Here is a 43,328-nt window from a genome sequence, read left to right on the forward strand (position 1 = left end):
TTTCCCACCACCACACCGCCACCCCCTGAACAGCACGTCGCCCCGTCGCGCCGCTGCTCGACGGGGCGACGCGAACCCACCGTTCAGACCTCGCGGACGCCCGCGCGCCAGACCGCGGCCGTCAGCGGCACGCCCGGGCGGTAGGCCAGGTGCACATGCGAGGGCGCGTCCAGCAGCAGCAGGTCCGCCCGCGAGCCGACCGCCACCGTCCCGACCTCACTGCGCCGCAGGGCGCGGGCGCCGCCCGCGGTGGCTGCCCAGACCGCCTCGTCCGGGGTCATGCCCATCTCGCGCACCGCCACGGCAATACAGAACGCCATCGAACTGGTGAAGCTGGAACCGGGGTTGCAGTCCGTGGACAGCGCTACCACCGCGCCCGCGTCCAGCAGTCGGCGCCCGCTCGGGTACTCGGCCCGCGTCGAGAACTCCGCCCCCGGCAGCAGCGTCGCGACCGTCGCCGCCCCCGCCAGCGCCGCCACGTCCTCGTCCGTCAGGTGGGTGCAGTGGTCCGCCGAGGCGGCCCCCAGCTCCACCGCCAGCTGCACGCCCGGCCCGTACGTGAGCTGGTTGGCGTGCACGCGCGGCGTGAGGCCCTTCTCGATCCCCGCCGTCAGGACGGCCCGCGCCTGGTCCCCGTCGAAGGCGCCCTTCTCGCAGAACACGTCCACCCAACGGGCGTGCGGGGCACAGGCGTCCAGCATCTCGCCGGTCACCAGCTCCACGTACCCCGCCGGGTCCTCGGCGTACTCCGGCGCCACCACGTGCGCGCCCAGGTACGTCGTCTCCGGGGTGTACCCGGCGGCGATCCGCAGCGCCCGGGCCTCGTCCTCGACCGTCAGCCCGTAGCCGGACTTGCACTCGATGGTGGTGGTGCCCTGCCGCAGCGCCTCCCGGACGAACCCGGCCAGGTTGGCCTCCAGTTCGGCATCCGAAGCGGCCCGCGTGGCCGCCACCGTGGTCCGGATGCCGCCCGCCGAGTACGCCTGCCCGGACATCCGGGCGTTGAACTCGGCGGTGCGGTCGCCCGCGAACACCAGGTGGGCGTGCGAGTCGACGAAGCCGGGCAGCAGGGCCCGGCCCCCGGCGTCGAAGCGCTCGTCCGCCGCCGGGGCCTGCGCGGCCGGGCCGACCCAGGCGACGGTGCCGCCGTCGACCACCACGGCCGCGTCGGTGAGCAGGCCGAGCGGCCCGGCGCCCTGCCCGGGGTCGTTGGTGACCAGGCTGCCGATGCCCGTGATCAGGGTGGTCGTGGTGCTCAAGACAACGCCTTCCGAAGGGGGTTGAACGGGGGTCAGTAGTCCAGCGCGCGGATCGCTGAGCGCAGCGCACCCGGCACGTCGTCCACCAGCAGGTGCACGCCGTCCCGGACGACGTGCCGGCCGCCGACCACCAGGTGCCGCACGTCCGCCGCCGAGGCCGCGAAGACGGCGATCTCGGCGCCCAGCCGGGGCGGCGGGCCCGCCGTACGGACGGTGTCCAGCGCGATCACCGTGAAGTCGGCGAGCGCCCCGGCCTCGATCCGTCCGGCCTCCGGCCAGCCGAGCGAGGCGTGCCCGTCCTCGGTGCCGGCCCGCAGCAGCGCGTTCGCCGTCCAGTGGCCGCGCGTCCGCGTCCGCAGCCGCTCGTCCAGCTCCAGCGCGCGGGCCTCCTCGAACGGGTCGATCACCGCGTGGCTGTCGCTGCCCAGGGTGATCGGGGAGCCCGCCGAGGCGAGCCGGCGGGCCGGGCCGATGCCGTCCGCGAGGTCCCGCTCGGTGGTGGGGCACATGCAGACCGTGGTGGAGGAGTCGGTGAGGAGCCTGACGTCCTCGTCGGTCAGGTGGGTGGCGTGCACGGCCGAGGTGCGCGGGCCGAGCACGCCGTGGTCGGCGAGCAGCCGGGTCGGGGTGACGCCGTGCGCGGCCAGGCAGGCGTCGTTCTCGGCGGTCTGCTCGGACAGGTGGACGTGCAGCGGCGCCCCGCGCAGCGCCGACCAGTGCGCGACGGTGTCCAGCTGCTCGGCCGGGACGGCCCGCACCGAGTGGACGGCGGCGCCGATCCGGGCGTGCTCGCGCGGCTTGAGCGCGTCCGCCCGGGCGGCCCAGGCCTCGGCGTCGCCGTCGCTGAACCGCAGCTGGGGGTGGGTCGGCTCGGCGCCGAAACCGGAGGACAGGTAGCAGGTGTCCAGCAGGGTGATCCGGATGCCGGCCCGGGCGGCGGCCTCGATCAGCGCCTCGCCCATCGCGTTCGGGTCGGTGTACCGGGCGCCGCCGGGCGCGTGGTGCAGGTAGTGGAACTCGCCGACGGCGGTGACGCCGGCCAGCGCCATCTCGGCGTAGACGGCGGTGGCGAGCGCCACGTAGCGGTCCGGGTCCAGCGCGCCGGCGAACCGGTACATGGTGTCGCGCCAGGTCCAGAAGGTGCCGGAGCCGACCTGGACGTGCCCGCGCAGCGCCCGGTGGAAGGCGTGCGAGTGGGCGTTCGCCTGGCCGGGCAGCAGCAGCCCGTCGAGCCGGACGGCGCCGGGTGGACAGGGGCCGCTGTCCGGGACGACGGCGGCGATCGTCCCGCCGGGGCCGGTGGTGATCAGCACGTCCGGCTCGACCACCGGCCCGTTGTCGTGCGGCAGCCAGGCGTACTGGGCCCAGTACGCCACGGGGCTCGACGGGGTCAATGACACGCCAGGTCCTCCAGTACGTCGGCGAGGGCGGCGACCCCGGCCAGGCAGTCGGCCTGCTCGGCGTGCTCGGCCGGGGAGTGGGAGACGCCGGTGGGGTTGCGCACGAACAGCATGGCGGTCGGGATCGCCGAAGCCAGGATGCCGGCGTCGTGTCCCGCGCCGGTGGGCAGCACCGGGGCGTCCAGCAGCTTGGCCAGCCGGTCGCGCAGCGGCCCGTCGAAGTCCACCACCGGGGTGTAGGACTCGCGGGTCAGCTCGACCCGGACGCCGTCGCGCTCGCCGCGCTCGGCGGCGGCCCGCTCGATCGCCTCGACCAGCTCGGTGAGGGTGCGCTCGTCGGCCGCCCGGGAGTCCAGCCAGCCGCGCACCAGCGAGGCGATCGCGTTGGTGCCGTTGGGCTCGACCGCGACCTTGCCGAAGGTGGCCCGCGCGCCCGCCTGCTTCGCCTTCTTGCGGGCCGCCAGCACGGTGTTGGCGTAGGTCAGCATCGGGTCGCGGCGGTCCTCGATCCGGGTGGTGCCGGCGTGGTTGGCCTCGCCGTGGAAGTCGAACCGCCAGCGGCCGTGCGGCCAGATCGCCCCGGCCACACCGACCGGCTGCCCCTCGGCGAGGCAGCGGCCCTGCTCGACGTGCAGCTCGACGAAGGCGCCGATCCGGGCCAGCCGGTCCTCGTCCGCGCCGATCGCGGTGGGGTCGTAGCCGGCCTTCTCCATCGCGTCGGGCAGCCGGACGCCGTCGGCGTCGCGCAGCCCGTACGCCTGCTCCGGGGAGAGCACCCCGGCGGTCAGCCGGGAGCCGATGCAGGCCACGCCGAACCGGGCGCCCTCCTCGTCGCCGAAGTTGACGATCGCCAGGGGCCTGGTGAACTCCGCGCCGCGGGAGCGCAGTTCGTCCAGTGCGGCGAAGGAGGAGACCACGCCGAGCGGGCCGTCGAAGGCGCCGCCGTCCGGGACGGAGTCCAGGTGCGAGCCGGTGACGACCGCGCCGCCGGCGGTCGGATCGCCCAGCCAGGCCCACTGGTTGCCGTTGCGGTCCAGCTCGTACGCCAGGCCGCGGCTGCGGGCCTGCTGCTCGAACCAGGCGCGGCACTCGGCGTCGGCGGAGTTCCAGGCGAAGCGGCGGTAGCCGCCGGAGGCGGCGGAGCGGCCCACGGGGAGCAGCTCCGCCCACATCTCTTCGAACGACGGAACCGTCACAGCTCGCCCATCGGGACGCGGACACCGCGCTCGGCGGCGACCTCGGTGGCCCGGTCGTAGCCGGCGTCCACGTGCCGGATGACGCCCATGCCCGGGTCGTTGGTGAGCACCCGGCGGATCTTCTCCCCGGCCAGCGCGGTGCCGTCGGCGACGGTGACCTGGCCGGCGTGGATCGAGCGGCCGATGCCGACGCCGCCGCCGTGGTGGATGGAGACCCAGGAGGCGCCCGAGGCGACGTTGACCATGGCGTTGAGCAGCGGCCAGTCGGCGATCGCGTCGGAGCCGTCCAGCATCGCCTCGGTCTCCCGGTACGGGGAGGCCACCGAGCCGCAGTCCAGGTGGTCGCGGCCGATCACGATCGGGGCGGACAGCTCACCGGAGGCGACCATGTCGTTGAAGCGCTCGCCGGCCTTGTCGCGCTCGCCGTAGCCGAGCCAGCAGATGCGCGCCGGCAGGCCCTGGAAGTGCACCTTCTCCTGGGCCAGCTTGATCCAGCGGGCCAGCGACTCGTTCTCCGGGAAGAGGTCGAGGACGGCCTTGTCGGTCTTGTGGATGTCCTGCGGGTCGCCGGACAGCGCCGCCCAGCGGAACGGGCCCTTGCCCTCGCAGAACAGCGGGCGGATGTACGCCGGGACGAAGCCGGGGAAGGCGAACGCGCGGTCGTACCCGGCCAGTTGGGCCTCGCCGCGGATCGAGTTGCCGTAGTCGAAGACCTCGGCGCCGCGGTCCAGGAAGCCGACCATCGCCTCGACGTGCGCGGCCATCGACTCGCGGGCCCGCTGGGTGAACTCGGCGGGCTTGGCGGCGGCGTAGTCCGCCATGTCCTCGAAGGCGACGCCGACCGGCAGGTAGGCCAGCGGGTCGTGGGCGCTGGTCTGGTCGGTGACGATGTCGATCGGCGCGTCCATCGCGAGCAGCTGCGGGACCAGCTCGGCGGCGTTGCCCAGCACGCCGATGGAGAGCGGCTGCTTCTTGTCGCGGGCGGCGGTGGCCAGCTCCAGCGCGTGGGAGAGGTCCTTGGCCTCGACGTCCAGGTAGCGGTGCTCGATCCGGCGGGCGATCCGGGACGGGTCGCAGTCGATACAGATCGCCACGCCGCCGTTCATGGTGACGGCCAGCGGCTGGGCGCCGCCCATCCCGCCGAGGCCGGCGGTGAGGGTGATGGTGCCCTCCAGCGAGCCGTTGTAGCGCTTGCCGGCGACGGCCGCGAAGGTCTCGTAGGTGCCCTGGAGGATGCCCTGGGTGCCGATGTAGATCCACGAGCCGGCGGTCATCTGCCCGTACATGGTGAGCCCGAGGCTCTCCAGCCGGCGGAACTCCTCCCAGTTGGCCCAGTCGCCGACCAGGTTGGAGTTGGCGATCAGCACCCGCGGCGCCCACTCGTGGGTCTGCATCACGCCGACCGGCCGCCCGGACTGGACCAGCATGGTCTCGTCCTGCTTCAGCCCCTCCAGCGTCCGCACCATGGCGTCGAAGGACCGCCAGTCCCGCGCCGCCTTGCCCGTCCCGCCGTACACCACCAGCTTCGACGGGTGCTCGGCCACCTCCGGGTCGAGGTTGTTCATCAGCATCCGCAGGGCGGCCTCCTGCTGCCACCCCTGCGCCGTCAGCCCCGTCCCCCGCGCCGCGCGCACCTCTCGCGGCCCGCTCGCCTGCTGCTGCACCATAGTCACGGCCTCCCTGCGGATGGATTCATTCAAGCTGTGTTCGATTGAATATAACTAAACAGCCAGCTTTCGACCAGACCCCGAAGGCATCCGATCAGCCCCGGCACCGGCCCACTTGGCGCGCTAGCCTGAACCCGGCGGACACCAGCCACTCGGCCCAGCACCAGAGAGCGGAGGACACGATGACGGCCATCACCGTGCGGCCCGGCAGACTCCGGGATGCGGCGGAGGAGATCGAGGAGAGCACGGGACTTCGCGTCCAGATCATCGGAGGAACCCTGGTGATGTCCCCGACCCCTCGCGGCAAGCACGCGGGAACCGTCCGACGGCTGCGCATCCAGCTGGACCCCCGACTGCCCGCCGACCTGGGCGCCTACGAGGTGTCGTCCATCTACATGCCGGGCAACGACGAGGACTACGCCACGCCCGACCTGATCGTCCTCCCCGTCGACTGGGAGAACGACGACCGGTGGCTCGCCGACCCCCACGAGGCGGCCCTCGTCGTCGAGGTGATCTCCAACTCGGAGGGTGTGAAGGCCGTCTCCACCAAGACGGACTGGTACGCGAGCGCCGGCGCCCCGGCCCTGCTCGCACTCGACCCTCGCAACGGCACCTGGGCACTCCACACCCACCCCCGCGACGGGGCGTACCAGGGCATCCTGCTCGGCAAGTACGGCGAGCCCGTCCCGCTGCCCGCACCTCTGCCCGCCGAGCTGGACACCTCCGGCCTTCCGCTGTACGCGCCGCGCGCCTGAGTCACGCCGCGGCGTCGCCGCCGTCCCAGTCGATGCCGATCTCGGCGAGCCAGCGGCGGTCGTCGGCGTCGGGGGTGGGCGGGGAGGGCGGGCGGGGGATGTTCTGGACGGGGCCGAGGCCGTACTTCTCGGCGGCGGCGCGGGCGTCGGGTTCGATGACGCCGACGTGGACGGCGGACTCGTCGCCCGGGTCGAGGACGGTCAATTCGGGTTCGGGCAGGCGCCGCAGGGTGACGCGGCGTCCGCAGGTGGGGCAGGACCATTCGTCGGCACCCGAGGAGAGGCGGGCGACGAACTTCATCTCGTGGATCACGCGCATGGGCGGCACCCCCTGCAGGGGGGATGCCCGGGTTCGTGGCGGCTACTCCCCCGCCGCCGCAGGCCGCGGTTATTCCAGGAAGAGTCCGCGCGCCGCCGCCGACTGCTCGATCGCCTCCAACCGGGCCTCCGCGCCCGGGAGTTCGTCGCACATGGACTGCAGCAGCACCCGGCCGAGCATCATCGGCGCGCACGCGGTGTCGAAGACCAGCCCGGTGCCGACGGCGGCCGGCAGCATCAGGTCGGACAGCTTGGCGACCGGCGCGAAGGCGCTGTCGGCGACGGTCAGCACCGTCAGCCCGCACTCGCGGGCCACCGTCAGCGCGTCCATCAGCTCCCGCGGGTAGCGCGGCAGGGCGAAGCAGAGCAGCGCGCTGGCACCGGCCGCCCGGGCCTGCTCCAGCCGGTCGGCGAGCATGCTGCCGCCCTCGTCCAGCAGCCGGATGTCCGGGTGCACCTTGGACGCGAAGTAGGCGAAGCCGCGCGCCTGCGCCGAGGCGGCCCGCAGGCCGAGCACCGGCAGCGGGCGGGAGGCGGCGAGCAGCCGGGCGGCCCGGATGATCGGCTCCGGGTCGGCGAGGAGTTCGGCGAGGTGGCGCAGGTGGGCGATCTCGGCGAGGACGGCCTGCTGGTGCTCGTTGCGCACCGCGTCGTCCGGGGTCTCCGGCGCGGCCGGTTCGCCGCCGCCGAGTTCGCGCAGCTGTTTGCGCAGCGCCGGGTAGCCGTCGTAGCCGAGCGCGACCGCGAAGCGGGTGACGGACGGCTGGCTGACGCCCGCGAGTTCGGCGACCTCCACGCTGGACAGGAACGGCGCCTCGGTGGCGTGCCGCACCAGCGAGTGGGCGATCCGGCGCTGGGTCGGCGTCAGCCGGTGCCCCTCGAAGAGCTGGAGCAGCCGGGCGGAGGGGCCGACGCTGCCGGCCTCGTCGGTGGCGGTCATCAGCGGTACCTCCGGGTGCGTGCGGTTCGGACGACGACTGTGCAGGAGCGGGCGGCGCCTGGCAAAGACGTCTCGTACGGCGGGACGTCCGGTGGGACGCCCCGCGGGTCGGACGGCCCGGCGGTGGTCCGGGCCGGGTGGGCCGGGGTCGGACAGACCTGAGCCGGGATCGGGCAAACCCGGGCCGGGGTCGGACAGACCCGGGCCGGGGCGGGGCAACCCTGATTTCTCCCTGAGCCCGCCCGGATTCCTCCCGCGAACGGATGGACCGGACGCCCCCGCGGCCCCACTCTGGTCCTATGGACACTCGTCAGGACGAACTGCGGCGCGACCTCGACGCCACCCTCCAGGCCCGCAAGGAGCTCGGCAAGGAGTACGAGGACGAACTCGTCGACTCCTTCATGAGGCGGCTCGACGCCCGTCTGGACGCCCGGGTCGAGCGCTCGGTGGCCAAGCGGCTGGACGACGACGAGCCGCGTTTCCGGCACCGGGGCCACTCCCGTCGTCCGGGCTTCGGCAAGCGTTCCAACGCCGGGCTCGCGGTGACCTCGCTGGTCATCGGCGTCCCGCTGACGGCGATCGCGGGCAGTCCGGAGAGCGGCGGCTTCGCCGGCCTGGTGGTCTGCTGGGCGGGCATCGTCGGGGTCAACCTGGCCGCCGCCCTGGGCGAGCTGCGCAACCGCGGGGGCCGCGGGGAGCGCTCGCCGCGGAGCGACGACTGGGACTGAGTCCCCGTCACCCCGCGGCGGCGCCATCGGCCCGGTCGGACGGACGTCAGGCCAGCGGGCCGGTGACCCGCTCGACCGCGCGCACCAGCTCGCCGGAGGCGACCAGTTCGGCGGCGGCCTCCAGGTCCGGCGAGAGGAAGCGGTCGCGGCCGGCGCCGCCGACCCCCGCCTCGCGGGCGGCGGCCAGCGCGGCCGCGGTGGCCGGGGCGAGCCCGCCGGCCCCGTCGGCCTGCCGGCGGATCTCCAGCGCGCGGGCGGAGGCGGTCAGTTCGACGGCCAGGATGCGGCCGAGGTTGGCCACCGCCTGGCGCAGCTTGCGCGCGGCCGACCAGCCCATCGACACGTGGTCCTCCTGCATCGCGGAGGACGGGATCGAGTCGACCGAGGCCGGGACGGCGAGCCGCTTGTTCTCGCTGACCAGCGCCGCCTGGGTGTACTGGGCGATCATCAGGCCGGAGTCCACACCCGGGTCGTCGGCCAGGAAGGCCGGCAGGCCGTGCGAGCGGGCCTTGTCGAGCAGCCGGTCGGTGCGGCGCTCGGAGATCGAGCCGAGGTCGGCGGCGGCGATGGCGAGGAAGTCCAGCACGTACGCGACCGGGGCGCCGTGGAAGTTGCCGTTGGACTCCACCCGGCCGTCCGGCAGCACCACCGGGTTGTCGACCGAGGCGGCCAGCTCGCGCGCGGCGACCAGCTGGGCGTGCGCCAGGGTGTCCCGGCCGGCGCCGGCCACCTGCGGGGCGCAGCGGATCGAGTAGGCGTCCTGGACCCGCGGGGCGTCGTCCTGGTGGTGGCCGGTGAGGCCGGAGTCCTTGAGGACGGCGAGCATGTTGGCGGCGCTCAGCGCCTGGCCCGGGTGCGGGCGGATCGGGGCGTGCAGCTCGGGGGCGAGCACCTTGTCGGTGCCGAGCAGCGCCTCCAGGCTCATCGCGGCGGTGATGTCGGCGGTGGTGAACAGCCGCTGGAGGTCGGCGATGGCCATCACCAGCATGCCGAGCATGCCGTCGGTGCCGTTGATGAGGGCGAGGCCCTCCTTCTCCAGCAGCTCGACGGGCTCGATGCCGGCGGCGGCGAGCAGCTCGGCGGCGGGCTTCTCCACGCCGTCCGGGCCGGTGGCGGTGCCCTCGCCCATCAGGACCAGCGCGCAGTGCGAGAGCGGCGCGAGGTCGCCGGAGCAGCCGAGCGAGCCGAACTCCCGCACCACCGGGGTGATGCCCGCGTTGAGCAGGGCGGCCATGGTCTGCGCGACCAGCGGCCGGACGCCGGTACGGCCGGAGGCCAGCGTCTTCATCCGCAGGAACACCAGCGCGCGGACCACCTCGCGCTCGACCGCCGGCCCCATGCCGGCGGCGTGCGAGCGCACCAGCGACCGCTGCAGCTGGGCGCGCAGCTCGGGGCTGATGTGGCGCACGGCGAGCGCGCCGAAGCCGGTCGACACGCCGTAGACGGGGCGCGGCTCGGCCGCGAGGGCGTCGATCCGCGCACGGGCGGCCGCCATCTCGGCCAGCGCGTCGGGACCGATCTCGACCCGGGCGTTCCCCCGGGCGACGGCCAGGACGTCCTCGGCACCGACGTCGGCCTTGCCGACCAGGACCAGCGGAGCGTCGGGGGCCACAGCACTGTGCATATCCATATACACCATCTCATCAGGTGAATGAAGATATGACAACAGGTGCTCGCCATCCGGATTCTCCGCCCTCCGGATCGGCGCCGCACACCGCGGCCCCCTATCGCCCCCCGCATCACGGCACGGGCGGCGTCACGACACGCGCAGCTCGGCCTCGATCAGGTCCGCGGCCCGGGTGGTGCCGCCCTCGGCCCGGCCGGCGGCGGACAGCTCGGCCAGCCGCCGGGCCACCGCCGGGTCGCCGGTCAGCTCCAGCAGGGCGGCGCGCAGCGCCTCCGCGGTGGCCTGCTCGGTGTCCAGCCGGCGGGCGACGCCGAGGCCGACCAGGGCGTCCGCGTTGGCGAACTGGTCGGCGGCCTGCGGCACCGCGATCATCGGCACGGCGTGGAACAGCCCCTCGCTGGAGCCGCCCATGCCCGCGTGGGTGACGAAGGCGTCCGCCTGGGAGAGCACCGACAGCTGGGGCACCCACCGGTGCACCTCGACGGTGTCCGGCACCTCGCCGAGCTCGGCCAGGTCGGTGTGCTTGCCGACCTGGAGCACGGTGTGCCAGCCCGGCAGGTCGCCGAAGGCCTCCACGCAGGCCCGGTAGAAGGCGGGCTGGTGGGTGAAGGCCGAGCCGAGCGAGACCAGCAGCACCTTCTCGGCGCCTTCCGGCCGCTGCCACTCGCCCTGGTGGGCGCGGTCGCCGAAACAGGGCCCGACGAAGCTGATCCGCTGCTCGTCGACCCGGTCGACGTTGGGCTGGAGGGCGCGTGGGACGAGCGCGACGCACCGCTCGGGGCGGTTCTTGAAGCCCTCCACGTCGCGCTGCACCGCGCCCGCCTCGACCAGCCAGTCGGCGTACCGGCGGTAGTGCTCGGGGCCGCCCGGGCCGTTGCGCATCGGCTCGAACATCGCCGCGAGGTCCTCCTCGAAGCCCTCCCAGCCGACGAAGGCGGGCGACAGCTGCACCACCGGCACGCCCAGCCGCTCGCCGAGCGCCCGCCCGGCGAAGCCGCCGATGTCGTAGAGCACCACGTCGGGGCGGTCGTCCTCGAAGGCCTCCAGCAGGACGGGCCACATCGACAGCGTGTCGTCCAGGAACACCTCCTGGATCGCCACCAGGTCCGACGGCCAGCCGGCCGGGTCGTCGGTGAGCGGCAGCTTGGTCGGGTACGGGACGAAGGTCGCGCCGGTGGACTCGACGACCTCCCGGAAGGAGGGGTCGTTGACGTAGCTGACCCGGTGGCCCCGGGCGACCAGCTCGGTGATCACCGCGAGACTGGGGTTGACATGCCCATGAGCGGGAATGGAGACCATCAGGATGTGTGCAGGGGGGCGGTTCACGGGCACCTCCGGGGAACGGGGGATGAGACGAGACGATCCGTCTCGCGATGGCATGGGAAGACAATACGTCTCGTCTCGTTGTTTCGCATAGAATTTTTTCCATGGCCTCCAGAACAGCTCCCGACCCCGCCCGACGCAGCGAGCGCGCGCACTCCGCCGTCCTCGCCGCCACCACCGAACTCGTCGCCGAGATCGGCTACGGCAGGCTGACCATCGAGGCGATCGCCGCCCGGGCCGGCGTCGGCAAGCAGACCATCTACCGGTGGTGGCCCTCCAAGGGCGCCGTGGTCTTCGACGCCTTCCTCGCCGCCGGCGAGCACGAGGGCGGCATCGCGCTCCCCGACACCGGCGACCTCGCCGCCGACCTCCGCGCCGTCCTGCGCCCCACCAGCGACGAGCTGGCCGACCCGGACACCGACCGCACCTACCGGGCGATCATGGCGGAGATCCTCAACGACCCGGCACTGCAGGCCGAGCACCGCACCCGCCTGCTGGACCCCCTGCTGGCCGTCACCCGCGACCGCCTCCGCAGCGCCCGCGAGGCCGGCCAGATCGCCCCCGACACCGACCTCGACCTGGCCGTCGAAATCGTCTACGGCCCGCTCTACTACCGCTGGCAGTACCGGCTCGGCCCGCTCACCCACGAGCACGCCGACCGCCTGGTCGACGCCGCCCTGCGGGCCCTCAACCCGCCGTCCGCCGGCGGCGGTTCCGGCGCCTGAACCAGCGGACGGCCACCACCGCGGCCGGCCCCTCAGACCACCGGCGGCGAGGCCGGCCCCGCCAGGGCGACCGAGACCAGGGCGCGCATGGCGGAGGCGGCCTGTCCCAGCGGCAGCGTCGCGTCGTCGGCGAAGAGCTCCACCAGCCAGCCACCGGCCGGGTTCTGGCCGCCCGCGGCCACCATGCCCCGGTACCCGGAGACGACGAGCATCGCCTCCTCCGCCGGGTCGTTGCCGGCCGCGCCCGCCCGCAGCGCGAAGGAGCCGCCGCGGACGGCGCGGCGGGTCATCGGGTAGTGCCGGAGGTCGAAGACCGCGTCGGGGGCCTCGATCTGGGCCCGCTGGGTCTCCGCGCGGACGCTGCTGGGGCCGCTGGTCATCCGGTAGACGGCGTGCTGGGCGGTGCGCATGAGGTGGGAGCCGGGCGGGACGTACGAGACCCACCAGCCGACGGCGTCCAGCAGCCGGGCGGAGGCCTCGGCGACGACGACCAGCTTGCCGAGGGTGTCCGCGGGGTGGACGGCCCGGGCCGTGGCGGCCTGGTCGAGGGAGGCGAGCACGGCGGTGAGCAGCTGCCCGGGGTCGGCGCTGTGGGCGGCGCCGCGGAACCGCCGCCGGTCGCCCGCCCCGGCCCGGCCGTTCGGCCCGCGCCGCCCGTCCGCCCGGTGGTGCGGGTCGGCGGCGTCGGCGAGCAGCACGGTGGGGTCGGGCGAGAAGCCGGGGCCGTGGCTGCGCCCGGCGACGACGGGGTGGGCGGCCCGGGCGGCCTTGGCCCGGTACTGGGCGGCGTCGGCGAGCCGGAACAGCCGGTCGGGGGTGGTGACGGGCCCGATCGAGTCCCCGGTGGAGGCGACCCCGCAGGCCACACCCTCGCCCTCGGAGAGCGCGAGCGCCCGGGCGCACAGCTCCTCGGCGACGGAGACCACCTCGTCGGCCTTCTGCCCCTCCACGAGCAGGCAGAACTCGTCGCCGCCGAGCCGGGCGGCGAGGCTGCCGGGGAGCTTGGCGGCGGCCAGCGAGAGCTGGTGGGCGAACCGCTCCAGCAGCCGGTCGCCCATCTCGTGGCCGAGCTGGTCGTTGACCCGCTTCAGCCCGTTGACGTCGCAGACCACCAGGGAGACCACGGTGTTGTCCCGGTTGTGCGCCTCCAGCGCGCTCTCCAGCCGGGCGTCGACGGCGCGCCGGTTGGCCAGGCCGGTGAGCGGGTCGGAGAAGGCGAGCCTGCGCAGGTCGGCGAGGCGCTCGGTCTGCGCCAGCCCGGCGGAGACCTGGGCGGCGAGCAGGGTCGCGTAGTCGGCGTCGGCCTCGGTGAACTCCGGCATCCCGGCCGACCGGGCGAGGTACAGCTCGCCCCAGGCCTGGCCGTGCAGCACGACCGGCGCGACCACGCAGCAGGCCCGCCCGCGCCGGCGCAGCGCCGCGGCGCGCTCCTGGCAGTACGCGCCGGCCGTCGGGTGGGCGTGCCCGGCGTGCTGCACGCTGTTCTCGGCGCTCTGCAGCCAGGCGCGCGGCAGCCGCCCGGTGGTCCAGCGCTCCTCCAGGTACGTGACGATCTCGGGGAAGTCGGCGACCGGGTACGACTCGTCCTCGGGCAGCTCCTCCTCGCCCGGGGCGAGGTCGCCGTGGTTGACCAGCACCCGCAGCCGACCGGACTCGCGGTCCCAGACCGAGACGGCGGCCATGGTGGCGCCGAGCGCCTCGGTGGCCCGGGCGGCGGCGGCCCGGACGGCCTCCAGCGGGGTGAGCGCGGCGGCCATGTCCTGGGCCAGCTCGACCACGGACTGCAGTCTCAGGTCGGGCAGCGGGTCGGAGTGCCGCGAGCCGCCGCAGTCGCAGTCGCGGTCCGTCATGATCGCCTCGCTGCTCACCGGCTCGCCTCGCTCCCTGTGCTCGGTCCTGCCGGACCCCCGTCGGCCGGCCGCACCCGACCGGCCGCTTGCACCAAGACTAGGGCGGTTTCGTTAGCTTATGCCCCGTTTGCCCGGGCGGACCCGCAGCAGAACGTACGGGTTTCAACCGTTCAGCACCCGCAACCGCCCGTCCGCCGCGGGGAAGCGTGCCCACGAACGCCGTCACCGCATGCGTCTGCCCGCGGACGGCCGAAGCGCGCGCCTCCCCGTACGTCCACCGGATGCGTCTTCCCCGCGCGGGCCCGCCGTACGCGCGCCACCCGCGTACGGCCACCACCGCGTACAGCCGCAACCCGCATACGGCCCTGCGCGCAGGCGCTACTCGGCCTTCAGCCGCCGGGTGAGCAGCCACGGCTCGACCAGGCCGAGCCCCCGCACCGGCCGCCGCCACATCGGCTGCAGGTGGAACCGGGCCCCGGCGTCCGGTCCCGGGATCGGCAGCCCGGAGGCGGGCATCCCGGCCGCGGCCGACAGCGCCTCGGCCAGGCCGGGCCCCTCCGCGTCGGCCGGGGCGACGCTGCCGTTCTGCTCCAGCGCGGCGGCGAACTCGCCGTCGATCAGCACCGCGTCCTTGGGCGCGATCGAGGTGAGCCGGCTCGCCAGGTTGACGGTGGTGCCGAAGACGTCGCCCATCCGCGAGGTGACCGTGCCGAAGGCCATGCCGACCCGCAGCGGCGGGATGGTGTCGTCCCCGGCCAGCGCCTCGATCAGGCTCAGCGCGATCTCGGCGGCGGTCGCCGGGTCCTCGGAGACGTAGAGGATCTCGTCGCCGAGCGTCTTGATCACCCGGCCGCCCTGGCCGGCGATCAGGTCCGAGCAGGTGTTCTCGAAGGTCTCGACCAGCTCGCCGAGCTCCTCCTCCTCCAGCCGTCGCGACAGCCGGGTGAAGCCGACCAGGTCGGCGAAGCCGACGGCGAGCCGCCCGCTGGTGATCTCGTGGTCCTCGGCGGCCTGCACCACCCGGCCGGTGACGGCCGCCAGCTGGCGCCGCCAGACGTACACCAGGAACTGCTCCAGCTCCGGCAGCAGCAGCTCGACCAGCGGGTACGCGACGTCGGCGCGGGTCAGCCCGGGCTCGACGGCCTGGGTGAGGTTCTCCAGGAAGGTGTCCATCTGCCAGCCGGCCAGCCGGGCCGTGGTCTGGCCGGTGGAGCGGGCCACCTGGATCGCCATCGACTCGCTGAGCAGCCCGGACTCGACCAGGCCGGCCAGCCGCCGCAGCGCGATCACGTCGCCGTCGGTGAGCGCCCGGGACTGCCCGATGTCCGGGAAGCCCATGGCGCGCCAGAAGCGGGTGGCCAGCTCCATCGGGACGTCGGCGGCGCGCGCGGCCTGGTACGGGGTGTAGCGGCGCGGCGCGTCCAGGATCAGGCGCTCCAGTTCGAGCGCGACCGTGGGGTCGTTGCTGCCCGCCGTCGCGCCGCTGCTGCCGTCCTCTGCCACCGGTCCGTCCCCGTGCGATCGCCGCACTCGCCTCGTGTCCTACCTGTCCGGGCGCGCACTCCGCCACCCGGGCGGGCAGTGGCGCGCCTCACACCGCTGCCAGGTGGAATGTTCGCACGGAATCGTCGGATCCGGGGCATCAGCCCGGGTCAAGGAGAGGTGAAGAGTGCCGTTCAGCGGGGCTCGGGGCGTACGTGGACGACGTCGCCCGCGCCGACCGCCCGGCGTACGCCGTCGGGTGTGCGGACCACCAGCCGCCCGTCGCCGTCCACCGCGACGGCCTCGCCGACCAGCTCGCGGTCGCCCGGCAGGTGCACCTTCACCTGGCGGCCGAGCGTGGTGCAGCGGTCCACGTAGGCGCGCAGCAGGTCGCTGGCGTGCGGGTCGCCCGCGGCGGCCGTCCACTCCCGGTACAGCTCGGCGAGTTCGCGCAGCAGGGCGCGCAGCAGGGTGCCCCGGTCGGTGGTCGTGGCGCCGGCCAGCGCGAGCGAGGCGGCGGTGGGGACGGGCAGCTCCTCCGCGCGCAGCGAGACGTTGAGGCCCATGCCGACCACCACCGCGCCGCCGGCCAGCTCGGTGAGGATGCCGCCGAGCTTGCGCTCCGCGCCGTCGATCTCCGTCTGGAGGTCGTTGGGCCACTTCAGCCCGACCTCGACCCCGGCGACCCGGCCCAGCGTGCTGGCCGCGGCCACCCCGACCAGGATCGGCAGCCAGCCGTACCGCTCGACCGGCACCTCCTCGGGGCGCAGCAGCAGGGACAGGAACAGCCCGGAGCGGGGCGGGGCGGTCCACCGCCGGTCCAGCCGGCCGCGGGCGGCGCTCTGCGCCTCGGCCACCAGCACCGCGCCCTGTCCGGCGCCCGCCGCGGCCCGGGCGGCGAGGTCGCTGTTGGTGGAGCCGGTCTCGGCGACGACGTCCAGGGAGGTCCACAGGCCGCCCGGGACGAGCAGGTCGCGGCGCAGCGCCTCCTCGTCCAGCGGCGGACGGTCCAGGTCGGTCCAGGGCGACGGTCCGGCGTGGCCGAAGCCGCGCAGTCCGCTGCGGCGGGGGGTCTCGGGTGCGGTCATGGGAAAACCCTAGAGCGGGTCCGGGACGTAGGCCGCCCCATCGTCCCGCAGAACACCCGTCAACAGAACTGTGTCGATGGTCATGACGCCGGGACGTGCCGGATAGCCCTCCGCGCTGGCTACGCTACCCAGCGGTAGTTCGTAGCGCCGCCCTGCCCTCATGCGCGGGCCCACCACCCGGCCCCGCGCGCACTCGAACAGGTCGCGGCCATGGATCAGGGAGAGCCACCGGATGACCGAGGCGCCGTACGACCCCCACACCACCGCCGGCAAGCTCGCCGACCTGCGGCGCAGGCTGGACGAGGCGGTGCACTCCGGCTCGTCCAAGGCCGTGGAGAAGCAGCACGCCAAGGGCAAGCTGACCGCCCGTGAACGGGTCGTGGAACTGCTGGACGAGGACTCCTTCGTGGAGTTCGACGAGTTCGCCCGGCACCGCTCGACCAACTTCGGCCAGGAGAGGAACCGGCCGTACGGCGACGGCGTGGTGACCGGCTACGGCACCGTGGACGGCCGCCAGGTCGCCGTGTTCGCCCAGGACTTCACCGTCTTCGGCGGCTCGCTCGGCGAGGTCTTCGGCGAGAAGATCGTCAAGGTGATGGACTTCGCGCTGAAGACCGGCTGCCCGGTCATCGGCATCAACGACTCCGGCGGCGCCCGGATCCAGGAGGGCGTGGTCTCGCTCGGCCTGTACGGCGAGATCTTCCGCCGCAACGTGCACGCCTCCGGCGTCATCCCGCAGATCTCGCTGATCATGGGCCCCTGCGCGGGCGGCGCGGTGTACTCCCCCGCGATCACCGACTTCGTGGTGATGGCCGACCGGACCTCGCACATGTTCATCACCGGCCCCGACGTGATCAAGACCGTCACCGGCGAGGACGTCGCGATGGAGGAGCTGGGCGGCGCGCGCACCCACAACACCAAGTCGGGCAACGCCCACTACCTGGCCGCGGACGAGAAGGAGGCGATCGAGTACGTCAAGAGCCTGCTCTCCTACCTGCCCTCCAACAACCTGAGCGACCCGCCGTCCTACCCCGAGCAGGCCGACCTCACCGTCACAGCGCAGGACCTCGAACTCGACACCATCGTGCCGGACTCGGCGAACCAGCCGTACGACATGCGCAAGGTGATCGAGCACATCGTCGACGACGGCGAGTTCCTGGAGACCCAGCCGCTGTTCGCGGGCAACATCATCACCGGCTTCGGCCGGGTCGAGGGCCAGTCCGTCGGCATCGTCGGCAGCCAGCCGATGGACCTGGCCGGCTGCCTGGACATCAACGCCAGCGAGAAGGCCGCCCGCTTCATCCGCACCTGCGACTCCTTCAACGTCCCGGTGCTGACCTTCGTGGACGTGCCCGGCTTCCTGCCCGGCACCGAGCAGGAGTGGGACGGCATCATCCGGCGCGGCGCCAAGCTGATCTACGCCTACGCCGAGGCCACCGTCCCGCTGATCACCGTGATCACCCGCAAGGCCTTCGGCGGCGCGTACGACGTCATGGGCTCCAAGCACCTGGGCGCCGACCTCAACCTGGCCTGGCCGACCGCGCAGATCGCCGTGATGGGCGCGCAGGGCGCGGTCAACATCCTGCACCGCCGGGAGATCGCCGAGGCCGAGGCGGCCGGCACCGCCGAGGAGAAGCGGGCCGAGCTGATCGCCTCGTACGAGGAAACCCTGCTGAACCCCTACCTGGCCGCCGAACGCGGCTACGTGGACGCGGTGATCGCGCCGAGCGAGACCCGCCGGCACATCGTCCGCGGCCTGCGGGCGCTGCGCGGCAAGCGCGAGGTGCTGCCGCCGAAGAAGCACGGCAACATCCCCCTGTAGGCCCCGTCCCTGTCGGGAGAGAACCAGCCATGTCGATCCACGTGCTGCACGGGCAGCCGACCCCCGAGGAGCTGGCCACCGTCCTGGCGGTGGTCCAGGCCCGGGCCGCCGCCGCACAGGCCGCCGCCGAGGCGGCCCGCAGGGCCGGCGCCGGCCCGGACTCCCCCTGGGGCGACCGCGCCCGCCGGCTCCGTCTCGCCGCCCGTCCGGGCCCGAACGCCTGGCGGACCTCGGGCTGGGCGCACTGAACTCCGCGGCGTGGAGGGGGAGGACGGCCCCGCCGCCCTCCCCCTCCGTGCCGTACCGGGCGCCCGGCGCCCGCTTTGCCCGAAACCTGAGTACGGATACTCAGGCGCCCGCACCCCCGCGCGGCGCACTCTGGACGGGTGCTCTGGTCAGACCCCCGTGACGAGCCCTCGCCCGAGGCCCGTCGGATGCAGGAGCGGATGCAGCGGGCCGGCAAGGTGCTCGCCGCCCTCGTGCTGGTCGGCGCCGTGCTGATCATGATCTCCCGCTCCTTCACCTGAGCCGTTCACCCGAACGGCGGACACCGGCACCCCCTACGCTGGTGGACATGACCGACCAGCACCCCCTCGTCCTCGCCTCCGCCTCCCCCGCCCGCCTCGGGCTGCTGCGCCAGGCGGGCCTCGACCCGCGCGTGGTGGTCAGCGGCGTCGACGAGGACGCGATCACCGCCGCCACCCCCGCCGAGCTCGCCCTCGTCCTGGCCGAGGCCAAGGCGAAGGCCGTCGCCGCCGAACTCGCCGACGGCGAGCTGGTGATCGGCTGCGACTCCGTCCTGGAACTGGACGGCCGGGCCCTCGGCAAGCCCGCCGACGCCACCGAGGCGCTGGCCCGCTGGCAGTCGATGCGCGGACGTTCCGGCGTGCTGCGCACCGGCCACTGCGTGATCGACACCGCGACCGGCCGGCAGTCCTCGGCCACCGCCTCCACCACCGTCCGCTTCGGCACCCCGGACGACGCCGAGATCGCCGCGTACGTGGCCTCCGGCGAACCGCTGTACGTGGCCGGGGCGTTCACCCTGGACGGCCGCTCCGCGCCGTTCATCGACGGCATCGACGGCGACCCGGGCAACGTCATCGGCCTCTCCCTGCCGCTGCTGCGCCGGCTGCTCGCCGACCTCGACGTGCGCATCACGGACCTGTGGGCCAACTGACCTGCCGGAGCCCGCGGTCGTGGCCCTAAGCTGACCGGCGTTCGAACGGGGAGGGGACGCGGCAGATGACCGACAGCGTGCTCAACGTGGTGCTCGGCCTGGTGGCCAGCGCGATCAGCGCCGGCCTCGGCTGGCTCGCCCAGGCGCTGCGGCGGCGCCGCAGGGTCGAACGGGTGCGGGCGTTCTTCGGGCTGCCGGGCGGCAGCGAGTGCCTGATCGTGGTGCCGCGCAGCATCGGGACGGGCTCGCACGCCCACACCGTGACCCGGCGCGACGCGTACGCGCTGATGTGGCTGGCCGGGCTGGTCGAGGAGTGCGGGGCGCGGCCCGAGCTGGTGGCCCACGACGCCGCGCACCGCGGCCTGGGCGCCAAGACCGAGCTGTGCCTGGGCGGTCCGGTCAGCAACGAGCGGATGGCCGCGCACCTGGCCTGGGGCCTGCCGGGCGTGCTGATCACCTCGGGGCCGGGCCCGGGCAGCAACGTCCTCGTGGTGGGCGAGCGGGACTTCACCGCCGGCCCGGACGAGACGCACGTCCTGCTCGCCCGGATCGCCACCCCGGACGGCGGCCGCCCGGTGTTCCTGGTCTCCGGCCAGACCGGCACCGCCAACCAGGCCGGGGTGCGCTACCTGGTCGCCCACCACCGCGAACTCGCCCGGAGGTACGGGCAGGACGGCACCTTCGCGCTCGTCCTGCGGGTGGTCAACCCGGAGGCGTACGGGCCGGACATGGTCGAGGTGGCGGCCGACGTGACGGCCGAGGCGCTGCGGCGGCCCGCCGCCCGCTCCGGCGCCGCTTGAGCGGCCCGCGCGAGACTGTGGCCCATGCCACCCTCCCGCCGCGCCGCGGGCCGGTCACCCGCTGTGGCCCCCGCCGATCCGGGCGGACCGGCGCCGACCTGCGACGTCGTCCACGGGGCCGCCAGCGGGCCCGGAAAACCCATCACCGAGCGTGTGGGATAGTTCACAACCCGGGGCTACTCGCCGGTACTGCCCAGGAATCCATAAACTCAACGAGGTTCAAGAAGGGAGCCACAGTGCGCAAGGTGCTCATCGCCAACCGCGGGGAAATCGCTGTCCGCGTCGCCCGTGCCTGCTCGGACGCCGGTATCGCCAGCGTCGCCGTCTACGCCGAGCCGGACCGGGATGCGCTGCACGTCCGCGCGGCCGACGAGGCTTACGCGCTGGGCGGTGACACCCCCGCTACCAGCTACCTGGACATCGCCAAGGTCCTCAAGGCGGCCGCCGACTCCGGTGCGGACGCCGTCCACCCCGGCTACGGGTTCCTGTCGGAGAACGCCGACTTCGCCCAGGCCGTCCTCGACGCGGGTCTGATCTGGATCGGCCCGCCGCCGCAGGCCATCCGCGACCTCGGCGACAAGGTGACCGCCCGGCACGTCGCCCAGCGGGCCGGTGCCCCGCTGGTGGCCGGCACGCCGGACCCGGTCTCGGGCGCCGACGAGGTCGTCGTCTTCGCCCGGGAGCGCGGCCTGCCGGTCGCCATCAAGGCGGCCTTCGGCGGCGGCGGACGCGGCCTCAAGGTCGCCCGCACGCTGGAGGAGATCCCCGAGCTGTACGAGTCCGCGGTGCGCGAGGCCGTCGCCGCCTTCGGCCGCGGCGAGTGCTTCGTCGAGCGCTACCTGGACAACCCGCGGCACGTGGAGACCCAGTGCCTGGCCGACAAGCACGGCAACGTGGTGGTCGTCTCCACCCGTGACTGCTCGCTCCAGCGCCGCCACCAGAAGCTGGTCGAGGAGGCGCCCGCGCCGTTCCTGACCGCCGAGCAGAACGCCGAGCTGTACCGGGCGTCCAAGGCCATCCTGAAGGAGGCCGGCTACGAGGGCGCCGGGACCTGCGAGTTCCTGGTCGCGCTGGACGGCACGATCTCCTTCCTGGAGGTCAACACCCGTCTCCAGGTGGAGCACCCGGTCACCGAGGAGGTCACCGGCCTCGACCTGGTCCGCGAGATGTTCCGGATCGCCGACGGCGAGGAGCTCGGCTACGGCGACCCCGAGGTCCGCGGCCACTCCTTCGAGTTCCGCATCAACGGCGAGGACCCGGGCCGGAACTTCCTGCCCGCGCCCGGCACCGTGACGCTGTTCGCCCCGCCGTCCGGCCCGGGCGTGCGCCTGGACTCGGGCGTGGAGACCGGCTCGGTCATCGGCCCGGCCTGGGACTCGCTGCTGGCCAAGCTGGTCGTCAGCGGCCGCGACCGCAAGCAGGCCCTGGAGCGGGCCCGCCGCGCGCTGGCCGAGTTCAAGGTGGAGGGCATGGCCACCGCCATCCCGTTCCACCGGGCGGTCGTCACCGACCCGGCGTTCGCGCCCGAGGTGCACGGCGGCGACGGGCCGTTCACGGTCTTCACCCGGTGGATCGAGACCGAGTTCGACAACACCATCCCGCCGTTCGCCGGCGCGGCCGGTGACGGCGAGGAGGCCGAGACCCGGGAGACCGTGGTGGTCGAGGTCGGCGGCAAGCGGATCGAGGTCTCGCTGCCGTCCTCGCTGGGCGTCACGGCGGCCCCGGCGGCCGGTGCCACGGGCTCCGCCAAGGCCAAGCGCCGGGTGGGCGCCAAGAAGGCCGGCTCGGCCGTCAGCGGCGACACCCTGGCCTCGCCGATGCAGGGCACCATCGTCAAGGTCGCCGTGGAGGAGGGCCAGGTCGTCGCCGAGGGCGAGCTGATCGTGGTCCTGGAGGCGATGAAGATGGAGCAGCCGCTGAACGCCCACAAGGCGGGCACCGTCACCGGCCTCAAGGCCGAGGTCGGCGCGAGCGTCAGCAGCGGCGCCGCGCTCTGCGAGATCAAGGACTGACACCGTCCCTGACCCCGGACCGGTCCGTACGCCCCTCGGGGGTGTGCGGACCGGTCCCGTTTCCGCGGACCGTACGGGCTCAGCGCCCGCGCGGCAGGCCCAGTTCGGCCAGCCTGGCCGGCATGCCGCCCGGGGCGACGGGCCCGCCGTGCGCGCCGGGGCGGCGCTGGCCGGGCAGCGGGGCGCCGCCGGGGGGCGGGCCGCCGCGGCGGGCCATCGGGCCGGGCTGGGGCTGGTGCATCGGGCCGCTGCCGGTGCCGTGCACCGGGGCGTCGCCGCCCGGGCCGGCGCCCAGCGGGGCCAGGTCGACCTGCACCCCGCAGTCGGCGAGCGCGTCCAGCTCGCGGACGGTGCTGTCGTCCGCGGTGGCCTGCTCGTCGGTGACCAGGCGGGTGATGGTCTCGGTGGCGACGGTCTGGAACATGCCGGCCGCGCCGAGCTTGGTGTGGTCGGCGAGGACGATCACCTCGGCGGCCGCCAGCACCATGGCCCGGTCCACGCTCGCGGACAGCATGTTCGCCGTCGACAGCCCGCGCTCGGCCGTCAGACCGCTGCCGGAGATGAAGGCCTTGTTGACCCTCAACCCCTGCAGGGACTGCTCCGCGCCGCTGCCCACCAGCGCGTAGTTGGAGCCGCGCAGGGTGCCGCCGGTCATCACCACCTCGACCCGGTTGGCGTGCGCCAGGGCCTGGGCGACGAGCAGCGAGTTGGTGACCACCGTCAGCCCGGGCACCCGGGCCAGCCGGCGGGCCAGCTCCTGGGTGGTGGTGCCGGCGCCGACCACCACCGCGTCCCCCTCCTCCACCAGGCCGGCGGCGAAGTCCGCGATGGCGCTCTTCTCCGCCGCGGACAGGTGGGTCTTCTGCGGGTATCCGGGTTCGCGGCTGAAGCCGCCGGGGAGCACCGCGCCGCCGTGCCGGCGGTCGAGGAGCCCTTCTGCCTCCAGCGCCCGCACGTCACGGCGCACGGTCACTTCGGAGGTCTGGACGACGCGGGCCAACTCCCGGAGCGAGACGGCTCCGTTGGCGCGCACCATTTCGAGGATCAACTGGCGACGTTCTGCTGCAAACACAGAACCGACGGTAACCTGCGTGACCGTCTGCTTTCAGGCGTTTGCAGCTAGTAGCGGGAATTGCTCACGCACGAGCGGCGCGTGACCGTAGAATACGCGCCGTCAATGGCCCGGAACTGCGCCCGCCGTCCGGGTGACGGCCATGCCCGCGCGAAGGGCGGTCGCCGATCGGCAACCGCCCTCAACTGTGCGCCGGACGCTCAGGATTCGCCGTCGACCCGCTTGCGGATGTGCAGCTGCCGGGCGGCCTCGGCGGTCGAGCCGGAGACGGACGGGTACACGGTGAAGGCGCTGGCCACCTGTTCGACCGTCAGATTGGCGTCCACCGCGAGCGAGATCGGGTGGATCAGCTCGCTGGCCCGCGGGGCGACGACCACGCCGCCGACCACGATGCCGGTGCCCGGGCGGCAGAACAGCTTCACGAAGCCGTCCCGGATGCCCTGCATCTTCGCCCGCGGGTTGCCGCGCAGCGGGAGCTTGACCACGACGGCGTCCATCTTGCCGCACTCCACGTCGGCCGCCGTGTAGCCGACGGTGGCGATCTCCGGGTCGGTGAAGACGTTGGAGGCCACGGTCTTGAGGTTCAGCGGCTGCACCGCGTCGCCGAGCGCGTGGTACATCGCGATCCGGCCCTGCATGGCCGCCACCGAGGCGAGCATGAAGACGCCGGTGCAGTCGCCCGCCGCGTACACGCCGGGGGCGGTGGTGCGGGAGACCCGGTCGACCTGGATCTGGCCCCAGTCGTTGAGCTTGACCCCGGCCTCCTCCAGGCCCATCTCGGAGGTGTTGGGGACGGAGCCGACCGCCATCAGGCAGTGGGTGCCCTCGATCACCTTGCCGTCGGCCAGCATGACCTCGACCCGGTCGCCGATCCGCTTGACGCTCTCGGCGCGCGAGCGGCCCATGACGTTCATGCCGCGGCGGCGGAAGACGTCCTCCAGCACCTCGGCGGCGTCCGGGTCCTCGCCCGGCAGCACCCGGTCGCGGCTGGACACCAGGGTCACCTTGGAGCCGAGCGCCTGGTACGCGCCGGCGAACTCGGCGCCGGTCACACCGGAGCCGACCACGATCAGCTCGCGGGGCAGCTCCTCCAGGTCGTACACCTGGGTCCAGGTGAGGATCCGCTCGCCGTCCGGCTGGGCGTCCGGCAGCTCGCGCGGGTGGGCGCCGGTGGCGATCAGCACCGCGTCGGCGTGCAGCGACTGCACGGTGCCGTCGGGCGCGTCCACCAGCACCTCGCGGGAGCCGTCCACGGCCTGCCCGCCGGTGCCGAGCCGGCCGCGGCCGCGCAGCACGGTGACGCCGGCCCGGGTGACGGACTGGGTGATGTCGTGGGACTGCGCGATCGCCAGGCGCTTCACACGGCGGTTGACCTTGCCCAGGTCCACGCCGATCACCCGGGCCGCCTGCTCGACGGGCGGGGTGTCGTCCGCGACCAGGATGCCCAGCTCCTCGTACGAGCTGTCGAAGGTGGTCATCACCTCCGCGGTCGCGATCAGGGTCTTCGACGGAACGCAGTCCGTGAGCACCGCCGATCCGCCCAGACCGTCGGTGTCGACGACGGTCACCTCCGCGCCGAGCTGTGCGGCGACCAGGGCCGCCTCGTAGCCGCCGGGTCCGCCACCGATGATCACGATCCGAGTCACGTTCCCCATTGTCCCGCACGCCCGCGGCGCCGCCACGCCGGGGTCGGGGCTCCCGTACGTTCGTCCAGTCGCCCCGGCCCGCCCGCCGCCCGGGCTACCCTGGCCCCCATGCCCCTTTACGCCGCGTATGCCACCAACCTCGATGCCCGGCAGATGACCCGCCGAGCCCCGCACTCCCCGCTGCGCGGCACGGGGTGGCTAGCCGGATGGCGGCTCACCTTCGGTGGCGAGCAGCTGGGTTGGGAGGGCTCGCTGGCCACCGTGGTCGAGGACGAGAAGGACCAGGTCTTCGTCTCGCTGTACGACGTCGCGCCGATGGACGAGGAGGGCCTGGACCGCTGGGAGGGCGTCCAGCTCGGCATCTACCGCAAGATCAAGCTGCGCGCGCAGACCCTGGACGGGGACATCCCGGTCTGGACGTACGTGCTCAACGACTACGAGGGCGGCCTGCCCGCGGCCCGCTACCTCGGCCTGGTCGCCGACGCCGCGGAGAGCGCCGGCGCCCCGCACGACTACGTGATGGACCTGCGCCGCCGCCCCTGCTGATCCGCGTCCCAGCCGCGCACGGTCTCCGCGAGCACCCGCGCCACCGCCGCGCGCCGGGCCGGGTCGGCGCGCACCCCGTACGCCAGTTCGACGTGCAGCCACGGCACCCCGAGCCCGGCCGCGAACAGGCCGGCCACGTTGGTGGCGCCGGCCAGCCGCGCACCCGGCTCCCGCCAGGCCCGGCGGACCACCAGGCCGGCCCCGCCGAGCCCCGCGGCGGTCAGCTCGGCGGCCGGGCCCGGCCGCCCGGCGCCGCTGGAGACCACCGCGTCCCGACCGGGCAGGCTGGCCGCGCCGAAGCCGTGCAGCTGGATGCCGGGCAGGCCGCGCAGGGTGAGCGCCTCGACCACGGCGGCGAAGACGGTGTCGCTGCGGTGCGCGACGTCCGAGGAGCCGTCCGCCCCGGCCCGGCGGTGCGCCCCGGCGAGCACCAGCACGCCGCCCGGCACGGCCCGGAACAGCTCCACCCCGAGCGCCTCGGTGCGGACGTCCGAGGCCGGGTGGGGCACCTGTACGGACCAGGCGGGGCGGACCGAGCGGTCCAGGTAGACCCGGCCCCAGCCGCGGCCGTCCCCGCTGCCGTCGTCGTCGGCAGCGGTCTCGGCGATCTCGGTGACCGGGCGGCCGGTCACGGCCTCGGTGAACCCGGTGATCCGGTACCCGGCCCGGGCCAGCGCCCGTTCGGCCTCCCCGGTCCGGCCGTCCAGCGCGCCGAGCACGCCGTCGGCCACCGCCCGGCGCTGGGCCGCGCCCGGCACGGTGTACCGGCCGCTCGGGAAGAAGTCCGCGGTGAACGCGTCCACCCGGGCCGCCAGGTCCACCGGCGCGGGCCCGGGCGGCGCCGCGGGCGGCGGGTACCGGCTGTCCGTGTTCCCCATGGCGGTCGACCCCGTCCTGGTACCCCGCCGGAGCCGCGGACCGGACCGGCGACGAAGGATCGGCCCCCTCGGCCCCTCGGGCCCCGACCGTCACCGTAACGCCGCCGACCCCGGACCGGCCCGCCGGGAAACGGGCCACGACGGCACGCGCACGAAGCGACCGCCCGGAGGGAAAGGCCCGGCGCGGCACCCGGGTTGTGTGCGATCCGACGGCCCGCTCACCCGAAAAGCGTCACCGAGCTGTGTTTTCGGGTCAACCGGGTAACGATCCGGCATGCCGCGGCTGAATTTCTACGCGCGTAGCCGAAACCCGTCTATCCTCTGACCCGTGAACGCTTCTCCTCAGTCGGTCGTCTCCGCCGACCCCTACGCCGCCGCCCAGGCCGCCGCCGAGCGCCTGCGCGAGCTGACCGGTGCCGAGCGGCACGACGTCGCCCTGGTGATGGGCTCCGGCTGGGTGCCGGCCGCCGACGCCCTGGGCGAGACCGTGGCCGAGTTCCCGGTCACCGAGCTCCCGGGCTTCCCCGCCCCCGCCGTCGCCGGCCACGCCGGCACGATCCGTTCGGTGAAGATCGGCGACAAGCGCGCCCTGATCTTCCTCGGCCGCAACCACTACTACGAGGGCCACGGCGTGGCCACCGTCGTCCACGGCGTGCGCACCGCCGCCGCGGCCGGCTGCGGCATCATCGTGCTGACCAACGGCTGTGGCGGCCTGCGCCAGGGCTGGACCCCGGGTCAGCCGGTCCTGATCAGCGACCACATCAACCTGACGGCGGACTCCCCGATCGTCGGCGCGAACTTCGTCGACCTCACCGACCTGTACTCCAAGCGCCTGCGCGAGCTCTGCCGCGAGATCGACCCGTCCCTGGACGAGGCCGTCTACGTCCAGTTCCGCGGCCCGCACTACGAGACCCCGGCCGAGGTCAACATGGCCCGGGTCATCGGCGGCGAGCTGGTCGGCATGTCCACCACCCTGGAGGCCATCGCCGCCCGCGAGGCCGGCAGCGAGGTGCTCGGCATCTCCCTGGTCACCAACCTGGCCGCCGGCATGACCGGCGAGCCGCTCAACCACGCCGAGGTGCTGGAGGCCGGCAAGGCCTCCGCCGAGCGCATGGGCGAGCTGCTGGCGAAGGTCCTTGAGCGGATCTGACGCCCGGCGGGCGCAGAATCATGACTGACGGGGCCCACGGGCGGCGTGATCCGCTGATCACGCCCTCCCGTGGGCCCCGTCCGCATGCGCGACCCCCTTCCTTGCGGAACCCTCCGGTCCCAGCGGAACCCTCCCGACCCACAGCGGAACCTCCGGCCGACACACCGACGCACGTCCCCATGGAGCTGGCATGACGCAGGCACCCACCACCGACCTCCTCGCCCGGGCCCGGACCTGGCTGGCCGAGGACCCCGACCCGCAGACCCGCGAGGAGCTCGCCGCCCTGCTGGCCCGGGCCGAGGCCCCGGAGGTCGAGACCGACGGCAAGCTCGCCTGGGCGGAGCTCGCCGAGCGCTTCTCCGACCGGCTCCAGTTCGGCACCGCCGGCCTGCGCGGCGAGCTCGGTGCCGGTCCGATGCGGATGAACCGCGCCGTGGTGATCCGGGCCGCCGCCGGCCTGGTCGCGTACGTCAAGCAGCAGGGCCTGGGCGACCTGGTCGTCATCGGCTACGACGCCCGCCACAAGTCGTACGACTTCGCCCGCGACACCGCGGCCGTGGTGGTCGGCGCCGGCCTGCGCGCCGCGCTGCTGCCGCGCCCGCTGCCGACCCCGGTGCTCGCCTTCGCCGTCCGCCACCTGGGCGCGGCCGCCGGCGTCACCGTCACCGCCAGCCACAACCCGCCGCAGGACAACGGCTACAAGGTCTACCTGGGCGACGGCTCGCAGATCGTCCCGCCGGCCGACGCCGGGATCGCCGCCAGGATCGACGCGATCGGCTCGCTGGACGACGTCCCGCGCGCCGCGTCGGGCTGGGAGGTGCTCGGCGAGGAGGTCGTCGAGGCCTACCTGGACCGGGCCGTCTCCATCGTCGACGAGCACGGCCCGCGCGACCTGGAGGTGGTCTACACCCCGATGCACGGCGTCGGCCGCGACACCCTGGTCGCCGCGTTCCGCCGGGCCGGCTTCCCCGCGCCCACCGTGGTCGCCGAGCAGGCCGAGCCCGACCCGGACTTCCCGACCGTGGCCTTCCCCAACCCGGAGGAGCCGGGGGCGATGGACCTCGCCTTCCGCACCGCCGCCACCGTCGGCCCGGACATCGTGATCGCCAACGACCCGGACGCCGACCGCTGCGCGGTGGCCGTCCCCGTCAACGGCAACGCGGCCGGCGCCGGCAACGGCACCTCCGGCTGGCGGATGCTGCGCGGCGACGAGGTCGGCGCGCTGCTCGGCTCGGCCCTGGTCGCGAAGAAGGCCGAGGGCACCTTCGCCACCACCATCGTCTCCGCCACCCTGCTCGGCCGGATCGCCGAGGCCGCGGGCCTGGGCTACGCCGAGACGCTGACCGGCTTCAAGTGGATCTCCCGCGCCCAGGGCCTGCGCTACGGCTACGAGGAGGCGCTCGGCTACTGCGTCGACCCGCAGGGCGTCCGGGACAAGGACGGCATCACCGCCGCCCTGCTGGTCGCCGAGCTGGCCGCCACCCTCAAGAAGTCCGGCCGCACCCTGTCCGACCTGCTGGACGACCTGGCGCTGGAGCACGGCCTGCACGCCACCGACCAGCTCTCCGTCCGGGTCCAGGACCTCTCGCTGATCGCCGACGCCATGCGCCGCCTGCGCGAGCAGCCGCCGACCGTGCTGGCCGGCCTCCGGGTGACCCGCGCCGACGACCTGTCGGCCGGCTCCGCCGAGCTGCCGCCCACCGACGGCCTGCGCTACTACCTGGCCGGCGAGGGCGTCCGCTCCGCCCGCATCGTGGTCCGCCCCTCCGGCACCGAGCCCAAGCTCAAGTGCTACCTGGAGGTCGTCCTCCCGGTCGCCTCGGCCGCCGACCTGGCCCCGGTCCGCGAGCGCGCCGCCGCCCTGCTCGCCACCGTCAAGCGGGACCTCGCCGACGCGGCGGGCATCACCGCCTGATCCCCGCGCACACGTGGAGGGGCCCGCCGGTCGTGACCGGCGGGCCCCTCCGTTACGTTTCCGCGGTGTCAGACCGCGATGACGGTGATCAGCGCGACCAGGCCGAGCAGGGTGGGGGCGATGACCCACCAGCACCAGCGGACCTCGACCGGGCCCGCGGCGGCGGGGCGGGCGGCGTTGCGCTCGGCCAGCTCCTGGAGGACGGCGGTGACCTGGTCGGACCAGGCGCGGGTGGGGTCGGGCGAGCCCTGGACGACCGGGTTGGTCCGCTTGGCCATCCCCAGCCCCAGACCGGTCCGGGAGGCGTGCTCGGCGGCGCTGGGGCTCTGCGCCCGGGTGGCCCGCTTGCGCTGCCGCAGCGACACCGGCACCGCCCAGACCTGGAACTTCTTCCCGCCCGCGAGCAGCTCGACCGAGTACCCCGCGCGCAGCGCGTCCACCGAGGCCCACGGCGCGACGACGGTCCGCCACGGGTTGCGCACCACCAGCCGGTCGCGGCCGGCCGTCACGGCCGGGCGCAGCGTGTACGCGATCACCGGGAAGGCGAACACCGGCACCGCGGCGAGCGAGACGTACGGCGTCTTGCCCGTCCCGCTCACCACCGCGTCGCCGATCAGCCAGGCGGCGACCACCAGCAGCAGCACTCCGGAGATCACACCGGGGACAGAGCGGTACACGCGGTCCGCGTACTCGGGCTCCCCGTCGGGGGCGGCGGGGCCCTGGCCGGGCTTGCCGTCGGAATCGGTCATGTCGACGATTCTGCCCCATGCCCCTCACCCTGAGGTCTCGGTCCGGCCACGAATGGCAGGTGCCCTGGCGGCCCACTACGCGCGTAGATATGCTGCTCTGGTGACTATGTCCACTGTTGCAGCCAATGCCCTCGGCGTTGCGGGCAGCGGCCTTCAGGACGTTGCTGCGTCCGAGGCCTCGCTCCGCCGGTTCCTGCACGGCCTGCCCGGCGTCGACCAGGTCGGCCTGGAGGCGCGTGCCGCCGCTCTCGGTACCCGCTCGATCAAGACCACGGCGAAGGCGTACGCCATCGACCTGGCGATCTCGATGATCGACCTGACCACGCTGGAGGGCGCGGACACGGTCGGCAAGGTGCGCGCACTGTGCGCCAAGGGCAGGACCCCCGACCCGACCGACCCGACCACCCCCCGCGTCGCCGCCATCTGCGTCTACCCGGACATGGTCGCCACCGCGAAGGCCGCCCTGGAGGGCACCGACATCCAGGTCGCCTCCGTGGCCACCGCCTTCCCGGCCGGCCGCGCCGCCCTCCCGATCAAGCTCGCCGACACCGCCGACGCGGTGGCCGCGGGCGCCGACGAGATCGACATGGTGATCGACCGCGGCGCCTTCCTCTCCGGCCGCTACCTCGACGTCTTCAACGAGATCGTGGCCGTCAAGGAGGCGTGCAAGCGCCCCGACGGCAGCTCCGCCCACCTCAAGGTGATCTTCGAGACCGGCGAGCTCCAGACCTACGACAACGTCCGCCGGGTCTCCTGGCTGGCGATGCTGGCCGGCGCCGACTTCATCAAGACCTCCACCGGGAAGGTCGCCGTCAACGCGACCCCGCCGGTCACCCTGCTGATGCTGGAGGCGGTCCGCGACTTCCGCGCGGCCACCGGCGTCCAGGTCGGCGTCAAGCCCGCCGGCGGCATCCGCACCACCAAGGACGCCATGAAGTACCTGGTGATGGTCAACGAGACCCTCGGCGACGACTGGCTGACCCAGCACTGGTTCCGCTTCGGCGCCTCCAGCCTGCTCAACGACCTGCTGATGCAGCGCCAGAAGCTGGCCACCGGCCGCTACTCCGGCCCCGACTACGTGACGGTGGACTGATCACCATGGCCAAGAAGAAGAACACCGAGGAGCCCGTGGCCAAGCCCGCCGGCGGCCTCTTCGCCTACGCCCCGGCCCCCGAGTCGCCGGCCGCCGCGGGCGACATCGCCACCTCCTACGGCCACTTCATCGGCGGCGAGTTCGTCGACTCCTCCGGCAACGAGGCCCTGAAGACGGTCAACCCGGCCACCGAGCAGGTGCTCGCCGAGTTCGCCCAGGGCACCGAGGAGGACGTGGACCGCGCGGTCGCCGCCGCCCGCAAGGCCTTCGCCGACTGGTCGGCGCTGCCCGGCAGCGAGCGCGCCAAGTACCTGTTCCGGATCGCCCGGATCATCCAGGAGCGCAGCCGCGAGCTGGCCGTGCTGGAGTCGATCGACAACGGCAAGCCGATCCGCGAGACCCGCGACGTCGACCTGCCGCTGGTCGCCGCCCACTTCTTCTACTACGCGGGCTGGGCCGACAAGCTGGACTACGCCGGCTTCGGTCCCAACCCGAAGCCGCTGGGCGTGGCCGGCCAGGTCATCCCATGGAACTTCCCGCTGCTGATGCTGGCGTGGAAGATCGCGCCCGCGCTGGCGACCGGCAACACGGTCGTCCTGAAGCCGGCCGAGACCACCCCGCTGACCGCGCTGCGCTTCGCCGAGATCTGCCGCCAGGCCGGTCTGCCGAAGGGCGTCGTCAACATCGTCACCGGCGACGGCCGCACCGGCGCCGCGCTGACCTCCCACCCGGACGTCAACAAGGTCGCGTTCACCGGCTCCACCCCGGTCGGCCGCGCCATCGCCAAGCAGCTGGCCGGCACCCGCAAGAAGCTCTCGCTGGAGCTGGGCGGCAAGGCCGCGAACATCGTCTTCGACGACGCGCCGATCGACCAGGCCGTCGAGGGCATCGTCAACGGCATCTTCTTCAACCAGGGCCACGTCTGCTGCGCCGGTTCGCGCCTGCTGGTCCAGGAGTCCGTCCAGGACGAGCTGCTGGACGCCCTGAAGCGCCGGATGGGCACCCTGCGGGTCGGCGACCCGCTGGACAAGAACACCGACATCGGCGCCATCAACTCCGCCGCGCAGCTGGCCCGGATCACCGCTCTGACCGACGCCGGCGAGGCCGAGGGCGCCGAGCGCTGGTCGCCGGAGTGCGAACTCCCGGGCACCGGCTTCTGGTTCAAGCCGACCCTGTTCACCGGCGTCAGCCAGGCCCACCGGATCGCCCAGGAGGAGATCTTCGGCCCGGTCCTGTCGGTGCTGACCTTCCGCACCCCCGCCGAGGCGGTCGAGAAGGCCAACAACACCCCGTACGGCCTCTCCGCCGGCATCTGGACGGAGAAGGGCTCGCGCATCCTCTGGATGGCGGACCGCCTCAGGGCCGGCGTGGTCTGGGCCAACACCTTCAACAAGTTCGACCCGACCTCGCCGTTCGGCGGCTACAAGGAGTCGGGCTACGGCCGCGAGGGTGGCCGCCACGGTCTGGAGCCCTACCTGAATGTCGAGGCCCTCGATGTCTGATGTCGCAACGCGTCTTGACGTCTTCAAGACCTACAAGCTGTACGTCGGCGGGAAGTTCCCGCGCTCCGAGAGCGGGCGGGTGTACGAGGTGACCGACTCCAAGGGCGAGTGGCTCGCCAACGTCCCGCTGGGCACCCGCAAGGACACCCGTGACGCCGTCCTGGCCGCCCGCAAGGCGGTCAAGGGCTGGGCCGGCACCACCGCGTACAACCGCGGCCAGGTGCTGTACCGGGTGGCCGAGATGCTCCAGGGCCGGCGCGAGCAGTTCGCCGCCGAGGTGGCCGTCTCCGAGGGCATCGGCCCGAAGAAGGCCGCCGCGCTGGTGGACGCCGCGATCGACCGCTGGGTCTGGTACGCGGGCTGGACCGACAAGGTCGCCCAGATCGCGGGCGGCGCCAACCCGGTCGCCGGTCCGTACTTCAACCTCTCCTCCCCGGAGCCGACCGGTGTGGTCGGGGTCGTCGCCCCGCAGGCCGGGTACGGGCACTCGCTGCTCGGCCTGGTCTCGGTGATCGCCCCGGCGATCGCCACCGGGAACACGGTCGTGGTCGCGGCCGCCGCGGACGCCCCGCTGCCCGCGCTGTCGCTGGGCGAGGTGCTGGCCACCTCGGACGTCCCGGGCGGCGTGGTCAACATCGTCTCGGGCCCGACCGCGGACATCGCCCCCACCCTGGCCTCGCACCAGGACGTCAACGCGCTGGACCTCACCGGGGCCATCGCCGCCGACGGTCCCGGCGCGGCGTACGCGCTGGAGGCGGCCGCCGCGGATACCCTGAAGAGGGTGGTCCGTCCGGCGCTGGACCCGTTCGCCCAGGACTGGACCAATGCGCCGGGTACAAAGCGGCTACTCTCGTTCCTGGAGACGAAGACGGTCTGGCACCCGAAGGGGATCTGACCTCCGGTACTCCGGGTAACAACTCCACAGACTGGCCGTCCCCAGTGCCCTCACCCCCCCAGGGCCCGGACGGTCACAGGACGGACCCGCGCCTCTCCCCCCCTGGCGCGGGTCCGTCGGCGTTCCCGGGGTGTTCCGGCCGTCGGCCCGTCGACTTTCGTCACCCGCGCCGCCGACTTTCGACGCTCCCGCCCGCCCCACCGGCCCGGCCAGAATCACCGGTGACGGAGACGGCCGGGGGAACGACCGGGGGGACGCATGGGCGAGTTCATCGGCGAGCTGACGGCACTGTTCGCGGACGGCTTCTACCGCACGTGGCACGTGGCCCGCACCAGGCGGCGGCTGGCCGCGGGCCGCCCGGTCAGGGTGCCCTGCTCGGCCCGCTCCGAGCGGCAGCCCGACTACGTCAACGGCAGCCTGCGCATCAGGCCCGGCACCGACACCGTGGCCCTGGTCACCCGCGACACCGGCCGGTGCGAACTGCCCGCCGGCGGGACCTTCCACGAGCCCGAGCCCGACACCTGGCACAGCCCGGACTGGGCCGCCACCGCCTACCGGCCGCCCGGCGCCGACGAACCGGTCTACCTCCAGGTGGACAGCCGCTACCTGCCGATGGTCCACGTCGCCCTCGCCGACCCGGCGTCACAGTCGAAGCCAGGGGCACGGTAGAAGGTCCGCCCCGGCCGGTTTCGGCAACCGGCCGGGATGCGTCAGACTGGTGTCCCGTGAGTGACTCCCCCATGAACCCCGCACCGACCGGGCATGCCCGGGTGATCCTGCTCTCCGGGCCCTCCGGGTCGGGGAAGTCCTCGCTCGCCGAGCGCAGCGGCCTGCCGGTGCTCCAGCTCGACGACTTCTACAAGGACGGGGACGACCCGACCCTGCCGCGGCTGCCGGACGGCGCCGTCGACTGGGACTCCCCGCTGGCCTGGCACCGCGACCAGGCCGTCGCCGCGATCCGCGCCCTGCACGAGCACGGCCGCACGGACGTCCCGGTGTACTCGATCCCGGACAACGGCCGGATCGGCACCCGCGGCCTGGAGCTGGACGGGGCGGACGCGTTCATCGCGGAGGGCATCTTCGCCGCCGAGATCACCGCCGAGTGCGCCGAGCAGGGCCTGCTCGGCGACGCCCTGTGCCTGCGCAACGGCGCGCTCACCACGGCCTGGCGCCGGCTGCGCCGGGACGTCCGGGAGGGCCGCAAGTCGCTGCCGGTGCTGCTGCGCCGGGGCCTGCGGCTGATGCGGGCCGAGCGGTCCATCGTCGGACGGCAGGTCGCGCTCGGCTCGTACGCGTGCGCCGGGCCGGAGGCCGAGCGGCGGATCCGCGCCGCGACCCGGGCCGGCGAGCTCTCCGCCGCCTGAACCCCCGTACGGCCGAGCCCGGTACGGCCGAACCCCCAGGGCATGACGAAGGGCCCGGTGCGTCTCCCCCGCACCGGGCCCTTCGCCTTCCCCGAACGGTCTTCGGCTCCCCCACGGGCGTGCTCCCCCGAGCCGCTGCCCCCGGACCGTGACCGTCCGCTTCCCGTCCCCCGACGGGAGTCCTCGTTACGCGACCAGCTCGCCGAACGCCCGGACGGTGTCGCCGGACTTGTTCAGGTGCTCGTCCTCGCGCAGCCGGCGCAGGGCGCGCCAGATGCTGCTCTTGACCGTGCCGACGCTGATCCCCAGCACGCCGGCGATCTCCGGGTCGGTCTTGCCCTCGTAGTACCGCAGCACCAGCATGGTGCGCTGGTTCTCCGGCAGCTTCGCCAGCGCCTGCCAGAGCACGGTGCGCAGCTCGGTGCCGCCCATCGCGTCGGTGTCGCCGGCCGTCTCCGGCAGCTCCTCGGTCGGGTACTCGTTGACCTTGCGGCGCCGCCAGGCGGAGATGTGCAGGTTGGTCATGGTGCGGCGGAGGTAGCCCCCGACCGCGGCCTTGTCGGTGATCCGGCCCCAGGCCCGGTAGGTGCTGAAGAGCGCGCTCTGCAGCAGGTCCTCGGCCTCGTAGCGGTCACCGGTCAGGTGGTAGGCCGTGGCGTACAGGGAGGCGCGGCGCTCGCGCACGTACGCGGTGAACTCCGTGATGTGGTCCTCCGCGACGGCCGGGTGCTCCCCCTGCGCGCCTCCCTGCCCGGCCTCGGTGGTGCGGGCCGCCGCGGGGTTCAGCCGCAGCAGCGTCGCACCGGCGGCCTCGCGACCGGTCGGCTCCCCCGAACCGACCGTCCGCAGACCGTTCCCCCCGGTCCCCCGGTTCCCCCCCGGGGCGTCCTTGCCCTCGACGCGGACGGGGAGGATCCCCCGCAGCGTGAGGGTGGTGGCGGAGTCGGCCGAACTCCCCAGACGGCCGATCCCGTACAGCTCCCCCGTCCTGCCGCCGCCGCTCACCCGACGGGCGACAGGGTTTCCACCGGTGCTGTGCGCGCACCCCCGCACGGTCACGGCACCGGAGTTCTCGTCGGTCCTGACCTCGTACCGGGTCCGGTGGGACGTGGCTGACGAACGCGCGGTGCGGACAGCCGGGTTGGTCCGGGTCTGAAGCGTGGCGTTCATCGTGCGCCCCCTGGGTCGGTACGAGCGGTTCCGGTAGCCGCCCTTCAGCCGGCCTTGCGGCCCGCTGTCCTGCGGCGACATGGAAAATCCTGCCCGCCGGTTGTGATGGCGCTGTCCGCCGACTGTCACAGGGGTGTCACAGGAGCCGTCCGAATGTCCCGGACCGCCCCCCTGTGAACCTGACGCCGGTGGCACGCGTTCCGGTTCCAGAAGGGACGGTGGGTGGTCCGGGGGGTGATTCGGCGCTGCCGGTGGGCCAAAATGGGGCCGTGCCTTTCCTCCTTCTGATCGAGGACGACGACGCCATCCGGACCGGCCTCGAACTCGCCCTCACCCGCCAGGGCCACCGCGTGGCCACCGCTGCCTCCGGTGAGGACGGTCTGCGTCTCTTCAAGGAGCAGCGGCCCGACCTGATCGTGCTCGACGTGATGCTGCCCGGCATCGACGGCTTCGAGGTGTGCCGCCGGATCCGCCGCACCGACCAGCTGCCGATCATCCTGCTGACCGCCCGCTCGGACGACATCGACGTGGTGGTGGGCCTGGAGTCCGGCGCGGACGACTACGTCGTGAAACCGGTGCAGCCGCGGGTGCTGGACGCCCGGATCCGGGCGGTGCTGCGGCGCGGTGAACGGGAGAGCTCGGACTCCTCGGCCTACGGCACCGTGGTGATCGACCGCGCGGCGATGACCGTCACCAAGGACGGACTCGACCTCCAGCTCACCCCGACCGAGCTGCGGCTGCTGCTGGAGCTCAGCCGCCGCCCCGGCCAGGCGCTCTCCCGCCAGCAGCTGCTGCGGCTGGTCTGGGAGCACGACTACCTCGGCGACTCCCGCCTGGTGGACGCGTGCGTGCAGCGGCTGCGGGCCAAGGTCGAGGACGTGCCGTCCGCGCCGACGCTGATCCGCACCGTCCGCGGGGTGGGCTACCGGCTGGATCCGCCGGCCTGACCCCGCGACCCGGCCGCCGGCCCCTCCCCCGACCTCTGAACTCCCGTACCACGACAGGCTCTTGTGACTGACCATCAGACGACTGCCCGGCGGTTCTCGACGGGCCGGTGGCGTCGGCTGCGCTCCCTGCGGGTGCGGCTGATCGCGGTGTTCGCGGCCGTCGCGCTGCTCGCCGCCGTCTCGGCCTCCGGCATCGCGTACTGGCTGAACCGCGACGCGGTGCTCAAGCGCGCCCAGAACACCGTGCTGAACGACTTCCGGGTCTCGCTCACCCGCAACGTCTCCGACCTGCCGCTGAACGCGACCTGCCAGGAGCTGGCCTCGCTGGCGTCCACCGTGGCCAGCTCCGGCCTGACGTACGACGTGGTGGTGGTCGACGCGGCGCACCCGGAGTGCCCGGCCTCCTCCGACCCCGCGCACTTCACCCTGGCCGACGTGCCGACCGCGCTGCAGTCCACCGTCGCCAAGCCGCGCGAGATCACCGAGAACAACCCGTACCCGTACCACCTGTACTGGCAGCGGCAGAACCTGGAGGGCCGGCCGTTCGTGATCGGCGGCACCAAGGTGGTGCCGAACGGCCCGACGGCGTACATGTTCAAGTCGCTGGAGAACGAGCGGGCCGACCTCAACACCCTGGGCTGGTCGCTGGCGATCGCCACGCTGTTCGCGCTGATCGGCTCGGCGCTGCTCGCCCAGGCCGCCTCGGCCACCGTGCTGCGGCCGGTCAAGCGGCTCGGCGACGCCGCCCGGCGGCTCGGCGAGGGGCACCTGGACACCCGGCTGGAGGTCGACGGCTCGGACGAGCTCGCCGACCTGGCGAGGACCTTCAACCGGACGGCGGAGCAGCTGCACGAGCAGGTCGAGGAGCTGAGCGCGCGCGAGGCGCAGAGCCGGCGGTTCGTCGCCGACATGTCGCACGAGCTGCGCACCCCGCTGACCGCGATGACCGCCGTGACGGACATCCTGGAGGACGAGGCCGAGTCGCTGGACCCGATGATCGAGCCGGCCGTCCGGCTCGTGGTCAGCGAGACCCGGCGGCTGTCCGACCTGGTGGAGAACCTGATGGAGGTGACCCGCTTCGACGCGGGTACCGCCAGGCTGGTCGCCGACGAGGTGGACATCGCCGACCTGATCATGTCCTGCATCGACGGGCGGGCCTGGTACGACGCGGTCGAACTGGACGCCCCGCGCGGCATCCTGGCCGTGGTCGACCCGCGCCGGCTCGACGTGGTCTTCGCCAACCTGATCGGCAACGCGCTGAAGCACGGCGGCTCGCCGGTGCGGGTCAAGGTCCGGCAGGACGGGGAGTCGGTCGTGGTCGAGGTCTCCGACAGCGGCCCGGGCATCCCGGAGGACGTGCTGCCGCACGTCTTCGACCGCTTCTACAAGGCGGACCGGGGGCGGGCCCGCTCGGAGGGCAGCGGCCTCGGCCTGTCGATCGCGATGGCCAACGCGCAGATACACGGGGGAACGATCACGGCGGCGAACGGGGAGGTCGGCGCGGTGTTCACCCTGACGCTGCCGCTGGCCCCGCCGCCTCCGCCGTCCGCGGGCGAGGCCGAGGGCGGCCCCGCCGGCGACGCCGCCGAGGACAAGGACGCCACGTGACCAGCCCCACCGACACCGTTGTCCCCCGCACCGTCCTGCGCCGCGGCGCCGGCGTGCTGCTGCTGGTCGCGCTGGCCTCCGGCTGCGGCATCCGGCCGACCGCCGTGCCGGTCGACGCCGGCGCGCCCGCCAGCCGGACGGCCTGCCCGACCTCCCCGCACATACCGGCGGCCCTGGCCACCCCGCCGGGCCCGGCCCCGACCGTGTCCCCGACCCGCGGCACCAAGGCGGGCGTGAGCCCGAGCCCGTCGCCCACCCCGGTGGCGCCGGGCAGCCCGCCGCCGGACAACGTGTTCAGCGCGGTGCCGACGGCCTCGCCCTGCCGGTAGCCCGCCCTGGGGGTGGGCCGCCCGGCGGGTGGGCCGCCGGCAAGGGGCAGGAGGGGGGCGGGAAGGGGGTTCGGGGGCGCGTTTGGGAATGTTCACGCCGGGTGTGGAACCGACGTGACGTCGGCCCACGTCCTTCCCCCCGTGCAGCGAGATGGCACCAGGACACGCGACGAGCGTTCCGGCGCGGGGACCGAGAGCAACCCGGCGGCGGCCGTCCACCGTCCCCTCCGGTTGGCCGGACTGGCGGGCCTCACCGGCCACCTGGCACTGGTGCTCTGGCTGGTGCTGAGACCGCTGCCGGTGGCCTGGGTGTACGACGCCAACCTGACGCCGTTCGCCTCGCTCCGCTCCTCCAGCGGCTGGCAGGTGGTCGGCGAACTCCTGCTGCTGGCCCCGCTCGGGGTCCTGCTGCCGCTGGCCGGCGGCCGGCTCCGGGCCCCCTGGCTGCCGTCCTTCCTGCGCACCACCGGCGCCTCCGCGCTGCTGGCGACCGCGCTGGAGTTCCTCTCCTCCTGGGCACCCGGGCACGTCCTCAACGTGGACCACATCCTGCTCGCCGTGGTCGGCGTGGCCGTCGTCCACCTCGCGCTCGTCCCGGGCCTGCGGCACCTGCTGCGGGACCGGCGGCCGCGGGTGCCCCGGATGACGGTGCTCTCGGTGCCGCCGGCCGTCGCCTCGGTCGCCGCCGCCACCTCGGCCGCGGCCGCCACCTCGGTCGCCGCCGTCACGCCCGCCGCCCGGCGGCGCGCCTACGCGGAGCCGACGCCCCCGGCCGGCTGAACCGGCCGCGGGTCCCGGACCACCCGGCCGCCGACCTCGACCAACCCGCCCGGGCGCGGCCCGGCCAGCAGCCGCGAGCCCCGGCCCTGGGTGATGGTCAGCGCCCGGCCGAGGTGCGCGGCCAGCAGCAGGGCGGCCGCACCGGTCGCCTCGTCCTCGTCGATCCCGTCGCCCCGCCCGGGGAAGGCCCGGGCCCGGACGGTGCCGGCCGCCTCGTCCTGCCAGGCCCAGGCGTAGACCCACTCCCCCGGCGGCGGCACCTCCAGCGCCTCCACCTCGGCCGCCGAACCGTACGGCCGCAGCGTGCGCCCCGGGGCCCACTCGGGCCGGGCCTCGATCCGGATCAGCCCGCCCTCGCGCCGCACGGCCACCTCGCCGGCGGCCGTGACCAGCCGGTCCACCCCGAGCAGCCAGGCGGCGCCCACGCACGGGTGGCCGGCGAACGGCAGGCGCACCGACGGGGTGTAGATGTCGATCTCCCCGCGCTCCGGGTCGTCGACGAACACCGTCTCGCTGAAGCCCAGTTCGCGCGCGACCCGCTGCCGGTCCGCGCGACCCGGCACGGCGGCGCCGTCGCGCACCACCCCGAGCGCGTTCCCGTGGCTCCCGTCGGGCCCGCAAAAGACCCGCAGCACCTCAAACCCCGTCATTTCCCTACCTCGTCTACTCCCGCTCCGGACCGGCGCAATGACACCGTGACACAAAGGCGGCGACGGATGTCGGCCGCCTCCAGTACTGTGCGCTGTCGTCCCCGAACGGTTCCCGCCGTTTTTCTCCTTCCCCTCCCAGGAAAGCCCCCGTGAACAATCTCGACTTCAGCGCCGAACCGCTCTTCTCCTGGTACGTCGTACTGCTGGCCCTCAGCGGCGCCATCATGGTGGCCCTCGGGGTCGCGGCCGGCGGACTGAAGGTCGGCCTGCGCATCCTCAACCTCGTCCTCGGCCTCGCGTTCCTGGGGTACGCCTACTACCTGGCGTTCGTCTTCGAGGGCGGCACGTACACCATCTTCTTCAAGGCGTTCATCCTGCCGGTCGGCATGATCGTCGCCTCGGTGAAGGCGCTGGTGGAGCGCAGCAACGCCAAGAAGCAGCCCGCGCAGGCGGCCGCCCCGTTCGACCCGAACGCGCCGCAGGGGGCGTTCAACCCGAACGCGCCGTTCAACCCGAACGCCGCCCAGCAGGCGCCGTTCAACCCCAACGCGCCGTTCAACCCCAACGCCCCGCAGGCGCCGCAGCCGCCGTTCAACCCCAACGCCCCGCAGGCCCCGTACGCCGCGCAGCCGGGCGCGCCCGTCCCGCCGCCGGCCGGTGCCCCCGTGCCGCCCGCCCCGGCGCCGGGCGCCTCGCCGTACCAGCCGGGTGTCCCGCCGCAGCCGGTGGCGGACAACCCGTACGCGCAGCCGCAGCCGCCGCAGCACCCGGCCGGCTGATCGCGCCGAGCCGAGCCGTACCGCCGTACGAACGCCGGAAGGCCCGCCCGTCACCCGCTGCGAAGCGGCGACGGGCGGGCCTTCCGGCGTGTCCGGCTCAGTTCCCGGTGCCGCCCCGCACGCGGTTGCGGCGCCACGCCACCACCAGGGTGCCGAGGCCGAGGGCGATCGCGGTCGCCCCGGTGATTGCCATCGGCTCCGTGGCCCTGCCGCCGCCGGTGGAGGCCAGCCCGCCGTCCCCGGCCGGGGCGGCGGTGACCACCGGCGAGCCGGCCCCCGCCGGGCTCGGCGACGTGCCGGTGGCCCGCACGACCGGGAGGACCGGGGCGGCGGCCCGCTCCGGCAGGTCCGGGTCCGGGGCGGAGTCCACGAAGGTCGGAGCGGGTGCGGCGGTGGCGCCCGTCGCGGCCACGGTGATGAAGTCGGCCGCCGGACCGGCCGCCTCGGCCGCGCTCTCGCCCCGCTCCGGCAGGGTGCGCGACACGGCCGTCAGGGACTCGAACAGGATCGGCGCGTCCTTGGTGAAGGCCAGCCGGAGGTCGACGGTGCGGCTCTCGCCCTTCGCCAGCGTGATGACGTCGGCGTCCCCGTCCCCGGTCCGCAGCGCGAAGTCGAGCCGGTTCGGGTGCTCCGGGCCGCGGCCCAAGGTGGCGCCCCGCCACTGCCCGTCGGCGGCACGGAACTCCAACTCGACCGTGTCCGAAGGAAGTTCGGCCGCCCCCTGGAACACGACCGCGGGCACGACCCGCAGCTCCCGGCCGCTCCGGTTGGTGAGGACCAGTGTGAACGGCTTCGCCTCGCCGCCCACCGTGAACACGACGGGCACCCCGTGGAGCCCGACCTCCGCGGTGGCCGCCGGGGCGGGCGGCGCCGTGGCCGGTGCGGTCGCCGGCGCGGTGGTCGGCGCCCCCGCCGGAACGATGACCAGCTCCGGGCGGCCGCTGCTCGCGTCGGTGGCGCGCTGCTCCGGCGGCAGGGCCGGGTCCGAGACCACGGAGTCGAAGCCCGGCGCCACCCGGCCGGCCGGGGCATCGGCGGTGACGGTGAGCCGCAGCCGGTAGACGGCCTCGGCGCCGGCCGGCAGCGACAGCACGGCGGGCTGGTCGAGCGCCCAGACGGCGCCCGTGCCCGCGGGGTTCGCCCTGGCGTCCTGCCATCGGGTGCCGCCGGGCGCCCGGTACTCCAGCCGGAAGTGGCCCTGCCCCGCGCCGGCGCCGGCGTCCGCGACGACGAAGGCCGAGGACGGCACGTCCAGCCGGTGGTCGGCGGTGTTCCGGAGCGTCGCGGTGAACTCCACCGGCGCGCCCCCCGCCGTGACGGTGCCGGGAAGGCCGCCGAAGGCGATCGTGACCGGCGAGGGGCGGGTCCGGGCGCCCGGGGACAGCGCGACGGCCTCCGGCGCGGCGAAGACGGCCGCGACCCCGACGGCGGCCAGGCCGGAGGCCAGGGTGACGGCGGTGGTCGCGGTCAGGAATCTGCGCTGCCGAATGTGCAATCCAACCTCACGGGAGAATGCGGGAGAGAACCCATCAGGACGTGAAATCGCTTGCACGGGAGATCGTTTCGCAACAGTGTCGGGCTTTCGTCCGCCCCCCGGCCGACCGCGATCGGCAGCATCCTACCGAGCCCCGTCCGGCGGTCCGGACCGAGGACCGCGCTCGGTTCCCCGGGACCACCCCGAGGGAACCCCGACATCCGGCTACGACTCCCCGGTGACCCTTCGGGGCCGGGAATCACCTGCCGGGCTGAGGCCCGGGGGCCGACGGCGGCGGAGGATGGAACCAGCCCACCGGACCTGCCGGACCGGGCCGCCACCACAGGGAGAGAATCATGAGTGCGCGCCTCGCCCGTCCTCGCCGCAACCGCGTCCTCGCCGGTGTCTGCGCCGGGATCGCCGAACGCTTCGGCCTGACCCCGTGGACCGTCCGCGTGATCTTCCTGCTCTCCTGCCTGCTGCCCGGCCCCCAGTTCCTGCTCTACCTGGCCCTCTGGGTGCTGCTCCCCCAGGAGCCGTAAGCCCGGCGGCCCGGGGGCGACCGGGCCTCACCGCACGGCGACGGGCCGCCCGCCCCGGGGTCTCCGGGGT

Annotated in this window: 40 protein-coding genes and 1 pseudogene; 23 read left to right on the forward strand and 18 right to left on the reverse strand. The window is 74.1% G+C overall.

Annotated elements, in window-relative coordinates:
- Nucleotides 1-83: 83 nt before the first annotated feature.
- The 4 genes from hutI to hutU are packed head-to-tail and all read right to left on the reverse strand — an operon-like array spanning nucleotide 84 to nucleotide 5,522.
- On the reverse strand, nucleotides 84-1,259 hold the full coding sequence (gene hutI, locus ACFRQN_RS14885; RefSeq protein ID WP_380740732.1) for an imidazolonepropionase: 1,176 nt from the start codon (nucleotides 1,257-1,259) through the stop codon (nucleotides 84-86).
- Between the two features lie 32 nt (nucleotides 1,260-1,291).
- Nucleotides 1,292-2,659 carry a formimidoylglutamate deiminase gene (locus tag ACFRQN_RS14890; protein WP_380740734.1) on the reverse strand — a complete coding sequence of 456 codons (1,368 nt, stop codon included), beginning with the start codon at nucleotides 2,657-2,659 and terminating at the stop codon, nucleotides 1,292-1,294.
- Nucleotides 2,650-3,831 carry an allantoate amidohydrolase gene (locus ACFRQN_RS14895; protein WP_380740760.1) on the reverse strand — a complete coding sequence of 394 codons (1,182 nt, stop codon included), beginning with the start codon at nucleotides 3,829-3,831 and terminating at the stop codon, nucleotides 2,650-2,652. Before ACFRQN_RS14895 ends, ACFRQN_RS14890 begins: the two co-directional genes overlap by 10 nt.
- A 20-nt stretch (nucleotides 3,832-3,851) precedes the next feature.
- On the reverse strand, nucleotides 3,852-5,522 hold the full coding sequence (gene hutU / locus ACFRQN_RS14900) for a urocanate hydratase (protein WP_049650036.1): 1,671 nt from the start codon (nucleotides 5,520-5,522) through the stop codon (nucleotides 3,852-3,854).
- Between the two features lie 182 nt (nucleotides 5,523-5,704).
- On the opposite strand from hutU, the gene ACFRQN_RS14905 reads away from it, so the two are divergent.
- Nucleotides 5,705-6,277: a Uma2 family endonuclease gene (locus ACFRQN_RS14905; protein ID WP_074003891.1), complete on the forward strand. Its 573-nt coding sequence runs from the start codon at nucleotides 5,705-5,707 to the stop codon at nucleotides 6,275-6,277.
- Nucleotide 6,278: 1 nt separating this feature from the next.
- Here the strand turns inward: ACFRQN_RS14905 and ACFRQN_RS14910 are convergent, their stop codons facing one another.
- Nucleotides 6,279-6,596 carry a hypothetical protein gene (locus ACFRQN_RS14910; RefSeq protein ID WP_380740736.1) on the reverse strand — a complete coding sequence of 106 codons (318 nt, stop codon included), beginning with the start codon at nucleotides 6,594-6,596 and terminating at the stop codon, nucleotides 6,279-6,281.
- A gap of 69 nt (nucleotides 6,597-6,665) precedes the next feature.
- Nucleotides 6,666-7,535, reverse strand: coding sequence for a MurR/RpiR family transcriptional regulator (locus ACFRQN_RS14915; RefSeq protein ID WP_074003893.1), 870 nt, complete (start codon nucleotides 7,533-7,535; stop codon nucleotides 6,666-6,668).
- 299 nt (nucleotides 7,536-7,834) lie between these two features.
- On the opposite strand from ACFRQN_RS14915, the gene ACFRQN_RS14920 reads away from it, so the two are divergent.
- Nucleotides 7,835-8,263: a hypothetical protein gene (locus tag ACFRQN_RS14920; protein ID WP_380740738.1), complete on the forward strand. Its 429-nt coding sequence runs from the start codon at nucleotides 7,835-7,837 to the stop codon at nucleotides 8,261-8,263.
- Nucleotides 8,264-8,309: 46 nt separating this feature from the next.
- Here ACFRQN_RS14920 and hutH read toward each other — a convergent pair whose 3' ends face one another.
- Both hutH and ACFRQN_RS14930 read right to left on the reverse strand, forming a co-directional pair.
- Nucleotides 8,310-9,887, reverse strand: a complete 1,578-nt coding sequence (hutH, locus tag ACFRQN_RS14925) for a histidine ammonia-lyase (protein ID WP_107418822.1) — start codon at nucleotides 9,885-9,887, stop codon at nucleotides 8,310-8,312.
- A 132-nt stretch (nucleotides 9,888-10,019) separates the two neighbouring features.
- The gene (locus ACFRQN_RS14930) at nucleotides 10,020-11,189 is read right to left on the reverse strand and encodes a macrolide family glycosyltransferase (protein ID WP_380740762.1); all 1,170 of its coding nucleotides are present in this window, start codon (nucleotides 11,187-11,189) and stop codon (nucleotides 10,020-10,022) included.
- A gap of 128 nt (nucleotides 11,190-11,317) precedes the next feature.
- Here ACFRQN_RS14930 and ACFRQN_RS14935 point away from each other — a divergent pair, with 128 nt between their 5' ends.
- Complete coding sequence (locus ACFRQN_RS14935; protein WP_380740740.1) at nucleotides 11,318-11,938, forward strand: TetR/AcrR family transcriptional regulator; 621 nt, start codon at nucleotides 11,318-11,320, stop codon at nucleotides 11,936-11,938.
- A gap of 623 nt (nucleotides 11,939-12,561) precedes the next feature.
- On the opposite strand, the pseudogene ACFRQN_RS14940 reads toward ACFRQN_RS14935, so the two are convergent.
- The 3 genes and pseudogenes from ACFRQN_RS14940 to ACFRQN_RS14950 form a co-directional block, all read right to left on the reverse strand.
- A pseudogene (locus ACFRQN_RS14940) lies at nucleotides 12,562-13,788 on the reverse strand (diguanylate cyclase domain-containing protein); the annotation flags it as partial.
- Nucleotides 13,789-14,166: 378 nt separating this feature from the next.
- Complete coding sequence (locus ACFRQN_RS14945) at nucleotides 14,167-15,291, reverse strand: adenylate/guanylate cyclase domain-containing protein (RefSeq protein WP_049655773.1); 1,125 nt, start codon at nucleotides 15,289-15,291, stop codon at nucleotides 14,167-14,169.
- A 173-nt stretch (nucleotides 15,292-15,464) separates the two neighbouring features.
- Complete coding sequence (locus ACFRQN_RS14950; protein ID WP_380740742.1) at nucleotides 15,465-16,358, reverse strand: biotin--[acetyl-CoA-carboxylase] ligase; 894 nt, start codon at nucleotides 16,356-16,358, stop codon at nucleotides 15,465-15,467.
- A 232-nt stretch (nucleotides 16,359-16,590) separates the two neighbouring features.
- Here ACFRQN_RS14950 and ACFRQN_RS14955 point away from each other — a divergent pair, with 232 nt between their 5' ends.
- The 6 genes from ACFRQN_RS14955 (at nucleotide 16,591) to ACFRQN_RS14980 (ending at nucleotide 22,169) form a co-directional block, all read left to right on the forward strand.
- Complete coding sequence (locus ACFRQN_RS14955) at nucleotides 16,591-18,180, forward strand: acyl-CoA carboxylase subunit beta (protein WP_049655771.1); 1,590 nt, start codon at nucleotides 16,591-16,593, stop codon at nucleotides 18,178-18,180.
- A gap of 29 nt (nucleotides 18,181-18,209) precedes the next feature.
- On the forward strand, nucleotides 18,210-18,428 hold the full coding sequence (locus ACFRQN_RS14960; RefSeq protein WP_049655770.1) for an acyl-CoA carboxylase epsilon subunit: 219 nt from the start codon (nucleotides 18,210-18,212) through the stop codon (nucleotides 18,426-18,428).
- 138 nt (nucleotides 18,429-18,566) lie between these two features.
- On the forward strand, nucleotides 18,567-18,707 hold the full coding sequence (mmpB, locus tag ACFRQN_RS14965; protein ID WP_181970605.1) for a morphogenic membrane protein MmpB: 141 nt from the start codon (nucleotides 18,567-18,569) through the stop codon (nucleotides 18,705-18,707).
- A gap of 47 nt (nucleotides 18,708-18,754) precedes the next feature.
- Nucleotides 18,755-19,357, forward strand: a complete 603-nt coding sequence (locus ACFRQN_RS14970) for a Maf family protein (protein WP_380740744.1) — start codon at nucleotides 18,755-18,757, stop codon at nucleotides 19,355-19,357.
- A gap of 65 nt (nucleotides 19,358-19,422) precedes the next feature.
- Nucleotides 19,423-20,157: a hypothetical protein gene (locus ACFRQN_RS14975; protein WP_380740746.1), complete on the forward strand. Its 735-nt coding sequence runs from the start codon at nucleotides 19,423-19,425 to the stop codon at nucleotides 20,155-20,157.
- Between the two features lie 236 nt (nucleotides 20,158-20,393).
- The gene (locus tag ACFRQN_RS14980) at nucleotides 20,394-22,169 is read left to right on the forward strand and encodes an acetyl/propionyl/methylcrotonyl-CoA carboxylase subunit alpha (RefSeq protein ID WP_380740748.1); all 1,776 of its coding nucleotides are present in this window, start codon (nucleotides 20,394-20,396) and stop codon (nucleotides 22,167-22,169) included.
- 79 nt (nucleotides 22,170-22,248) lie between these two features.
- Here ACFRQN_RS14980 and ACFRQN_RS14985 read toward each other — a convergent pair whose 3' ends face one another.
- Together ACFRQN_RS14985 and ACFRQN_RS14990 are read right to left on the reverse strand one after the other, a co-directional pair.
- The gene (locus tag ACFRQN_RS14985; RefSeq protein WP_241853005.1) at nucleotides 22,249-23,205 is read right to left on the reverse strand and encodes a DeoR/GlpR family DNA-binding transcription regulator; all 957 of its coding nucleotides are present in this window, start codon (nucleotides 23,203-23,205) and stop codon (nucleotides 22,249-22,251) included.
- A 236-nt stretch (nucleotides 23,206-23,441) separates the two neighbouring features.
- Nucleotides 23,442-24,896, reverse strand: a complete 1,455-nt coding sequence (locus tag ACFRQN_RS14990) for an NAD(P)H-quinone dehydrogenase (protein WP_049660024.1) — start codon at nucleotides 24,894-24,896, stop codon at nucleotides 23,442-23,444.
- Between the two features lie 99 nt (nucleotides 24,897-24,995).
- Here ACFRQN_RS14990 and ACFRQN_RS14995 point away from each other — a divergent pair, with 99 nt between their 5' ends.
- On the forward strand, nucleotides 24,996-25,433 hold the full coding sequence (locus ACFRQN_RS14995; protein ID WP_049660023.1) for a gamma-glutamylcyclotransferase: 438 nt from the start codon (nucleotides 24,996-24,998) through the stop codon (nucleotides 25,431-25,433).
- Here the strand turns inward: ACFRQN_RS14995 and ACFRQN_RS15000 are convergent.
- Nucleotides 25,400-26,311 carry a hypothetical protein gene (locus ACFRQN_RS15000; RefSeq protein ID WP_074003901.1) on the reverse strand — a complete coding sequence of 304 codons (912 nt, stop codon included), beginning with the start codon at nucleotides 26,309-26,311 and terminating at the stop codon, nucleotides 25,400-25,402. The two genes, ACFRQN_RS14995 and ACFRQN_RS15000, sit on opposite strands and share 34 nt — an antisense overlap.
- 328 nt (nucleotides 26,312-26,639) lie before the next feature.
- Here ACFRQN_RS15000 and ACFRQN_RS15005 point away from each other — a divergent pair, with 328 nt between their 5' ends.
- Together ACFRQN_RS15005 and ACFRQN_RS15010 are read left to right on the forward strand one after the other, a co-directional pair.
- Entirely contained in the window at nucleotides 26,640-27,461 is an 822-nt protein-coding gene (locus ACFRQN_RS15005; RefSeq protein ID WP_049654087.1) for a purine-nucleoside phosphorylase, read from the forward strand.
- A gap of 190 nt (nucleotides 27,462-27,651) precedes the next feature.
- Nucleotides 27,652-29,376, forward strand: a complete 1,725-nt coding sequence (locus ACFRQN_RS15010; RefSeq protein WP_049654088.1) for a phospho-sugar mutase — start codon at nucleotides 27,652-27,654, stop codon at nucleotides 29,374-29,376.
- A gap of 68 nt (nucleotides 29,377-29,444) precedes the next feature.
- On the opposite strand, the gene ACFRQN_RS15015 is transcribed toward ACFRQN_RS15010, so the two are convergent.
- A complete protein-coding gene (locus tag ACFRQN_RS15015) occupies nucleotides 29,445-30,125 on the reverse strand; it encodes a PH domain-containing protein (RefSeq protein ID WP_375876650.1) in 681 nt (226 codons plus the stop codon).
- A 106-nt stretch (nucleotides 30,126-30,231) separates the two neighbouring features.
- Here ACFRQN_RS15015 and deoC point away from each other — a divergent pair, with 106 nt between their 5' ends.
- The 5 genes from deoC (at nucleotide 30,232) to ACFRQN_RS15040 (ending at nucleotide 34,979) form a co-directional block, all read left to right on the forward strand.
- Nucleotides 30,232-31,218: a deoxyribose-phosphate aldolase gene (gene deoC, locus ACFRQN_RS15020; RefSeq protein ID WP_380740751.1), complete on the forward strand. Its 987-nt coding sequence runs from the start codon at nucleotides 30,232-30,234 to the stop codon at nucleotides 31,216-31,218.
- Nucleotides 31,219-31,223: 5 nt separating this feature from the next.
- The gene (locus ACFRQN_RS15025; RefSeq protein ID WP_074003903.1) at nucleotides 31,224-32,720 is read left to right on the forward strand and encodes an aldehyde dehydrogenase family protein; all 1,497 of its coding nucleotides are present in this window, start codon (nucleotides 31,224-31,226) and stop codon (nucleotides 32,718-32,720) included.
- Complete coding sequence (locus ACFRQN_RS15030; protein ID WP_380740753.1) at nucleotides 32,713-33,615, forward strand: aldehyde dehydrogenase family protein; 903 nt, start codon at nucleotides 32,713-32,715, stop codon at nucleotides 33,613-33,615. Before ACFRQN_RS15025 ends, ACFRQN_RS15030 begins: the two co-directional genes overlap by 8 nt.
- A gap of 258 nt (nucleotides 33,616-33,873) precedes the next feature.
- Nucleotides 33,874-34,284, forward strand: a complete 411-nt coding sequence (locus tag ACFRQN_RS15035) for a hypothetical protein (RefSeq protein WP_117488159.1) — start codon at nucleotides 33,874-33,876, stop codon at nucleotides 34,282-34,284.
- Between the two features lie 56 nt (nucleotides 34,285-34,340).
- Nucleotides 34,341-34,979, forward strand: coding sequence for an ATP-binding protein (locus ACFRQN_RS15040; RefSeq protein ID WP_079272368.1), 639 nt, complete (start codon nucleotides 34,341-34,343; stop codon nucleotides 34,977-34,979).
- A 186-nt stretch (nucleotides 34,980-35,165) separates the two neighbouring features.
- On the opposite strand, the gene ACFRQN_RS15045 is transcribed toward ACFRQN_RS15040, so the two are convergent.
- Entirely contained in the window at nucleotides 35,166-36,149 is a 984-nt protein-coding gene (locus ACFRQN_RS15045; protein ID WP_369808315.1) for a SigE family RNA polymerase sigma factor, read from the reverse strand.
- Between the two features lie 269 nt (nucleotides 36,150-36,418).
- Here ACFRQN_RS15045 and ACFRQN_RS15050 point away from each other — a divergent pair, with 269 nt between their 5' ends.
- The 4 genes from ACFRQN_RS15050 (at nucleotide 36,419) to ACFRQN_RS15065 (ending at nucleotide 39,813) form a co-directional block, all read left to right on the forward strand.
- Nucleotides 36,419-37,096: a response regulator transcription factor gene (locus ACFRQN_RS15050; RefSeq protein WP_049654100.1), complete on the forward strand. Its 678-nt coding sequence runs from the start codon at nucleotides 36,419-36,421 to the stop codon at nucleotides 37,094-37,096.
- Between the two features lie 63 nt (nucleotides 37,097-37,159).
- Nucleotides 37,160-38,704 (forward strand): HAMP domain-containing sensor histidine kinase, encoded by a 1,545-nt coding sequence (locus ACFRQN_RS15055; RefSeq protein WP_049654103.1) that lies wholly within the window; start codon nucleotides 37,160-37,162, stop codon nucleotides 38,702-38,704.
- Nucleotides 38,701-39,033, forward strand: a complete 333-nt coding sequence (locus tag ACFRQN_RS15060) for a hypothetical protein (protein WP_074003907.1) — start codon at nucleotides 38,701-38,703, stop codon at nucleotides 39,031-39,033. The genes ACFRQN_RS15055 and ACFRQN_RS15060 overlap by 4 nt, the downstream gene beginning before the upstream one ends.
- Nucleotides 39,034-39,264: 231 nt before the next feature.
- On the forward strand, nucleotides 39,265-39,813 hold the full coding sequence (locus ACFRQN_RS15065) for a VanZ family protein (protein ID WP_074003908.1): 549 nt from the start codon (nucleotides 39,265-39,267) through the stop codon (nucleotides 39,811-39,813).
- On the opposite strand, the gene ACFRQN_RS15070 is transcribed toward ACFRQN_RS15065, so the two are convergent.
- The gene (locus ACFRQN_RS15070; protein ID WP_380740756.1) at nucleotides 39,783-40,463 is read right to left on the reverse strand and encodes a PhzF family phenazine biosynthesis protein; all 681 of its coding nucleotides are present in this window, start codon (nucleotides 40,461-40,463) and stop codon (nucleotides 39,783-39,785) included. The two genes, ACFRQN_RS15065 and ACFRQN_RS15070, sit on opposite strands and share 31 nt — an antisense overlap.
- Before the next feature lie 149 nt (nucleotides 40,464-40,612).
- Between ACFRQN_RS15070 and ACFRQN_RS15075 the strand changes: the two genes are divergently transcribed.
- A complete protein-coding gene (locus ACFRQN_RS15075) occupies nucleotides 40,613-41,242 on the forward strand; it encodes a hypothetical protein (protein WP_074003910.1) in 630 nt (209 codons plus the stop codon).
- Between the two features lie 97 nt (nucleotides 41,243-41,339).
- Here ACFRQN_RS15075 and ACFRQN_RS15080 read toward each other — a convergent pair whose 3' ends face one another.
- Nucleotides 41,340-42,737: a hypothetical protein gene (locus ACFRQN_RS15080; protein ID WP_380740758.1), complete on the reverse strand. Its 1,398-nt coding sequence runs from the start codon at nucleotides 42,735-42,737 to the stop codon at nucleotides 41,340-41,342.
- 335 nt (nucleotides 42,738-43,072) lie between these two features.
- Between ACFRQN_RS15080 and ACFRQN_RS15085 the strand changes: the two genes are divergently transcribed.
- Nucleotides 43,073-43,258: a PspC domain-containing protein gene (locus tag ACFRQN_RS15085; RefSeq protein ID WP_049649198.1), complete on the forward strand. Its 186-nt coding sequence runs from the start codon at nucleotides 43,073-43,075 to the stop codon at nucleotides 43,256-43,258.
- Nucleotides 43,259-43,328 lie beyond the last annotated feature (70 nt).

Source organism: Kitasatospora sp. NPDC056800 (assembly GCF_042789775.1).
Lineage (GTDB): Bacteria > Actinomycetota > Actinomycetes > Streptomycetales > Streptomycetaceae > Kitasatospora.

What these genes read in the sequence shown, in the direction of transcription:
- ACFRQN_RS14895 (WP_380740760.1), bottom strand. Translation starts at nt 3,831, where the DNA reads ATGTGGGCGGAGCTGCTCCCCGTGGGCCGCTCCGCCGCCTCCGGCGGC.
- hutU (WP_049650036.1), bottom strand. Translation starts at nt 5,522, where the DNA reads ATGGTGCAGCAGCAGGCGAGCGGGCCGCGAGAGGTGCGCGCGGCGCGG.
- ACFRQN_RS14905 (WP_074003891.1), top strand. Translation starts at nt 5,705, where the DNA reads ATGACGGCCATCACCGTGCGGCCCGGCAGACTCCGGGATGCGGCGGAG.
- ACFRQN_RS14910 (WP_380740736.1), bottom strand. Translation starts at nt 6,596, where the DNA reads ATGCGCGTGATCCACGAGATGAAGTTCGTCGCCCGCCTCTCCTCGGGT.
- ACFRQN_RS14915 (WP_074003893.1), bottom strand. Translation starts at nt 7,535, where the DNA reads ATGACCGCCACCGACGAGGCCGGCAGCGTCGGCCCCTCCGCCCGGCTG.
- ACFRQN_RS14920 (WP_380740738.1), top strand. Translation starts at nt 7,835, where the DNA reads ATGGACACTCGTCAGGACGAACTGCGGCGCGACCTCGACGCCACCCTC.
- hutH (WP_107418822.1), bottom strand. Translation starts at nt 9,887, where the DNA reads ATGCACAGTGCTGTGGCCCCCGACGCTCCGCTGGTCCTGGTCGGCAAG.
- ACFRQN_RS14930 (WP_380740762.1), bottom strand. Translation starts at nt 11,189, where the DNA reads ATGGTCTCCATTCCCGCTCATGGGCATGTCAACCCCAGTCTCGCGGTG.
- ACFRQN_RS14935 (WP_380740740.1), top strand. Translation starts at nt 11,318, where the DNA reads ATGGCCTCCAGAACAGCTCCCGACCCCGCCCGACGCAGCGAGCGCGCG.
- ACFRQN_RS14950 (WP_380740742.1), bottom strand. Translation starts at nt 16,358, where the DNA reads ATGACCGCACCCGAGACCCCCCGCCGCAGCGGACTGCGCGGCTTCGGC.
- ACFRQN_RS14955 (WP_049655771.1), top strand. Translation starts at nt 16,591, where the DNA reads ATGACCGAGGCGCCGTACGACCCCCACACCACCGCCGGCAAGCTCGCC.
- ACFRQN_RS14960 (WP_049655770.1), top strand. Translation starts at nt 18,210, where the DNA reads ATGTCGATCCACGTGCTGCACGGGCAGCCGACCCCCGAGGAGCTGGCC.
- ACFRQN_RS14970 (WP_380740744.1), top strand. Translation starts at nt 18,755, where the DNA reads ATGACCGACCAGCACCCCCTCGTCCTCGCCTCCGCCTCCCCCGCCCGC.
- ACFRQN_RS14975 (WP_380740746.1), top strand. Translation starts at nt 19,423, where the DNA reads ATGACCGACAGCGTGCTCAACGTGGTGCTCGGCCTGGTGGCCAGCGCG.
- ACFRQN_RS14985 (WP_241853005.1), bottom strand. Translation starts at nt 23,205, where the DNA reads ATGGTGCGCGCCAACGGAGCCGTCTCGCTCCGGGAGTTGGCCCGCGTC.
- ACFRQN_RS14990 (WP_049660024.1), bottom strand. Translation starts at nt 24,896, where the DNA reads ATGGGGAACGTGACTCGGATCGTGATCATCGGTGGCGGACCCGGCGGC.
- ACFRQN_RS14995 (WP_049660023.1), top strand. Translation starts at nt 24,996, where the DNA reads ATGCCCCTTTACGCCGCGTATGCCACCAACCTCGATGCCCGGCAGATG.
- ACFRQN_RS15000 (WP_074003901.1), bottom strand. Translation starts at nt 26,311, where the DNA reads ATGGGGAACACGGACAGCCGGTACCCGCCGCCCGCGGCGCCGCCCGGG.
- ACFRQN_RS15010 (WP_049654088.1), top strand. Translation starts at nt 27,652, where the DNA reads ATGACGCAGGCACCCACCACCGACCTCCTCGCCCGGGCCCGGACCTGG.
- ACFRQN_RS15015 (WP_375876650.1), bottom strand. Translation starts at nt 30,125, where the DNA reads ATGACCGATTCCGACGGCAAGCCCGGCCAGGGCCCCGCCGCCCCCGAC.
- deoC (WP_380740751.1), top strand. Translation starts at nt 30,232, where the DNA reads ATGTCCACTGTTGCAGCCAATGCCCTCGGCGTTGCGGGCAGCGGCCTT.
- ACFRQN_RS15025 (WP_074003903.1), top strand. Translation starts at nt 31,224, where the DNA reads ATGGCCAAGAAGAAGAACACCGAGGAGCCCGTGGCCAAGCCCGCCGGC.
- ACFRQN_RS15030 (WP_380740753.1), top strand. Translation starts at nt 32,713, where the DNA reads ATGTCTGATGTCGCAACGCGTCTTGACGTCTTCAAGACCTACAAGCTG.
- ACFRQN_RS15035 (WP_117488159.1), top strand. Translation starts at nt 33,874, where the DNA reads ATGGGCGAGTTCATCGGCGAGCTGACGGCACTGTTCGCGGACGGCTTC.
- ACFRQN_RS15045 (WP_369808315.1), bottom strand. Translation starts at nt 36,149, where the DNA reads ATGAACGCCACGCTTCAGACCCGGACCAACCCGGCTGTCCGCACCGCG.
- ACFRQN_RS15070 (WP_380740756.1), bottom strand. Translation starts at nt 40,463, where the DNA reads ATGACGGGGTTTGAGGTGCTGCGGGTCTTTTGCGGGCCCGACGGGAGC.
- ACFRQN_RS15085 (WP_049649198.1), top strand. Translation starts at nt 43,073, where the DNA reads ATGAGTGCGCGCCTCGCCCGTCCTCGCCGCAACCGCGTCCTCGCCGGT.